The organism is Flavobacterium beibuense, from assembly GCF_004151245.1.
GTDB classification, from domain to species: Bacteria; Bacteroidota; Bacteroidia; order Flavobacteriales; family Flavobacteriaceae; genus Flavobacterium; species Flavobacterium beibuense_A.
Map to the genome: position 1 here is coordinate 1 of NZ_JUIW01000012.1, position 57,671 is coordinate 57,671.

Consider the following 57,671-nt stretch of genomic DNA (forward strand, 5'->3'; position numbering starts at 1 on the left):
CTTTTTTGTTAGGCAAAGGAAGGACCAGGAGCCCTTTTAAAAAAGGGTTCCTGAGTCTTGATTCCTTAAATTAGTTTATTAGTCTACCTCACGGTTGATGTAAACCCAACCTGTTCTATTGTCGCCATTAGCGCGCTCCATAGAATAGAAGTATGTTCCTGTAGGAAGTTCTTTTCCATGTTTGTCAAGTCCATACCACTCGTTAGTATAATCCGTTCTACTGTAAACCTCCTGACCATAACGGTTAAAGATGCTCAGTTTAGAAACGTTAAATCCGGTAAGATCAAACGCATCATTCATATCGTCACCATTTGGAGAGATACCACGAGGGATTAGACAGTTAGGGTTTTCAACTTCAAACTCGCCTAAGAAAGGACAACTTTCCTCATATCCGGAAGGAATTACAGTAACCTGATAAACACCAGCCATTGTTGCCACAACAGATGGATCAGATGAAACAGTAGCACCATTAGCATCTGTCCATTCAAATGTTACGTTATCTTCATTATACATTCCGTCAAGGAAGTTAACCTGTAGTAAAAATTCATTATTTATACAGTCTCCGGTAACCTCAAATTCAGGAGCCGGAACAACAGTTACGGTAAAGCTGCTCTCATCAGAACAGTCACCAAAATCAGCTGCTGCATCTGCATAAATATAAATAGTCTGACCTATAGCTATTTCAGTGCCTGCTGCAAGCATTTCGCCTGTAGCTCCAGGACCTGTATAGTAAGCATTGTTATCGCTAAGTGCCGGCAGTGTATATGCTCCACATGATGTAAAGTCTTCGATTACATCTGCAACAGGCATAGGCACTACTATTACCTCAATAGCTTCTGTATTAACACATCCGTTATTGTTTACGGTAACTTCATAGATACCACCTTCTGTAGCTGTAATACTGATTCCTGAATCAGGAAGACCTGCACCATCTAATGTCCAGCTAAATTCAACATCAGCAGGATCAAAATCAATCGGAGTTACTGTTATAGTACCTGCAGCACCCTCACAAATTGAGAAACTTTCGGTTACTGTAAACGTTGGCGGATTATCTTCCACAACAACATTAAACGGTTTTACCGCAACACATCCGGTAACAAGACCTTCAACTCTTGCAAATAATGGCTGACCAAACTGAACAGTGTTTGTAAACATCATATCTACAGCATTGGTCTCAGCCATAGCATCCTCTTCAGTAGGGTAATATGTAACTTCATAATCTGCAGCATTGAAACCTGCAAGAATTACTGCGTCGTTTTGAGACAAATCAAAAGTATCGAATCCTGAACTGTCACAAGCAAATAAATCTACAGCATCGTTAACTGAAGGGAAGTACTCTATAACTACAGAGTCATTTCCAATACAAGTTGACGCTAAGTATGTAGCACTAATAGTATAAGTACCCGGCTGTGTAACAACTATTGTAGAACCTGTATCCTCAAGCTCTGTCGCAACACCATCCTCATCTGTATAAGTCCATATAATATCATAATCTTCAGCATTTATGTTAGAATCTAACACATACTCCCCTCCTTCACATAATGCAGTACCGTTCTCAACAATTAAGTCGTCTCCAAGATTAATCTGACCAATATCAAACGGTCCGATGAATACAGCTGAGTCATAAGAACTATCATTTCTATCAGCAATTACAAGCTTAATATGATAAGTATGTCCCATTATAACATCAGCTTGAGCAGCCATTTGTACTGTATTACCATTATAGTTAATTGCAGCGGCCATATCTCCCTGTTCATAATAAGCATCAAAATAAGCTTCGTTAGCCGAACCACAACTACTGTTATATAGCTCATTTCTAATCGTTACAACCGATACCGGTATATCAGTTCCAGGTATAACAGCGAGATTTTCTGTCACCGGCGTTTCCGCATCCATATCAGTAAGGAAGAAAGCAAATGCATCAGAGAAATTACACTGGAAAGTTCCATACTCTTCAGATGCAAAAACAAATGGGAAACTGATATGGTTTGTTAACGGAACGAAATCAAATTCCAGCACAGTAGCATCATTATAACTCCATAAATCTGGATCAATTCCTGACTCAGTTATATAATTGAACAAATCAGTATCACCCGGCCAAAAACCATCTCCTAAGAAACCAGTATTAGGTCCAGGCGATTTCATAGCATCACCTGTTGAAAGTATAATCCCTTTATTTAGTGGGAAAGCAGATAAGCCTTTTTCAAACATAGCAATACCATTTTGACCTCCCCAATCGTTTGAAATACCGGTAGACCATGTAATATTATTTACTGTAGCACACTCTGAAGTTATTAGTATTTCGGTTACAAGTTCTTCTACAGAATAAGTTGTATTATCAGCTGTAATTGAAGCAGGAGTTACTACACATAAATCAAAAGAAGTTGGCGCTGACGGATTATCCAACCAATCAGTAAATACCTGAATATAGTATGTTTCTCCCGGAGTAAGGCCAGACACAGTTGCTGCGGTATTCCAATCACAATATACATCTGTTAGTGAAGTACAATCTTCACCTTCATAAACGGTCAGGTTATAAGAACCACCATTCATGTTAGTAAGTGAAATTGAGTGTGTAGCTTCAGTTGCAACAAATGAGTACCAAACATCATATGTTGGAGCCTGCCAGTTACAACTGGCCATTTGCCCTGAAGAAGTAGCACCTGTTAATGTTCCTGAAATTATCTCATCACAATCAATACCAGGGTTTACAGGTACAGGAACTGCTCCATCACAAAAATCATTTGAAATAGCTGTTGTAAATACAAACGGACCTGACCATGTACTGTAACCATCTTCTTCTCCACAATTAGCTCTTACATAGAATACATATGGAGTACCAGAAGTAAGCTCATCAGCTAAATAAGGGTTATCGTTTGTAACTTCTCCCGGCTCTGTTGGTGCCGGAGATCCGTAAGGTAAAACCCAAATTTCCCAAGTATCTGCAGATCCCATTTCATCCCAACCTAATAAAGCTGAGTTAAGCTGTAAGTCTGTAGCTGTTAAGTTTTGCGGTTTAGGGCATGGTGGAGGATCACAAGTTACAGGACCAGCAATAACAACAGTTCCCTGTGTTTGTGTACCCGGCAACATTGTATATACATCCTCTGCAAACGGACTGTATATTACAAGACCTTTATCATCAGGAGTCCATCCACCTACATTCCAGAACACCTCAATATCAACATCCGGACATAAAGGTATTTGTACTGTGCCTGAATAACCCCAGAAATCAGGATCTAATGTAGCCACAGGAACTCCTCCCTGAGATATTATCATTGTATTATCTTCCCAACCCCATCCATTTTCGCTGGTCATTTCAAATGTGAATAAACATTTTTCAGATTCATCACATACTTCAGTATTAAATGCATAAGGACCTGCCCAAGCACTGTTTTCAGTATCAGAACAAACGTATCTTACATAATATTCATAGTTTGTTGCAGGTTCTAAACCATCAGCAGTTACAGGATTAGTATCTGTAGGCTCGCCATCTGTAGCATCTGTAGGAGCAGGCTCTCCAGCCTCAACAATATAGTATTCCCACTGACCAGGATCTGTACCTAACCAACTTAGGTCTGCCGTAGTCATAGTTTCATTAGAAGTAGTAAGGCTTGTAGGAGGTATACAAAGTGGATTATCACAATCTACCATACCTGAATAAAGTAGCGTTCCTGATGAACCAGTACCAATTGGTTTTTCATACATAACCTGATTAAAAGAGTTTGTTATTGAAACACCAACCTGGTTACCCCATCCTCCTGCATTCCAAAATAGGTCTACAGGGATACCATTACATACCTGAACTTCAATTTCTATAGGTCCGGTACCATCTTCCCAAGTAAAATCAGGGCCTAGTACAGCAAGTACAACCCCGTTTTGAGAAACGTTCATTGTGTTATCATCAAAACCTCCCCACTGAGAAGTTAGTGTAAATGTTAGTGTACACTGATCTGCTACTTCACACACCATTGTATTAAAGTAGTATGGTCCTGCCCAGGCACTAAAAGTACCATCACCACAGTCTGCCCTTACATAATATTCATAAGGAGTAGACTGAGTTAAATCATCTACTGTAAAGTTTGTATTACTGTCTGCTGTTTCACCAGCGCCAGTTGGTACACCTGAACCCGGAGCCTGAACAACATATTCCCATGAGGTGGCACCACTTGGATTTGTCCATGATAAATCTGCGGTAGTAAGACCAATACTTGTTGTTGGTAAACCTACAGGCTTTTCACAGTGAACCTCCTGAATTACTAATGTGTAAGGAGTCACCTGCGGAAACGGACCCCAACTTGAAACTACAAAGTAATAAGTAGTCCCTGCAGTAACAGGGAAAAGAGGGATTTCTACAGGTGTCTCATCCCAAGGGAAGACACCGCCATCAAGACAGTTAACACCTATATCATCGCATGAATCATAAATAAATATGGCAGCATCGGATACTGCATCATAAAATTCTACACTTATAGTACCATCCGCAGTTGCTGTATAAGAATAAACTACATCATCTCCGTTAAGATACTCCTGCCAATCCCATTCTACACAGGTTAAACCCGGATTACCACTATAATCATTTCCATAGTTTGATGTGTTATCAGTGGTTGAGAAAGGAAGTGATGCTATTTCTAAAGGTGCATTACATGTATCACCTAAGCCCGGAGTGTTAAAATAGAATGGACCAGCCCATTCACTTTCATTCACACCTTCCTCACAAACAGCCTTTACAAAAAACTTGTACTGAGTATCTTCAAGAAGTACAGGATCGTATTCTGCCGTACCTGTAACAGTAACACCAGAACCTGTAGATGGCTCAGAAATCGGAAGAACTTCAACTTCCCACTGTGTAGCAGAACCCGCATCCCATGTTAAATGAGCCGAATTTAAAGTAGGGTTTTCAGCCAAAAGGTTTTCTGGTATCATACACTGTTCTGATACCGAAACATTATCAATTAACCAACGGTCACCATCATCACCAACCAAAACGAAAGCCAGACGCACAGTTGTACCCGGCGTCAAACCATCTAAAGGAAGTAATATCTCCGTATACTCCGTCTGTACAGGATTAATCTCATCCTCTTCCCATTCCATTACCTGAGTATAAGCCGCTAAGTTAGATGCATCAGGATCAGTAGTTACCATTATACGGTAAAGACTTCCGTCATCTCCTGGTATACCTAAACGGGAGAAAAATCGTAACTGTGGGTTTGCCGGAACAGTAAACGAAGGTGTCACCAACCAGTCCTGAGGAACCGGGTTTGTATCAGGAACGTTCTCTTTATCAACCATTGCTGAATAAGTTCCTTCATGAGCAGGAAACGGAAGTGCTGTTCCCCCTGGAGTTTGTGTCCAAAATTTAAGGTTTCCAGACCCGTTGTTGTAAATGCCCCATCCAGTAGGGGGCCATGTACCTTCAAACCCTTCCTGTGCAAGCTGCGAATATCCGCAAAGAGCACTAAAGAGCATGAAAAGCAATAGGGTAATTCTTTTCATATTAAATATTTTAGCAGTTTGTTTAACGTTTCGAAAATACTAAAAATATGAATCAGAAAAACTTAACGTTATTTATATTTTAATTTTTTTGTTAAAAAAAACAAAATTACATGCGTATGTTATATTTTTAATGCAGGCTTAAAATTCAAAACAATCTGTATACATTATTCGAAAAAGCTAAGTTTTTTTTACACTTTAACTAAAAATAAAACAACACCTCCTTACCATTAAAGTTTTTTAAGCGTTAAGTAATATTTAAAATATTATAAACAAAGCCCTAATTAATTACATTATTAATGATTTTCAACAATTAAAAAAAGAATTAATCAAAGAAAGAAAAATCCTTCAATAAAAGCTTATCCAGAAGATACAATAATAAAGCGCCATGAGTAAAGTTACTTATGACGCTTTATTGTGACCGCGGAGGGGTTCGAACCCCCAACCCTCAGAGCCGAAATCTGATATTCTATCCAGTTGAACTACGCGGCCTCTAAAGTTTGTCAGTTTTCAGAAAACCTATCAAACTCTAATTATTTTTTTATGCTAAAAGCCTTTTTACCACTGCAGATATTGTTTTACCATCCGCGCTACCGGCAAGCTCTTTTGAAGCAATACCCATGGTTTTACCCATATCAGCCATACCAGAGAAACCGTTAGCTTCAATTATCTGTTTAACTTTGGCTTCCACCTCTTCTTCGCTTAACTGAGCCGGAAGGAATTTCTCTATAACCGCTGCCTGTTCAATTTCAGGAGCAGCAAGGTCTTCCCTACCTTGTTGTGTATAGATGGCAGCACTGTCTTTTCTTTGCTTAACAAGTTTTTGAAGCAGCTTTATCTCTTCTTCCTCTGCTAATTCTTCTTTAGCACCACTTTCAGTCTGAGCCAGTAATAATGCCGATTTAATAGCACGTAGCGCCTCAAGGGTTACTGTATCTTTTGCCTTCATGGCTGTTTTCATGGCGTCCATGATTTGCGTTTGTAAACTCATAAGTACAGATTTTTAAAATATGAATGCGAATATAAAAAAATTAACCCGAAAGTATAAAGTGCTTTCGGGTTAAAGGATCACATTTGGGTTAGTTTAATCTACATTGTCGTGAAGGAAAGAATTGTTAGATCGTAACTGTAAGTCGTCGTTACTGTCTGTTCCTAATGAAAAGCGTGATTTACTGTTGTCAGGCTTTGATGCATTAAGATCTATTCCCATCCTTTTATAAGCAGGCTCTTTTTCAATTTCATCTATCCTTGCAGAACTGTTATGGAATTTATAATTAAACTCCTTCATTTTTCTTCTGCGCTCTTCTGCCCTTAACCTTAAGGTCTCATCTATAGTCATTTCAACCGGAGAAATATCAGCCTGGTTTGTTTCTGCCTTAACCGGCTCCTCCGATTTCTTAAATGTAATATTCAGCTCTTCGTCTACAGGCTCTTCTACCTTAGCAACCGGCTTAGAAGATAAAAGCTCATTCTCTTTTTCAAGATACTCTTCCAACGAATATCTTACAACACCAGTTTCGTTAAGCTCTGTCATAGGCACAACCTGTACAGCATCCTTAACCTTAATATCTTTAGTTTCATCATTAAGAGAGAACAAAGTTCTTTCTTCCCTTTTTACATTATCAGTTGTAAGGTCAAAAGAAAAGCTTATCTGCTCTTCTTTAGGAGCGATAACAAACTCCGGATCTACAACCTCTATTTCTCTGACATCTTTAATTACCGGTTCAAAAATCTCAGGTTCGAATTTTTTAGGCTCTTCTTTAACCGGAGAAACTATCTCAAAAAACACATCAAGATTGTTTATATAATCAGTAGTGGGGATAAGTCCGGCTTCTGCCTCAATCTTTGTTTCCGCAACCGGCTGTTGTATTTCCTCTTCCACTTCTTCTTCAAGCGTAAACACCACTTTCTCTTCCTCTACAGGAACCTCTGCCTTAACCTCAGGTTTTGGCTCTTCCTTAGCGGGTGAAGCAAAATCAAATGAAGATATTACTGATTTCTGACTCAGGTCGCTTACCAGTTTTTGCTCTTCTTCAAGTGCATGGATAATCTTTTTAGGCTCTGTATTAACAATTTCGTTTTGCTGCTCAACATTAAAGCCGGTAGCAATAATTGTAACCGCAATAGCCTCGCCTAAAGTCTCATCTTCACCAACACCCATAATGATGTTAGCATTAAATCCTGCTTCCGACTGGATATGGTCGTTAATTTCACCTATCTCATCAATAGTAATCTCATTAGTACCCGAAACGATTAGCAACAATACGTTTTTAGCACCTGTAATTTTATTATCGTTAAGAAGTGGCGAATCCAATGCATCTACAATAGCATCTTTTGCACGGCTTTCGCCTGTTGCTACTGCAGATCCCATTATAGCGGTACCACTGTTTGCCAATACTGTTTTGGCATCCTTAAGGTCAATATTCTGAGTATAGTGATGTGTAATAACCTCTGCAATACCTCTTGAAGCTGTCGCTAATACTTCGTCAGCTTTAGAGAAACCGGCTTTAAAGCCAAGGTTACCATACACTTCCCTTAATTTATTATTATTGATAACGATTAAAGAGTCAACCTGCTTTCGTAACCTTTCCACACCCTGAAGGGCCTGTTCAGAGCGTACTTTACCCTCAAACTGAAAAGGTATGGTTACAATACCCACAGTAAGTACATCTCTCTCTTTTGCCAGTTTAGCAATTACAGGAGCAGCACCTGTACCGGTACCACCGCCCATACCTGCCGTGATAAATACCATTTTGGTATTTGTATCCAGCATTTTTTCGATTTCCTCAATGCTCTCTAAAGCAGACTGCTGTCCAACTTCGGGATTTGCTCCCGCCCCAAGACCTTCGGTAAGACTAACTCCTAACTGTATCTTGTTTGGCACCGGACTGTTTTGAAGCGCCTGTGAGTCAGTATTACATACTACAAAATCTACTCCCTTGATTCCCTGCTTAAACATGTGGTTAATAGCGTTGCTACCGCCACCGCCTACACCAATTACCTTGATTACGTTTGATTGGTTTTTAGGTAAATCAAACGAAATACTTCCAAATTCTTCATTGCTCATCATAATCAATCGGGTTTTACTCTGCGTTATCTAAAAATTCTTTAATCCTATCTATATATTTATCAAAAAATGACCTCTTAACCTTTTTCTCGGTAGAGTCATCAATACTCTTTTCTTTTTCTACAGCTACTTCTTCCAGCTCTTCAACCGCTTCTGCAGTTCTGGCCTCTGTTTGCATTGGCTGATGCCTTACCGGCTCCGGCTGCCTCACCTCATTTACAGGTGTTGCACTCCTTGTGTTGTTTCTGATGCTGTTCATAACAAGCCCCACTGCCGTTGCATAAAGCGGACTTGATATTTCCTCATCAGAATTTCCGGCAAGGTGCTCGTTAGGGTAACCTATTCTGGTATCCATACCGGTAATGTACTCCACAAGCTGTTTTATATGCTTAAGCTGAGACCCACCTCCTGTTAGCACTATACCTGCTATCAGTTTTTTGCGCGGATCTTCATGACCGTAAGCCTTAATCTCTGCAAATACCTGCTCTATAATTTCCACTACTCTGGCATGGATAATTTTAGAAAGGTTTTTAAGCGAAATCTCTTTAGGCTCCCTGCCTCTCAGGCCCGGTATGGAAACAATTTCGTTATCCTTGTTTTCACCCGGCCAGGCCGAACCAAACTTCACTTTAAGCAGCTCTGCCTGTTTTTCTATAATAGAGCAGCCTTCTTTTATATCTTCTGTTATTACGTTTCCTCCAAATGGCACTACTGCTGTGTGGCGTATAATACCATCTTTAAATATGGCAAGGTCTGTTGTACCACCCCCTATATCAATAAGCGCTACACCTGCCTCTTTCTCTTCCTGGCTAAGCACCGCATCGGCCGAAGCAAGCGGCTCTAACGTTAACCCTGAAAGGTCAAGCCCTGAACTCTTAATACATCTGCCCACATTCCTGATTGACGAAGCCTGCCCTACCACTACATGAAAGCTGGCCTCAAGCCTGCCGCCATACATACCTATAGGCTCTTTTATCTCAGTTTGCCCGTCAATTTTAAATTCCTGAGGCAATACGTGGATAATTTCTTCACCCGGCAACATAGCCAGTTTGTGAACCTGATTAATTAAAAGATCAATATCTGCATCCCCAATCACTTCTTCAGGATTGCTCCTGCTAATGTAATCGCTGTGCTGAATGCTGCGAATGTGCTGGCCGGCAATACCCACCACCACATCATGTATTTTATATCCTGAATCAGCTTCGGCTTCCTGTACCGCCTGCTGTATCGACTGGATAGTTTGTGTAATATTATTAACAACTCCTCTGGCTACACCCAGGCTTTTGGATTTACCAACACCTAAAATCTCAAGTTTCCCATACTCATTTTTCTTGCCTATCATGGCAACAATCTTTGTTGTCCCGATATCTAAACCTACTGCAATGCTTTCTTTTTCCATATCCTATTTTTTGGCGCACACAACCTGTTGTGTAAATTTCAGATTTATCGTTTTGTAATTCTCAATCAATGTATCCCTTACTGCATTTTGAAAAAATGCCTTATAATTATTAAACTTCTTCTCTACATTTACCATCTTCCCGAAAAGTATCACATAACTATAATTTCGGCTCATCATTTTTAGCGATCCTGTAGGGGTAATCTCTATCCCAATGATATTCTTTCTTAAAAAATCATCGTCATATATATATTTTACTAACGAGTAAAGCTTAGTTTTATCAACGCCGTTAAGGGCTCCGTTTACTAACAAAACCCTAGCTGTTGAATTTTCGGATAGCGGCATTTCACTCCCCTTATAATCAATGTAATACGACTCTCCTCCTTCAAAAATCCTTGCAACTGGTACTCTTTGCTTAACAATTGCCTTTAGCTTGCCGTCTACTGTAGCGAACACCTCTGCATCATCAATCATAGGATTTGATTCGAGTCTTTTCTCCACGCTATTCAAATCTAATTTATCTTTCGTTATGCTCGTTACACTGTTAAAATTTTGTATCAACAACTTATTAACTTTATCAAGGGTAATAAACTCCTCATTATCCGCAAATTCAACATCGGCAGACACAAAATGCCTGCTTACGTTCCTTTTTGCAGAAAAGGAATAAAGGAAAATAACCACTACAGCGATTACAAAAAGCCTTATATTATCCCAGTTAATTCTTTTCATCAAGCACCTTTTTTATATCAGGAACCATCTCTCCTATATCTCCAGCTCCTATTGTAACAATCACAGAAGCATCTGTCATTTTCAAAAACGGAATCAGGTCCTTTTTTGAAATCAGTTTCTTGTTCGGATTATCAATTTTATCCAAAAGCCATTTTGAAGTTACTCCTTCAATAGGCAGTTCCCTTGCAGGATAAATATCCAGCAACACTATATTATCAAAAGCCGAAAGGCTTCGTGCAAATCCGTCTATAAAATCCCTCGTCCTGCTAAAAAGATGGGGCTGAAACACAGCCAGTACTTTCTTATCAGGATACAGTTCTGATACCGCCTGATGTACGGCATCAATTTCTGTTGGGTGATGTGCATAGTCGTCAATATAAATCAGGTTGTCCTTTTTAATTTGGTAAGAAAACCTTCTTTTTACTCCTTTAAAAGTTTCCAGTGCCGATTTGATATCATCATCGGACACGCCATAGGTCTTAGCCATAGCCAGTGCCATTAAAGCATTGGTTAGATTATGCCTGCCCGGAAGCGCAAACTTTATATCTCCTATTTTACCTTGCGGAGTCTCGGCATCAAAAATATACCATCCGTTTTCTATCCTTATGTTTACCGCATTGTAATCACTTCCGTTTTCGGCACCTACAGTCACCCCTTCAAGAGGCAGTCCTTTTGTTATAAAGAGTTTCTTTTTATCCTTAACCTTATCGGCAAATTCGGCAAACGATGCCTCAATAGCCGAACTGTCTCCATAAATATCCAAATGGTCGGCATCCATAGAGGTTACACAGGCCACATCAGGGTGCAGGTGTAAAAACGAACGGTCAAACTCATCAGCCTCAGCTACGGTTAACGTTTTACCCTCACCTACTATATTAGAATTATAATTCTCAACAATACCACCTAAAAATGCGGTTACATCTACTTTGCTCTGATACAGTATATGCCCCAGTATGCTTGATGTAGTTGTTTTACCATGTGTACCTGCAACAGCAAAGCAATAAGTCCCTTTAGTGATTATACCCAGTACTTCTGCTCTTTTTTTAACTACAAATCCATTTTTAAGGAAGTAGTTCCACTGAAAATGCTCCTTAGGCACTGCCGGTGTCACCACCACAAGCGTATTGCTTTTATTAAGGAACGGCAGGTCTATAAGCGCAATACTGTCTTCAAAATGTACACGTATTCCGTTTTTCTTAAGCTCATCGGTAAGATGCGTTGAAGTACGGTCGTACCCTGCCACATTTTTACCTATAGATTTAAAATAGCGGGCCAGGGCACTCATACCGATGCCTCCTATACCTATAAAATAAACGTTATGTATCTGGTTTAAATCCATATATACTTAAGCCCTACTTAATCAGTTTTATAATTTCTTCTACTATATCATTTGTGGCATTTGCCTTTGCCAGCTTTTTAATATTCTCACTCAGTTTTTGCTGTTTCCCTTCATTGGTTATCAAATCAGAGAACACATTTTGGAACTGGGTATCCAACTGTACTTCTTTTAAAAGCAGCGCACCATCCTTATCCACAATTGCCTGCGCATTCTTCGTCTGGTGATCTTCTGCCACATTAGGCGACGGTATAAATAACACCGGCTTGCCCACTATACAAAGTTCTGAAACCGATGATGCCCCTGAACGTGATATAACTACATCGGCAGCAGCATACACAAGACCCATCCTGTCTATAAATGACAGCACCTGAACCTGCTTATCATCTCCATAATGCCTGTATTCTTCATAATACAGTTTACCGCACTGCCATATTATCTGTACATCCTGAGCTAAAAGCCACGCCAGTTCTTTTGCAATAAGCTGGTTAATTCTTCTTGACCCAAGGCTTCCTCCCAAAACAAGCAATATTTTTTTGTTAGGATCTAACCCGAAATGAGCTACAGCTTCATCTCTTTTTCCGCTTACGTTTATCAAATCCTGTCTTACAGGATTTCCTGTAAATACAATTTTTGAAGCAGGAAAAAACCTGTCCAGATTATCGTAAGCCACACAAATGGCATCTGCTTTTTTAGACAGCCACTTATTCGTTATACCCGGAAAGGAGTTTTGCTCCTGTATTACCGTTGGCACTCCTAAAAACGACGCTGCCCTTAGTAAAGGTCCGCTGGCAAAACCACCTGTTCCTATTACCACATCAGGCTTAAACTGTCTTACTATATTTCTTGCCTTAAACAGGCTGTCAATCATTTTTACAGGCAACAGTGCATTATCCAGCGTTAGCTTTCTTTGTATACCTGCTATCCACAATCCTTTTATCTTGTAACCCGCCTGAGGAACCTTTTGCATTTCCATTTTATCTTTTGCTCCCACAAAAAGTATCTCACAATCAGGAAAACGGGATTTAAGCTCATTGGCAATAGCAATGGCAGGATAGATATGCCCTCCTGTGCCACCTCCACTCAATATGAATCTCTTTACTGCCATCACTATTTATCTTTTTAATCTTTGATCTCTTACTTATGGTTTACCCATTACTGCATGCATTGGGTTTTTCGTTCCATCCTCTATGGAAAAAGCAGCCGATGTTCGTTCTGCCTCTTCTTCTCTTTCCTTGCCTTCCTCTTCCAGATGCTTGTCTATCATTCGTTGCAGGGCTTCTTCACGCTCTTCTTTCTCCAGCCTTTCCTGCTCTATTTCTTCATCTTTCTTGGTTACGCTTAAAATAATGCCTACTGCTATACAGGTCATCCAGATAGAGCTACCTCCGCTACTGATAAGCGGTAAGGTTTGTCCTGTTACCGGAAGCAGTTCTACAGCAACTCCCATATTGATAAGTGCCTGAAAGATGATAGGAAAACCTAACCCCACAATGAGCAGCTTACCAAAGAGTGTCTTGGCCTTATGTGCCGATACCAGGAACCTGAAAAACAGCATTAGATACAGAAACAATACTCCTATCCCACCTATCAACCCGTACTCTTCAACGATAATCGCGAAGATAAAGTCGGACGATGACTGCGGTAGAAAGTTCTTCTGTACACTCTTACCTGGGCCTAATCCGTTAATCTTTCCTGTAGCGATTGCAATTTTTGCTTTCTCTATCTGGTAATCGTCTTCATTAGGCTTATCTGAAAAGAAGCTGTCAACCCTCGAAATCCAGGTATCAACCCTGTTAGGCATTGCATCTGGAAAAGCCTTTGCAAATACAACAAAGAACACCAACATAGCTACTCCCATACCTATTATAGTACCCAGATACCTTAACGGATATCTCCCCACAAATACCAGCATACAAACCATGCTGAATATAAGAGCCGTGGTAGAGAAGTTAGCCGGAAGTATTAGTGCAAGCACTATAAATACCGGAATCCACAATTCAATGAACGATGACTTAAAGGTTATTTCCTTATCCTCAATCTTAGCAAGGTACCTCGCCACATACACCATTAGCACTATAGATGCCAGTGCCGATGTTTGAAAGGTGACCCCAATAAAAGGTACTTTTATCCAGCGGCTGGCGTTAGCACCGTCTATAACAGTACCCTGAAAAAAGGTGTACACCAACAAGAGACCTACTATAGGCAATCCTATCTGGGATAGCCCCCTGTAGTAATGATAAGGCACTTTGTGAACAAAATAAATAAGCGCAAAGCCTATAAAAATGTGCACCAAATGCTTAACCAGATAACCTATAGTAGATCCTTTACCGATTACATACACAAGGTTTGCACTTGCGCTGAAAACCGGCATGAACGATATAAGGGCCAGTAGTACTACAAATGACCAGATACCTTTATCTCCCTTCAGGCTATTGATTAATTCTCTCATTACTCTTTGTTTTTGCCTTTACAAAAGGCAGGTTTTATAAATTCTGCACGGCTGCCTTAAACAGTTTTCCGCGTTCTTCATAATTCTCAAAAAGATCAAAACTTGCACATGCCGGAGAAAGCAATACTGTATCTCCTTTTTCTGCCAGGCTTTGTGCAATCTTTACCGCCTCGGTCATACTTGTGGTCTCAACCATCACGTCTACCACATTACTGAAGGCGTTCATTATTTTCTGATTATCCACACCAAGACATACAATAGCTTTTACCTTTTCTCTTACTAACTGCATAAGCTCATCGTAATCGTTACCTTTATCAACACCACCCACAATCCAAACTGTTGGTGTAGTCATACTGTCCAGCGCAAAAAACGTTGCATTGGTATTGGTCGCTTTAGAGTCGTTTATATACTGTACATTTTGTATTTTAAGTACTTTCTCCAAACGGTGCTCAACACCCTGAAAGTTGGAAAGACTCTCCCTAATCGTATCTTTCCTGATACGCATCAGCTGTGCTACTGCAGTTGCTGCCATAGCATTTTTTACATTGTGCTTTCCTTCTAATGATAATTCGTTTATCGGCATGGTAAATTCTTCTTTATTGATGGTTGAAATAATCTTATTCTCTTTTACATATACTCCCCCTTTAACTTCTTTTGTAAGTGAAAAAGGTATTTTTTTGGCTTTTATCTTATTCTTATCAAGCCACTTTTTAATCTCCTCGTCATCGGCGTCATAAATAAGGAAATCATCCTTAGTCTGGTTCATGGTAATCCTGAACTTTGCCTCTATATACAGGTCAAAATTATAATCGTACCTGTCTAAATGATCCGGGCTTATGTTTGTTATTACCGCTATATTAGGACTGTATGTTTCTATCCCGTCCAACTGGAAACTGCTTAGTTCAAGCACATAGCCTTCGTGTTTATTCTCTGCAACCTGCCAGGCAAAACTTTTACCTACATTTCCGGCAAGCCCCATATTTAATCCTCCCTGTTTAAGAAGGTAATGCGTTAACATTGTTGTGGTGGTCTTCCCGTTACTTCCCGTTATTCCCACGGTTTGCAAATCGATATATTTTGCTGCAAACTCAATTTCTGATATTACAGGAACACCTTTCTTTTTAAGCAGCTTTACTATGGGCGACTTATCAGGTATACCCGGGCTTTTCATTACAACATCGGCATTAAGGATAAGTTCCTCAGTATGCTTTTCCTCTTCCCATTCCAGTTTATTAAGTGCAAGAACTTCTTTATAGTTGTTTTTTATCTTTCCGAAATCAGACACAAATACCTCATATCCTTTTTTCTTTCCTAAGATTGCGGTACCTACACCGCTTTCTCCGCCACCTAATACTACTAACCTCATACTTACCTAAGTTTTAATGAAACCAGTGAGAATATTGCTAATAGTATCCCTACAATCCAGAAGCGCGCTACAATCTTACTTTCATGATACCCTTTCTTCTGGTAGTGATGGTGTAGTGGCGACATCAGGAAAATACGCCTGCCTTCCCCATACTTTTTCTTCGTGTATTTAAAGTAGCCCACCTGCAGTACTACCGACAGGTTTTCTGCTAAAAATATTCCGCATAAAACCGGTATAAGCAACTCTTTTCTAACCGCAATAGCCAGTACTGCTATTATACCGCCTATGGTAAGGCTTCCTGTGTCTCCCATAAATACAGATGCCGGATAGGTATTGTACCAAAGGAAACCGATAAGCGCCCCCACAAAGGCCGAAATAAACACCGTCATCTCTCCCGAGTTGGGGATGTACATTATATTGAGGTAATTGGAAAAAATGATATTACCCGAAACGAATGCAAATATCCCGAGGGTGAGTACCGCAATAGCCGATGTACCTGCCGCAAGCCCGTCTATACCATCGGTAAGGTTAGCTCCGTTAGATACCGCCGTAATGATGAATATCACCACAGGAATAAAAATCAGCCATGCATAGTTTTTATAGTTATCGCCTGTCCACGCAAGGATCTCGGCATAATCAAATTCATTATTTTTAAAGAATGGAATGGTAGTAGCCGTAGATTTCTCTTCACGAGGTCCTGCATTAGAAGCCATTTGTTCTGTACTGTAAATATTTACTTTAGAAGTATCTGTCCTTACAGTTACTGCCGGATGGAAATAAAGTATATAACCTACTATAAGTCCAAGACCTACCTGGCCAACTACTTTAAACCTTCCTTTAAGACCTTCTTTATCTTTCTTGAATATTTTAATATAATCGTCTATAAAGCCGATAGTACCCATCCAAAGTGTGGTAACTATAAGCAGCATTACATAGATATTATCAAGCTTTGCCAAAAGGATTACAGGAATAAGGGTAGCCATGATAATGATAAGCCCTCCCATCGTTGGCGTGCCTGCTTTTTGTGCCTGGCCTTCAAGACCAAGCTCACGAACAGTTTCACCTATTTGCTGTCTTCTCAGGAAGTTGATAATCTTTTTACCAAAAACAGTAGAGATAAGCAGCGACAGTATAACTGCCATACCCGAACGGAAAGTGATATACTGAAATACCCCCGCTCCCGGTACATTAAGATGTTTATCTAAATAGTCAAATAAATAGTATAGCATACTTATCGCTTATTTGTTTAGTTCTTTTAAAATTTCCTTTACTGTTTTCATATCATCAAAATCATGACGAACGCCATTTATCTCCTGATAGGTTTCATGGCCTTTTCCCGCTATAAGAATGATGTCGTTAGGGTTGGCAAGCTGGCAGGCAATTTTTATAGCCTGTTTCCTGTCTACAACCGCAAGGGTCTTTTTATAATTATGAGGCTCTACACCTTTTTCCATATCCTCAATAATCGCTTCCGGCACTTCACTCCTTGGGTTATCCGAAGTAAAAATGGCTTTGTCACTCATTGCCGAAGCTATGTTTGCCATTACCGGGCGCTTCATCTTATCTCTGTCACCTCCGCAACCCACAACAGTTATAAGCTGTTCGTTACGGGTTCTTATATCTTCAATCGTTTTTAGAACATTTTCAAGCGCATCAGGCGTGTGGGCATAATCTACAATAGCTGTTATTTTAGAATCAGACACCACAAACTGGAACCTACCTGAGACACTTTCCAACTCACTCATAAGGCGAAGCACTTCTATTTCCTCTAGCCCTAAGTTGATAGCCGCAGCATAAATTGCCAAAAGGTTATAAGCATTAAATGTTCCTATAAGCTTAACCCATACTTCCTGCTCATTTATTTTAAGTAACAATCCTGTAAACTGGCTTTCCAGTATCTGTGCCCTGTAATCGGCATAGGTTTTTAAGGCATAAGTAAGCTTTTTTGCTACCGTATTCTGCAGCATTACCAAACCGTTCTTATCGTCTATATTGGTAAGTGCAAAAGCCGATTTAGGAAGCTTATCAAAAAAGGACTTCTTAACATCCCTGTATTCGCTAAACGAACTATGATAATCAAGATGATCGTGAGAAAGGTTTGTAAAAATCCCACCAACAAACTCAAGCCCCTCAGTTCTCTTTTGGTGAATCCCGTGTGAGCTCACTTCCATAAAGCAGTATTCAACACCTGCTTCCTCCATTTCCTTTAAATACCTGTTTATGGTAAGAGAATCAGGAGTGGTATGTGTCGCCTTATATTCTTTATCGTTAACCAGTATTTTAACTGTAGAAAGTAATCCGGCCTTATATCCAGCTTTTTTAAACAGCTGATACAGTAATGTGGCAATAGTGGTTTTACCGTTAGTACCGGTAATACCTACCAGCTTAACATTATGCGACGGATTACCATAATAATTAGCCGCCATAAAAGCCAGTGCCTTGTTGGCTTTTTTAACCAGCACATAAGTAACATTTCCTATAAGCTCATCAGGAATCTCTTCGCAAACTATTGCTACAGCTCCCTGACTTATTGCCTTATCTATATACTCATGCCCATCTGAAACCGTTCCTTTTATGGCTACAAAAACATCTCCCTTGCCTACCAGACGGGAGTCGAACTCTATTTTGTTTACAGAAATATCCGTAGAACCCTTTACGGCTTCAATAGAGGTTTTGTATAATATGTCTTTTAATACCATCACGACGATAATTCCAGTATTATGGTTTGATCTTTAACATATGGCTGTCCCGGAGCCACCGATTGTTTTTTTACTTTTCCTGTGCCAATTACCTTAACCTTAAGCCCCATATTACCTAAAAGGGCTACGGCATCCATACCACTCATACCAAGTGTATTAGGTATTGACTTATATTCTGTTTGCGCCTTAGTATAATAAGATGCATACAAATCTTCCTGTTTTTTAACCTGTCTGTCAAGGTTATCAATCTGGTTTGTGGAAGGCACATCGGTAAATATCTTTTGTGCTATCCTTTTAAATACAGGCCCGGACACATCGGCTCCGTAATAACCCTTATTGATACTTGGCCTGTGTATTATCACTATGCAGGAATATTTAGGGTTATCTGCAGGGAAATAACCTGCAAATGATGATGAATAATACATTCCGTCATCTCTACCCTTACCCTTACCATAGTTAACCTGTGCGGTACCTGTTTTTCCTGCCATGGAGAAATCTTTTGAATACAGTTTTGAACCTGTACCCTTTTTTACCACATTTTCAAGAACCGCTTTTACCTTATCTATTGTCTCCTGAGAGCATATCTTAGGGTTTATTACTTCTTTATCAAACTTCTTTATGGTCTTGTTCCACTCTTTTATTTCCTGAACAAAAAGCGGCCTTACCATTTCGCCGTCATTAGCTACTGCATTATAAAGAGCTAGTGTTTGTAATGGCGTCATAGAGACTTCATAACCAAATGCCATCCAGGGAAGTGATAATCCCGACCAGGACTTATCTCCCGGTTGCGGTATTTTTGGCCTCCCCTCACCCTTAATACATACCCCAAGCCTTTTGTTTAACCCAAAACTGTTAAGATGATCTACAAACTGTTGCGGGTTATCTTTATAATTATCATAAATAGCCTGTGCCATTACTGTATTGGACGATAACTCAAATCCTCTTGCCAGCGTTATTTTTCCATAACCACCTTTATGGGAGTCACGTACTTTTCTTTTATAATAGGTTACCACACCATCGTGGGTATCATATACCTGACTCGTATCTACTTTTTTATCTTCAAGCAGCGAAATCAAACCTGCAAGCTTAAATGTAGAGCCCGGCTCCTGCGATTCGCCCACCGCATAGTTTACTGTTTCGTAGTAAGAACCATCACTGGCCCTGCCTAAGTTAGATATCGCCCTAACATAACCGGTCTTGGTTTCCATTACCACCACACAACCGTGATCTGCCTCATAGTATTCCAACTGCTTAAGCAGTGCGTGGTGCGCTATATCCTGTATGTACACATCTATTGTAGACACAATATCACAACCATCTATAGGCTCTATCTCATTTTCATCACTTATCGGCTTCCACTGGCTTTTTGCAATCTTCTGCATCATCTGCCTTCCATCCTTACCATCAAGATATTCTGCAAAAGCACCTTCTATACCTACTTCACGTTCATTACCATGATGATCCAGCCTGTCATATCCAATAGTCCTTTTTGCAATCTTTCCTATAGGATGCTCCCTAATGGTACGCTGCTCAGTAATAATACCTCCCTTGTAAGCCCCTTTATTAAAAAGCGGAAAGCTTTTAAGACGCATATACTCTGTATAACTAAGGCCTTTTGCAATAAACAGATACCTGTTTTTATTATTACGTGCCCTTTTTAGCTTCTCATAATAGAAGGATGACGAATTCCCGAACATTACCGAAAGTGAATCTGCCAACGGACGAATATTTTCATTAAAATCAGTAAGCTTAGGCGCCAACGCATCAAACCTTATATCATAATTAGGTATAGATGTAGCTAAAAGACTTCCGTCAGACGAATACACATTACCCCTGTTTGCCGGTATGGTAATTTCCCTAACTGTACGCTCTTTAGCCAGTTCGCGGTAATATTCCCCTTCTACCCACTGTATATTGGTAAGCTTTACAACTACAAGAATAGCCATCACAAAAATTGCGAAGGCTACCAGGTATATTCTGTAAGAGATATGTTTGTCTTTATTACCCATCTCCTTTTGTTGTATTACTCTTCCGTTTTGTAAACTTTTATTTTCTTTGGCGGAACTGATGACGGGTAAATCCCTCTCAACTCCATTTTTTTAGAAACTGTGGATTCCATTTTCAACTCCATCAGTTCCGAGCGCATATCTACAAATTCCGAACGCAGCTCTTTAACCTCATCTTTCAGATCAGCAATCCTGTACAGTTTTTGTATGTAATTGTGTCCGTTTGCAATCATCAGCATAGCCACCAGAATGAGGTACACTATAAAGAGCCAGTTTTTCATAGACCCTTCATCTACCAGATATTTCGCTTTTAATAAACTATATACCCCGCCTTTCATACCTTATACTTTTTCTGCTATCCTCAGCTTTGCACTTCTTGCCCTGTTATTTATTTCAATCTCTTCTTCCGTAGGCACTATAAGCTTTCCTATTGCCTTGAAAGGAACTTCAAAATTCCCGAACATATCACGCTCAGGCTCTCCCTCAAACATTCCGTTTCTTATAAAGCGTTTAACCAACCTGTCTTCCAGCGAGTGGTATGAAATCACACTCAGTCTCCCACCCGGTTTAAGCACCTCTAAGGTTTGCTCTAAAAACTCCTTCAGCACATCTATCTCCTCATTCACCTCAATACGTATAGCCTGATAAATTTGCGCCAGTATCTTATTGCTTTTATGAGCCGGCAAAAATCGACCTAATACCTTTTTAAGTTCATCGGTACTTTTTATCGGATTTTCCTTTCTGGCATTTACTATAGTATTTGCCAATGCACCTCCGTTTTTAAGCTCACCGTACTCGAAGAACATTTTTCTAAGTTGCTGCTCATCATATTCATTCACCACATTATAGGCGCTTATCGCTCCTTTCTGATTCATCCTCATATCCAACCCGGCATCAAAACGGGTAGAAAAACCACGCTCTGCCACATCAAACTGATGAGAAGAAACGCCAAAATCTCCAAGAACACCATCTACCTCCTTAATACCATAAAACCTCAGGTATCTTTTTAAGAATCTGAAGTTTTCAGGAATCAGTGTAAACCTGTCATCCTTTATTATATTAGCCTGAGCATCCTCATCTTGATCAAAAGCGAACAGCTTTCCCTTTGGCCCGAGCCTCCTCATTATCTCCCTGGAGTGCCCACCACCACCAAAGGTGACATCCACATACACTCCGTCCGGTTTTATATCGAGTCCGTCCACAGTTTCTTTAAGCAAAACCGGATTATGATATTCCATCGTCATCATCATTTAAATTCCCCATTACTTCTTCTGCAAGATCAGCAAAATCAAGAGCCGTGTCGTCTATTGATTTTTCATACTTATCTTTGTCCCAAATCTCCACAATGTTAACCGCCGAAGAAAGAACAATCTCCTTATCAATACCCGCAAAACCAACAAGGTCTTTTGATATCAATAATCTTCCGGCAGCATCTATCTCCACGACTTTAACTCCGGCAGTAAACCTTCTGATAAAATCATTATTCTTCTTCACAAAACGATTCAGCTTATTTATTTTCTGCATCATTTTATTCCATTCTTCCATTGGATACAATTCAAGACATGGCTGAAAAACCGAACGTTTTAAAACAAAACCATCTTCAAGACCGGCATGCAATTGCTTCTTCAAAGAAGCAGGAATCATCAGCCTCCCCTTCGAATCTACCTTACATTCATATGTCCCTACAATGGTATTCAAGCAGTTACGTTTTGGATTGTTTTATAGCAAATATATGGAAATATTTACCACTTATTACCACTTTATACCACTTTGTTAATAAGTTTTACCCACTTTACAACCACCACGGGAAAATTAAGTCAGTAAGCTGATTTATAATGTTTAAATAAATTTTAGCTTTTAGAAAAATATGCTGAGAATATTTTAATTTTTTAAGATAACTTAACATTCAGAATGAAAAAATTTAAAAATCTGAAAAAAGAATAAGTTTTTAACATTTTCAATTCAAAATCAAGCAGTTATGTAGTAAAAATAGCACAAACAAAAGCTTCCCTGTAAAATATGCCTGCATAGCAAAAAATTAGTCTCATATATTACCTATAATATTATATATTTGTGCATATTTGAAATTGTTACAAATCTAACATGCATACCACCAACAAAGAAGGTAAATACAGTTATTTTGAAGCCGGTGAAGGCACCCCTATCATTATACTACACGGACTTATGGGAGGCCTTAGTAATTTTGACGGTGTTGCAAAATACTTCCCTAAGGAAGGCTATAAAGTTGTTATTCCTGAATTACCCATATACACACAAAGCATTTTAAAGACCAATGTAAAAGCCTTTGCAAAATGGGTAAAGGACTTTATTACGTTTATGGGATTTGAGAGGGTAATATTGCTGGGCAACTCTTTAGGAGGCCACATTGCACTTTACCATACCAAAATGTATCCTGAAAAAATGCTTGGTCTTATTATAACAGGAAGCTCTGGTCTTTATGAAAGTGCTATGGGCGACAGTTACCCGAGAAGAGGCGACTACGATTATATTAAAAAGAAAGCCGAAGACGTATTTTATGACCCTGCGGTTGCCACTAAAGAAATTGTAGACGAGGTTTTCCAAACGGCAAACGACAGGCTTAAGCTGATAAAAACATTAACCATAGCCAAAAGCGCCATTAGGCATAATATGGCTGCCGACTTACCTAAGATGCACGTACCTACCTGTATTATCTGGGGAAAGAACGACAAGGTTACACCTCCTGAGGTTGCAGAAGAGTTCCATTCATTATTACCAAACTCTGAGCTATACTGGATAGACAAATGCGGACATGCCGCTATGATGGAGCACCCGGACGAGTTTAACAGGTTAATGCACGAATGGCTTAAAAAAGCCTCCATTTAAGTAAACAAGATAATAACCGGACAGTCCCGGACTTAATATAAGCCACGAATTACACCCGTTCACTTATTTATATTTAAATTTGTGAAGTTTTGTGTAATTCGTGGCTAAAAAATTTTAAAAATGAAGATAGATACTGCCGAATTTGTTATCAGTAACTCCGATGTAAGCAAATGCCCTAAGGAACCCCTTCCTGAATATGCTTTTATAGGAAGGTCTAATGTTGGGAAATCATCACTGATAAACATGCTTACCAACAACAAGAATTTGGCAAAGACTTCAGGCAAGCCCGGAAAAACACAACTAATAAACCATTTTAAAATAAACAGCAACTGGTTTTTAGTGGATTTACCCGGATATGGTTACGCTAAGGTATCTAAGAAGACCAAACAGACTTTCCAAAAGTTCATTACCGAATATTTTGAAAAGCGCGAACAACTTGTTTGTGCATTTGTACTTGTGGATATAAGACTTGAAGCCCAAAAGATAGATCTTGAATTCATTAATTACCTGGGAGAAACACAAGTGCCTTTTTGCATCATATTCACAAAAGCCGACAAAATAAGCCGTGGTAAGATAGAACAGCATATTGCCGCTTACAGAAAACAGCTGTTGGCAAACAACTGGGAAGAAATGCCTGATTATTTTGTAACCTCATCTACCGAAGGTACAGGCCGTGACACATTATTACAATATATAGACGATGTAAACCAGTCTATTTTCAGTAATAACGACTTTATATAACTACAGGAACTTTTCCATAAAATAATTGATAAGCGTCTGTCCGTTGCGCTCTACCCTTTGTTCTTTTAGAACAGTATAGCCATGCTTTTCAAAAAAAGGTCTTGCCGTTATTGATGCTGCTACGGTTACCCTTTGCATATTCGCATCCAGGGCATGCTTTTCTATTTTCTCTTTAATAAGAGTTGCAATCCCCTGTCCCTGATGATCTTTATGCACAAAAAGATGATCAAAATACCCTGTAGCATCTATATCACCAAAACCTTTAATAACACCTTCCTTTTCTACAATAATGGTATAGTTTTGAGAAAGTATCCTGTTCCATCGTTCAAAATCTAAATCGGCAGGTGCCCATGCGTCGAGCTGTTCAGTAGTATAATCTTTTTTATTTACCGAATGTACAGTGTTATAAAAAAGGCTCACTACCTCGTTACAATCTTCCTGCTTATATAAACGTATTCTATACATAAATAAAAAAAGCGGCCTAGGCCGCTCTATAATTAGTCTTTTTTAAGTTCCAGCTTTTCGGCAAAATAATCGCAGAAATCCCTCATGGTTTCACTCATTTTCTTATCTCCCGTTGCACGCTCAAAAGTATGCGACATAGACACTAAAGTCTGGTGAAAGAAAACCTTCATTTCATCAACAGGCATATCTTTGGTCCAAAGATCGATACGCATGCTCTCCTGGTTATTATTATCCCATACAGAAAGCATCATCGCTTTAGACTCCTGATTGGCAACACCACCGTCACGCGCAGTCCAGTATAGTGTTTCAGGCACCCTGTTTTCATCAAGCTCAACGTTTATTTTTATTTCAGATTTAAGTGTATTCTTAGACATTATTTTTTGGGTTTGTATTTAGAATTATCAAATATTGTTTTGGCGTCTGTTTCCAAAAGCTGCTGCAAAGTTACATCTTTATTATTTTCCATGTACGACCTTACAATCTGCCAGCCTATCCACACACCAAGCCTACCAGGAGACTCATTATCAAGTTCTAGATAAAACTTAGAAAAAGGCGCCGGATTCACAAAACGGTCTGCAAGTTTGGCATTAGTATCAAACAAAACTTTATTCTCTACAAAATAACGCCATATCTCCGACTCGTTTTCTTCAGCCCATGCTTCCTGCTCTTCAGTATATCCCATCTTTGCAGCATCTGTAGTATTTGGTATCAGCAAATCTTTTAAGTAAAGTTCCTTACCGAAATAAGTTATAATAGAAAGAAATGTCCTATCCTTTGGTACTGCGATATAGTTTGTAGCAAAAGACGAAACCACATCCGGCACTATCTGGTTAGGCTCAAAAGTCTGCACCTGATAGCTCGGCAAGCCGTCGTACAATTTATTATCCTTACCTAAATACAGGTTAATAGGTATAGCAACTACTTCCGGCGAGTAAACAGCCCTTTGGTTTTCATCATCGGATATTATTGTGAATACTTCCGGCACATTGGTATCAGGAAAATAATATTTCATGTGTTGGAAAAGCGAATGCATATCATCCTGTAAAGCATTCATATTAGGAAACACTTTATCTGTTTCCTCCTTTAGCTGACGCATAAAAGGATCATTCATATTACTAACCCAAATAGAATCGGGGAAATTTTGAGGAAAAAAGAAAGGATAAGCCTGTTTCAGCTTTGGCAAATCTTCAGGCTTACTATTGTAAAACACATCATCAAATCGTACTATCTTAACCTCTCCCACATCAACACCGGCAATAGCAGCCTCTGCTTCATTTTTATCTTTACATGAAACTAAAAGCAACGGAAAAAGTAAAAACAGGAAATATTTCTTCATAATTTGTCTTTGTATTAAAGTCCCGGTTTGGGATTATTTACTTTTATAAATTATTTTTGTGCAAATATACATTACTAAACCAAATACTGAGTAATCATGGCAACCCATAAATTTAAAACCGAAACTGTTAACGAATATATTGTAAACTGGCTGCGTGACTATGCAGCTAACGCAAAAGTTAAGGGTTTTGTTGTGGGAATATCCGGCGGTATCGACTCAGCAGTTACCTCAACACTATGTGCACAAACCGGACTGCCTACCCTTTGTGTTGAAATGCCAATTCACCAGGCAAAAAGCCAGGTAAGCAGAGGCAGGGAGCACATACAGCAGCTAAAGGAACGTTTTGATAATGTATCTTCGGCAGAGGCCGACCTGACACCGGTTTTTGAAACTTTTAGAAAAGAGGTTCCTGAGACTGAGAATCAGTACCTGCAGGATTTGACCCTTGCTAACACAAGGGCGCGATTAAGAATGACTACTCTTTATTACTTTGCGGGTATAAACAGTGCGCTGGTTGCAGGCACAGGAAACAAGGTTGAGGACTTTGGCGTGGGCTTCTTTACAAAATACGGCGATGGTGGTGTAGACCTAAGCCCTATTGCCGATTTAATGAAATCGGAAGTACGTGAACTGGCCAGATACCTTAAGGTTCCGCAAAGCATTATTACCGCAAAACCTACCGATGGCCTCTTTGGTGATGACCGAAGTGACGAGGATCAGTTAGGGGCAAGTTATGACGAACTGGAATGGGCAATGCGCCAAGTCGAAAAAGGAAGAAAGCATGACGAGTTTGAAGGAAGGGAAAAAGAAGTTTTTAACATTTATTTAAGACTCAATTCCATAAACCAGCATAAAATGAACCCAATACCGGTTTGTGAAATTCCGCCAAATTTGAAATAAAATTCTTTCATTCACAATACTTTAAGATTTTAATAAGATTTTAATTGCTAACTTTACTGTAGGTTTTAACTCAAAAAATAGCAATTATGATTAAACTATGCTTAGCGGATAATCATCCTGTAGTACACTATGGAATGAAAGCGTACTTTAGCGAAAATCCGGAAATCAGCTTTGCAGGGGTGGTAAACAATCTTGACGGCCTCATGGACGTATTAAAAAAGAAGACTGTTGATGCCGCCATTATTGACCTGGAGTTAGACGGACTAACGAGTATAAGCTCGGTAAAATCTCTCGTAAAAGATTATCCCGAAACCAAGATTATAATTTTTACTAATCTTGCTGAGCAAATATATGCCCCTAATGCCTTAAAAGCCGGTGTTTCTGCCTACGTGCATAAAAACGCCAGGATGGAAGACCTTGAAAATGCCATTAAAAGAGTTGTTAAGGGAGAAGTTGTTTTCAGCGAACTGGTAAAGAAAAATCTTGCGCTTCTTAATAAAGGAAAAAAATCGGAAAGGCTCTACAGAAAACTCTCTTCCCGTGAAATTGAAGTACTTCGTTATCTTAGCGAAGGAAAAAAGAATAAAGAGATTGCAAAGCTGCTTGACCTGAACGAAAAAACGATAAGCACCTACAAACTGAGACTGCTTACAAAACTGCACGTTACTAATCTGGTAGACTTAGTAAACAAAGCTAAAACCCTGGAAATAGTTTAACCCCCACTAAAACATATTTACAAAGGACCCACATTACTACACCCACCCACAAACCACCTTATAACATATAGAAATAAAAAAGGCAACTATAAAAAGCTGCCCTGATATTGTATTACCTATGTGGTACGTATTCGTTCAATACGTTTAAGTACGTTTCTGTTAAGTTCGGTGTAATCCATTATATCCTGCATAACATCTCTGTTGTCTGCCTCAGGTTCCGGCTTTACCTGCGCCATAAGCTCATGAATAAGTTTTTTGATAAGTCGGGACCTTAAATCAAAAATAATCTGTGTCACGTGTTCCTCTACAGTCATATCTTTCATCTTAACGGGTATTTGCTGCTTATCTTCCCATCCGCTAAGGAGATATTTATCATCTTCCATATAAATATCTGACACCAGCCCCTGCAAATCAACCGAGAAATTGTTTATAAAGTTTTCCTGTTTGATTTCCTTATTAAGATATATCTCAATCATCTGCTTTAAAAGCGCACTAAAGGTAGGCTGAGTAAATTCAATTTCATCTTCCTGCAGATTCAAGTAAATCCATTCATACACTTTACAGGCCTGTACTTCGGTAAAAGTGGCCTCCTCTCCATACTCATCGAACTTAGTATATATGTTCTTAAATTCGCACTCCATATCGCCATAAAGCTGAAGCGCTTTTACAATTTCATATTCTATACCCGAAAGATCATCTGCACTTTGTTTTATTTCCGGCATTTCCTCAACCACAGGCTGCATTGCTTTTGCCTTTTGCTCCTCTTTCTGCTTTTTACCGGCATCAGTAATATCCTTTTGCACTAACTGAGCCAGTGTACTTACCAGCACCTGCTCTGATATATCCATAATTCGGGAACATTCCTGTATGTATACCTCACGCTGAATCCTATCGGGTATCTTCGAAATACTGGTTACTATATCCCTTATCAGTCCTGCCTTTTTTACCGGATCGTTTTGCGCTTCATCCATAAGTAACGAAGCCTTAAACTGTATAAAGTCTTTAGCGTTACTGCTTAGGTATTCGGTCAGTTCCTCATAAGATGATTTTTTGGCAAAACTATCAGGATCTTCCCCGTCAGGAAAAGTACATACCTTAACATTCATCCCTTCTTCAAGAATAAGATCTATACCCCTGATGGAAGCCCTAAGACCTGCGGCATCGCCGTCAAAAAGCACGGTAATGTTTTTGGTAAGCCTGTTTATAAGACGTATCTGATCGGGTGTTAAGGCAGTTCCTGATGAAGCCACAACGTTTTCTATACCTGCCTGGTTTAGCTGTATAACATCGGTATACCCTTCTACAAGGTAACAATTATCAAGCTTTGCTATAGATTGTTTGGCATGGTAAATACCATACAGTACTTTACTTTTATGGTAAATATCACTTTCCGGAGAGTTAAGGTATTTGGCTACTTTTTTATCGTTAGTCAAAATACGCCCACCGAAACCCAAAACACGGCCCGACATACTTTGTATAGGAAACATAACACGACCACGGAACCTGTCTACATTCCTGCCGTCTTCCCTAACTATCGTTAGTCCGGTTTTATCAAGATATTCCAGTTTATATCCTTTACCCAGGGCTTCTTTACTAAAAGCATCCCATTCTTCAGGAGAATATCCTAATCCGAATTTTTTAATCGTCTCAGAAGTAAATCCTCTTTCCTTAAAGTAAGAATAACCTATAGCCTGCCCTTCATCGGTATTTAATAATGTACTTTGAAAATATTTTTGCGCGAATTCAGAAACCAGGTACATACTCTCCCTTTCATTAGCTTCCTGCTTCTGTTCCTGCGACTGCTCGGTCTCCTCGATTTCTATGTTGTATTTTTTTGCTAGATAACGGATTGCTTCCGGATACGAAAAGTGTTCGTGTTCCATCAAAAAGGCAACTACGTTCCCCCCTTTACCGGAACTAAAATCCTTCCATATCTGCTTCACCGGAGATACCATAAATGAAGGAGACTTCTCGTTACTGAAAGGACTAAGCCCCTTAAAGTTACTACCGGCACGCTTTAGGTTTATAAAATCACCTATAACCTCCTCAAGGCGGGCAGTCTCAAATACAGTATCTATGGTACTTTGTGAAATCAAGGTTTGGTCAAATATTAAAGGGGTGTAAAGTTACAAAGAATTGTAACCAAACTTAAAGATATAAAATATCTTTATTATTCCTTCGCCACCAAGCTGTCTATCATTCCGTTAAAAATGAAATAGTGAAAAGGCAGTACAGAATACCAGTACAATCTGCCCCATAACCCTTTAGGCCTAAAAACAGCGCGCTGCCACAGCTTACCTTTCTCTATCCTGAATTCCAGCCAGGCTTCACCCGGTAATTTCATCTCCGCATAGAGTAAAAGACGTTTCTCTTCTCTGTTGGCAAAAAGTACGCGCCAAAAATCGAGCGCATCGCCCGGTTGTATTTTAGAAGGATGGGTCCTTCCTCTTCGCAATCCTACACCACCAAACATCTTATCCAAAAAGCCACGAGCCTTCCATAAAAAGTCACCGTAATACCATCCCGTATATCCGCCTAAAGCCCATATCCTGTTTAGCACCTCTTCTTCATTCTCAACTTTACGTGATTTTATATCTTTAAAACAACCATATTTGGGAATGGTAATATACTTAGAGATCTTTTCACTAAAACGGCCGCTTATAATAGAGTCTTTCCAACTTGAAAGTATAGCGTCTTCCTCTATTTTTTGGAAAGCTTTCTCCACTGCTTCCCTATACGTTATGGGATGAACATTCAACATCTTACCAAGATTATTAGAACGGCCCACAATGGTTATTTTCATACTATCCACAAGAGATGCTGCAAGCTTAAAAGTAGTGGAAGTGACAAAATACAACCAATAGGATGACAATTTAGGTGTCATTACCGGAAGAGTGATAATATAGCGCTTAAGTCCGCGTACCTCGGCAAAAATGAGAAGCATTTTTTTATAGGTCAGTACTTCGGGACCATATATATCATAATTGTTATTGTAAAGCCTTTCATCTCCCGCTGCTTTAGAAAGGTAACTTAATACGTCTCTTATTGCTATAGGCTGTGTTTTTGTATTAAGCCATTTAGGCGTAACCATAACCGGAAGTTTTTCAACCAAATCCCTTATAATCTCGAACGATGCACTACCACTTCCTACAATAATACCTGCCCTGAAAGCGGTTAAGGCATATTTACCCCCGCCCAGCGCCTGTTCTACCTGTTTTCTGGATCGCAGGTGTTTGGAAAGTACATCTTCATTTACAATACCGCTTAAATATATAACCTGTTTTAATGAAGTATCCTTTACATAACTGATAAAGTTATAGGCACAGGCGAGTTCCTGCTTTTCAAAATCATCTGAAGCCGACATGGAATGCATAAGGTAATAGGCCACATCTATATCTTTAGGAATTTTTACACCTGTAGAATAAACGAGAAAGTCTATCTCTACAAATGTTATGGTGTCCTGATCTTTAAACTGTTCGGGAATTCTGTTAAGATCTCTTACACAACACACCAGATCATGACCTGCTTCCAGCAAAAACGGAATCAATCTTTTCCCAATATAACCTGTGGTACCTGTTACAAGAATTTTCATAGTGTAAGAATAGTTCTTATAAAGTTAGTTACAACTTTATAAAAACACCCCATAAACAGTTGTTATTTAATTACTAAAAAGCAATTTAGGTATGCCCTATTCCGAATCCATAGTATATCCAGAATACCGTTCTTTGAACCAATCTTTCTCTTTTTTAATTTCTGAGGAAGAAAGCTCGGAAATCACATAAAAAGAATTATCCAAAAGCATAAAAAAATCAATATCTTCTTCATGACAGATAGTAATCATTTTAATAAGATTACTGTATTTTGATCCTTTAGCAAAATCAAACCTTACACCATTAATTGTATCACTAGTATTAGCCAGTGTATGAATTAACTCTCTGGCTTCTTTAAACTTGTCTTTATTCCTTTCTTTATCAGCATCAATAATATAAGTGGCATACTTTCTCTCAAAAGGAAGAGGATAACGCCAGTTTTCAACGTCTTTATCCGCCATAGCAAAAACAAGACTTCCGTTAGCCTTAAACATATCCATATTATACATATAAGTACAAACCAAGGCAGGAAGAAGTAAAACTATCGCTCCTAAACCTGTAAAATAACCAAACTTTCTATCTTTTGAATAAAACATAAAGCTGATAATTAGTTACTTAAAGATACAAAAAAGAAATTGCTAAATACTAGCTTAAATCCTCAACATCAAGCAGGTTGTGTTTTAAGGCAAATACTATAACGCCAATAAAATTCTTGGCTCCCACTTTATTGATCATCCTCTGCCTGTGGGTTTCTACAGTGCGCTGATGGATAAAAAGTTCTTCGGCTATTTCAGCAGAGCTTTTTCCCCGGCAGATAAGACGAATAACCTCCTTTTCCCTGTCACTTAAAAAGTCACTGTCGGGCTGCAGTTCGTTTCCTCCCTGCTGAAACAACATAAGATCTTTTAGTACCGATCCCAGTTCAGGACCCAGATAAAAACCGGTAGTATTTAAATTACGGATTGCCAGTTCAAGTTGTTCGGGTTCAGAATTTTTAGTTACAAAACCATGTGCACCACTTTGCATTACGTGCCTTATGGTCTCTTTGCTTGACAGTTGCGATATCATTAATATCTTAATGGTATCGTGCGTATTAAGCACCTTTCCGCAAAGCGTATAGCCATCCATCTCAGGCATCTGAATATCAAGAAGAGCAATATCCACATCCTTGTTCTCTTTAAGAAATGAAAGGAAGTCTTTACCACTATCACTTTCATAAATCACCTCAACCCCCTCCAGAGTGCCTAAAAGGGCTGCAAGGCTTTTCCTGAAAAGCTTATGATCGTCTACAAGAGCTAACTTAAGCATTGTTTACATTTTTTAGTGTTATGGTAAAATGGTTACCCACTTGTTTTTCTTCTTCCTGAACTATTACCCCACCTACAGCATGCAGGCGCGAATTGATATTTTTAAGTCCGCTGGCATTCGGTTTAGCCAGATTCTCCCTAAAATTAAACGGAGTTCCGTCGTCTGTTATATCTATAGTCAGGGCTTCTTTATTTAAAGCTATATTTATATCACATTTAGAAACATTACCATACTTAACCATATTTGTAGTTAACTCCTGCAACACCCTAAAAAGCTGATAAGCTACCGATGCCGGTAACGCCACTGCTCCGTTAGCTGTAACCTCAAAATAAATCTGAGCTTTTGCCCCTATACTTTCAAGATAACCTTTAAGTGCAGGCACAAGCCCTTCTGTTTCTAATAGTGGTGGCATAAGGTTATGCGACACGGCACGTGTATTTTGCAGGGCAGCATCTACCCCTTCGCGAATCTCATCAAAAATCTCCTTGTTTTCCGACTCTTTTTTTGCCAGTACACTCAGGTAATTTTTAATGGCACTTAAATCACCCGAAACTCCGTCATGAAGATCGGCAGCTATACGTGCCCTTTCATTTTTTTCACTTTCAAGACTTACTTTAAGCATGTTTTCGGCTTCCTTACGTTTCATCCTGAAAAAATGCCTCTGATAAGTTACAACAATAAATAACAGCCCAAATGCCAAAAACAGCATTATAGCTGTACCGATATAAAATAAAGATACTACTTCTTCCCCCGTTCCCTTCATAGTGTGTGTATTCTAAGATTACAAAACAGGTAATTGCTTTGTACCCCAAAAATACAATAATAATCGTGTATTTAACACAATTTTAATTACGGCTTTTTCTCAGTTCCTTTCCAAACACCTATTGTTATCATAATATACATAATAATAAGTCCACTAACAAAAACTAACCAATTAGTTTCAGAAAGACCTGTTATTATTTTTAACTGATCATACAATAATGATATAAAAAACCCTCCGGAAAAATAGATTATCAAACCGCTTATAAAATAAAAAGACGGAATTATCCATAATGAAATTATCTCCTTATTAAACAAATCTTTAAACCAAATAAACGATGAAATAAAAACAAAGAGTAATATAGGCACTAAAAGATAAGCCTCTAAAGTCGTATGAATATTATATTCCCAATAGTACAGTATAATTAAAAAGCCAACTATTACAATAAACATAGTTCCTTTAAAAAAGTACATATACCTTAAACCTAATAACTCCCTAAAAAAGTACCAGAGGGCTAAAAACTCCAAAAAGGTATATGCTGTAAACCAATAGGCAGATGGAATTCTCAAAAAACTTGTAAAAATAAGCTCATAAAAAGCACCTATAAATATTAACCACAAATAAGGCTTTATCGCTAGCATTTCGTAATTAAAACAAGGATTAGTTTTTCTAAAGAAAGTTATTGTCAATGGACTAAAAGCTAAAATTGTAGCGATTAAAGGAAGTATCTCTTTTATATTCATTTTTTTTCAGTCCTTTTCCAAACGCCTACTACCATCATAATATGCATTATTATAGCCATTACGACAAAAACCATCCAGTAAGTTCTTGCAAGGTGAGTAACGACTCCTATTTCATAAATTAAAAGGGAAACAAAAACTGCACCTGCAAAATAAAGAATCAAACCACTAATAAAATAAAATGAAGGTATTTTGAACAACGATTGAATGTCTGGTTTTTCAAAAAGTTCTTTAAACCATAAAAACGATGAACTAAAAACAAATAATGAAACAGGAACTGAAAAATAACCATCAAGTTTTTGGCTAATATTCATTTCCCAGTATTTCAGAATAGTTAGAAAACAAAAAAAAGTAATCAGAAAAAAAACTATAAAGAATAACCTGTATCTGTCAATAAACAGTTTTTTAAAAAAGTAGAAAAGGGCTAAAAATTCAAGAAACCCATAGGCTGTAAACCAATATGCAGATGGAATTTTTAAAAGTTTTGTAAACACAAGCTCATAAAAAGCCCCAATAAACATAAGCCATAAATAGGGTTTTACAGCCTGAAACTCTTTTGTAAAGCCTGAATCCGGTTTACGAAAAAATAGTATTATAAGAGGAATCATACTTGTTATTATAGCAGATATGATTAGAAAATCTTTCATCTCTACTTTTTTTCAGTCCCTTTTAAAACTCCAATCAAAAGTAGCATCCTCATTATAAAACCTAACACCAATGTAATAAACCAATACTTACTAATTTCTCCTGATGACTTATAAATAACATCTATTAGTAGAAAATGAAAAACACAGCCGGCAAAATATAATACATTGCCAATTATAAAATAAAAAGAGGGTGATTTTGTTAATGAAACAACTTCTGCTTTTTTAAACAAATCTTTAAACCACAAAAAACTGTAAGTAAAAATAATTATTGTTTCTAAAGCCAAATGATAACCTGCTAAAACCAAGTAATCGTTTAAATTCCAGTATTGCAGACTAAAGAAAAAAAACAAAACAAAGATGCTTATACAGAAACCCATTATTTTTTTATTTATATTCAAAATATTATAAAAAAAATAGGTTAATGCCAAAAACTCAAATAAAGTATAAGCCGTAATAAAATAGGCTGCAGGAAACCTTATTAAACCAGTAACCACCTCTTCATAAACACTAGATAAAAAAAGTAGCCATAAATATGGTTTTATCGCTAATATCTCCTTTTTATGATTTGGCCTAGTTTTTCTTTTATATATCAAATACAATATTATCACCCCAATAATGGGATAACAACTCTCAAAAAAAAGATAAAAAAAAGACAGCATAGGCTTATATCAATAAAAAACAGCCAGAAAATTCCTGACTGCTTTTTTAATTTTTTAAAGTATCAAACCGCTTGCACTATCACATGAATTAGGACATGGTTTTGCCCTATCAAGTATTTTACCATCGGTCATGTCTTTACATTCTGCATTTACTCCTACTAAAACAAGGGTTTCTTCTCCTCTTGTTTTATCTAATGCACGATAAATACGAATACCCATACAGCCTTCCTGAGCCAAAAGCTCCTGAAGTTTCTCTGCTCCTAAATAATAACATTTGTGTGAAGACGGAAAATCGTTTTGAAAATCATGGGCTAATGTTTTTGCCTCGCTAAGGTTGATAAATTCTCCGGTGTGTCTGTCAATTGGCATAACTATTTAAATTTTAGATTTACTATGCAAAACTAACAATAATGGTTTTTATTATTACAATTACGTAAAAATACATTTTAAATTACGGAAAACACGTAACCCTGAACACATTACGAAATTGTTAAGCATAAAAAAAGGTGTCCCTAAAATTGGAAACACCCTTTTTGAAGTACAAAACTAACCCTAATTTTTTAATTAATATCAAATCTTATGCCAAGTGATAAATTGTTTTGATCAACATCATTATTAGCAAAAATTGGCTGCAAATCATACTTTGCATAAAGACTTACCTGTCCGTAACCTACATAAGCACTTAGTCCATAAGTAGTATCGCTAACATTGTATTCTCCTCTTAACCTGTCTTTTACCTGATGTCCGTTAGCATCTTCATATTTAAGAATCTGCTTTTCTTTAACATTTACCCCTACATAGCCACCTATACCTATCTTGAAGCTATCATATATAGGATAATAGGTATGAACGTCGCCAACTTTCTTCTTTGTAAAATCAAACTCCAGGTGTACGGGTATAACAAGATTTACATATCTAAGGCGTGCTACGTCAATGTTTAGCCCGCTATCTGCAAGTACAGTTTTATCTCCGTTTGTTACAAAAATCTTATCGTCATCCGGTCTTAGGTTATTGTACTGTAACGAAAGTCCGTACTTGGCATGTAAAAGATTATTATTTTTTAATAAACGGCTGTTAAAAACAATACCCCATTCATAGAAATCTGATCTCCATTTAAAGTTATCATTGTCCATTTTGCCGTCTACAATCATACGGTTTACACCTAAAGCAAACAGAAACTGAGAAGTGGTTCTCCTGAAGTCAATGCTATGAATGGTATCGTTCTTACAATCAGAATTTTTACCCTTATTATAATAAACATATAAGGCACCATCTCCTCCATCTATATTACCGTCTACCTTGTCCTGAACAAGCTTATCAAGCTTTTCTTTTTCCACCGCCACACGGGTTTCTATATTATTTGCTCGCTTTTCAGCAAGCTCAATTTTTCTCTTATCTGCCTCCTCTTTTGTTATCTCATTCTTTTCTAAGAGTATATTTACAGCTTCTACTTCAATTTTAAGAGAGTCTTTCTCCTCTTTAGAAATATCTTCAATACTGGTAGATATCTCTCTCACCCTGCGCTCAAATATCTGCGCATTTAATTTGGTGGCCATAAGGCATAGTAATGCCATTACATAAAAAGTAATTGTTTTCATGTTTAAATTATTTTAGTATTGGTGTTATGATTTTATTCTCTGTTCCTGTTTACAACAGTAGTTTTTACAACATTGTAGTTTTTAGTTACTGTTTGCCATACTTTACTCCTAAAGTTGTTATCAAGCTCGCCTTCAACTTCCGAAAGTAGAGAGTTTGCACTAACTTTTACTTTAGTTTGCTGAGAGGAACTTATGTTGTTCATAGTTTCGGCTAAAAGTACTTCTGCTTCCTGATCCGGACTCAGGTTTTCAGTAAGTATTTCTGTCTTAACTACACCAACAACGGCAATTGTAGTATTTTGAGGAGCTACTGTGTTTATTACAGGCTCTTGTTTTTTTGCATTTGTTTTCTTTTTTACAGTCGTTTTTTCTATACTCGCTACCGCAGTATTGCTAATTTCGTTAGCATCTTCAAACTCCCTTACCTGTGCATTTGTTACATTTGATTCTTTAAGGTTCTCTTTTTGTTCCGGGGCAGTAACAACTGTATTAGTACTATTATTAATTATCTCTTCTGTTTTTTGCTGATTTAAAAAGAACGTCCCTGCAAGGATAAAACCCAAAAAGCCTGCTGCCACATACATCCATCTGTATTTTGGTGTTTTCTTTTTCTCAGCAACCGAAAGCATGGCATCCAGCCTGTCCCACGCCATTTCCCCTGGCTGAATTGTTCTTTTATTCAGCTTTTCCTTTATCTCTTTTTCCCACTTATTCGGTTCCATTTGAATAATTTTTTTGTTTGTTAATCTTCTCCTGAAGCATCTTTCTTGCATGCGATAGCTGCGATTTGGAAGTACCTTCATTAATCCCCAGCATTTTTGCTATTTCCTGATGCTTGTAGCCTTCTATCACATAAAGGTTAAAAACCATTTTATATCCTTCAGGTAAAGCATCAATCATGCATTGTATATCATCTGCCGAGAGCTGGCTCTCTATAGTATCTGCCGTACTTTCAACATAATACTCATCTTCAAGGAAACTTATTTTTTTCTGTACTCTTAAATAAGAAATACATTCGTTTACCATTATCCTTCTTATCCATCCTTCAAAACTTCCTTTATGCTCAAAGCTTTTAAGATTGGTAAAAACCTTCATAAAAGCCGTTATCATAACATCTTCGGCCTGCTGCAGGTCTTTTATATATTGCCTGCACACCCCCAGCATTTTAGGCGAATACTTAGAATATATCTTATGCTGGGCATGCCTGTTGTTTTGCACTGCCTGCATGATAATTTCCTTTTCTTCCTGATGTAAGGCAATTACTTTCAAAGCTCTGGTTATTTGGTTGTTTATTTAGGTGTGGTTGTTATTTAACCGACTTCTATCAACATAGACGAGAAGCGTTGCAAAATAGTTGCATGAAGGTAGAAAAATTTTTAATTTATTTTTCAATAACCTGAAAAACAATGCATTAAAAATTATATTTTTCTTTCAATAACGTAGTTAACCATTAAGGTAAGTGCATCTTTGTAAGGAGATGAAGGATAATCTGAAAGCAGCATTAGGGCTTCTTGTTGAAATTCTGCCATTCTTTGCTCTGCATAATCAAGGCCTTTATGCTCTTTTACAAAAGCGATAACCTGCTTTACACGCTTTTTATCCTTATTATGGTTTTTAATGGAGTTTATAAGCCACTTTTTCTCTTCCTTAGAACAGGTATTAAGAACATATATAAGCGGTAAAGTCATTTTCTGTTCCTTAATATCTATACCTGTAGGCTTACCAATGGCATCTTCGGTATAATCAAAAAGGTCATCCTTAATCTGGAAAGCCATACCTATCAGCTCTCCAAATTTTCTCATTTTTTCTACGTGCTCACTCTCAGGATCTACAGAACATGCCCCAAGCGAACAGCAGGCTGCAATAAGAGTAGCCGTTTTTTGACGGATGATTTCATAATATATCTCTTCGGTAATATCAAGCCTTCGTGCCTTTTCAATTTGAAGCAGCTCACCTTCACTCATTTCGCGAACAGCTACCGAAATTATCCTTAGCAAATCAAAATCGCCATTATCTATTGACAATAGTAAACCTTTAGACAGCAGGTAATCGCCTACAAGAACCGCTATCTTATTTTTCCATAAAGCATTAATAGAGAAAAAGCCACGGCGTTTGTTACTATCGTCCACAACATCATCATGAACCAGCGTCGCCGTATGGATAAGTTCAATTACCGAAGCCCCCCTGTATGTCCTTTCGTTTACAGTACCGTCGCTAATCATTTTAGCCGTAAGAAAAACAAACATAGGTCGCATTTGTTTACCCTTACGGTTAACTATATAATATGTTATCCTGTTAAGCAGGGCAACTTTAGAAGACATGGATTCATGAAACTTTTTCTCAAAAAGTTCCATTTCCTTTAATATGGGTTGCTTTATCTGTTCGGTGATTTTCATCGCACATCAAAAGTAAACAAAACACCATTAACACCCAACAACATAATTGCAACTTTAATAATTTATAAGACAATTAAAAACAAAAAGCCACAGTTTACACTGCGGCTTCATTCTTATTTGCCAGCTGCCCACAGGCAGCATCTATATCTTTACCACGGCTTCGCCTTACTTTTACTACAATGTTGCTTTTTTCCAATGCGGCAATATAATCATCTATTGCCTGTTGTGGTGCCTGCTGAAATTCACCATCATCAATAGGATTATATTCAATAAGGTTTACTTTGCACGGCACATACTTACAAAACTTAACCAGTGCGTCTATGTCACGTTTGGAATCGTTTATACCTTTCCAAACCACATATTCATAAGTTACACGGCTTTTTGTTTTGCTGTACCAGTATTCCAGCGACTCTCTTAACTCCTTTAAAGGGAAATTTTCACTGAAAGGCATGATTTTGCTCCTCACCTCATCTACCGCAGAGTGCAGCGATACGGCAAGTTTAAACCTTACCTCATCATCGGCAAGCTTTTTTATCATTTTAGGAATACCCGAAGTAGAAACTGTAATTCGTTTTGGCGACATCCCCAAACCTTCAGGGGAGGTAATTTTATCAATAGCCTTAATAACGTTATTATAGTTCATTAAAGGCTCGCCCATACCCATAAATACAATATTAGACAAAGGCCTGTCATGATACAGCCGGCTCTCGTTATCAATAGCCGCAACCTGATCATAAATCTCATCGGGGTTAAGGTTACGCATGCGCTTAAGCCTCGCAGTAGCACAAAAGTTACAGTCCAGGCTACAACCCACCTGACTGGATACACAGGCAGTAGTCCTGGTTTCGGTAGGTATAAGTACTGACTCTACCACTAAGCCATCGTGAAGGCGAACGGCATTTTTAACGGTACCGTCACTACTCTTCTGCATTTGATCTACACGAATATGATTAATTACAAAGTTATCCTCCAGCATTTGCCTTGTAGCCTTAGCCACATTGGTCATATCATCAAAACTGTGTGCGCGTTTACTCCACAGCCATTCATATACCTGATTGCCGCGAAATGCCTTATCTCCATTGGCTACAAAAAAATCACGTAACTGTTCTTTTGTAAGCGCCCTTATATCTTTCTTTTGCGTTTGCATGGCGCAAAGTTAGCAAGTATTAATTAAAAAAATTAGCCCTTAACGAATTAAGGGCTAAAAACTTATTTTTTATAATACAATCTGTATTATTCTTTCACGATTTTACGTGTAAGGGTTTTGTTTGCAGCAGCATCTGTTAGCCTTAAAATATAAACACCGTTAGCTTTTGCCGTCATGTCTATTGTATTGTTAGCACTATCAATTTTTCCTGACTGAACCGCCTGACCTAATACATTGTAAACCTCATATTGAAGAGCAGAAGCATCGTCAGTTAATGAAACCGTAAACAAACCGTTTGAAGGGTTAGGGTAAACTTTAATTTCATTTACAGGACTCACAACGTCAGACACCCCAAGCAACGGAGAATAATAATCCAGTGTAGTCGATGATGTATTGTTAGGGTCTAACCAGTCTCTTAGCCTGTTTGAAGAAGATGAACCTGTACTCCATGATTTATTAAACCTACCGTAATAATCACCAAAACCATTACCATTAGTACTGTTACCATTGTTAGCACATTCAGAATTACCTCCAAGAAGCTGACCTCTTATTCTTCCGTTGTTGTCAAATAAAGGAGAACCTGATGAACCTCCCTCAGTAACACCTTTTTCCCAACTTACTACTTCCCATGTATCTATATTACCCATATCACCTGCATTAATTGTAGTCGAAACAGGTGACCCGGTATCAAGAGATACTTTCATTATATCTCCGGAAGGATGGTGTATACCAAAAGATTTTGTTGGAGTTGTAGTACTTCTGTCCCATCCGGCAAAAACCAAATCCCAGGAAGAATCAATAGGCCCTGTTATTTGTACCAAACAAAAATCACTCCCTGCACGGTGTGCTTTTAACTGAGCACCACTTACTGTATGATAGTCAATATTATTTAAACTGTTTGAAGTCGTTGCACAAGAAGTTGTAGTGCTTATCCAGTTAAAACGGAAAGACCACTGACTAGGATTAACTGTTCCAAACTCATTCTCATAACAGTGGTTAGCTGTTAAAAAATAAGGTGTACCATCGTTATTAACATTATTTACAAGCGCTCCTGTACATAAACCACCTCCAATAATAATTTTAGCAACAGACTTTTTATTAATGTCCTTAAGGTCATCTATGCCACTACCCATAGTGCAGTTAACATCATAATGACAGTTACCAGAATCATTCAGCTCATTTGTTCCTTTTAAGATATCATCAGCTGTTCTGTATCCGTGTATAAGTTTGTAAAACTCAAGTTTACCTTCATTTTTATGAGCTGCAGGCTCATAATACTCTACCCAAACATCTTCTCCGTTAACTAACCATGTCCCTAAAACCCTTTCAGGGTTATTTTGCTTAGCATCATAAGCACCCAGCACATCTTTTCTGTCGTTACTATACAGATAAAGAGAAGCTCCTTCCGGCATATAAAAATCACTAAACAGGAAATTCATGGTTTTAGCACCTTCAGAATAAAAACGTATTCTCCATATACGATCACCGTTTTCAAGTGTTTGCCAGTGCCCACTGTTTGCAAGGTTATAGTCTACTACAAACTCATAGCCAAACCTGTAAGGGATATCCATTCTTCCCTGATTCCTTAAATCTTCCTGCTCAATTTTAGCAAGATCAAAAGAAGGCATAACTATAGGCGCAACGCCGTCAAGATTGTCAAACTCCCAGCCTTTTGGAGTAGCATCATTGCTTAACTGAGCATTCCCTATAGCAAATACACTGATAAGCAATAAAGTAAAAAAATTTTTCATAATTAATTTTTGCAGTTTTAAGGCGCTAAAAATACTCTTTAAATATTATTTATTTAACGAAAAAAATAATTTTAACGCGTTAAAACAACACATTTACCGCTTAACCCAATATATACTTCACAAAAAAACCTACTGTTTTTTCCTTATTTTTGCATTATCCAAAAAACAATACTATGCATTTTATATCAGAAGAACTGGAGGATTATGCTGCTTTTCATAGTGAAAATGAGCCCGAACTTTTAAAAGCCCTTAACAGGGAAACCCACCAAAAGATATTACAGCCAAGAATGCTTAGTGGGCATTTTCAGGGCAGGGTTTTAAGTCTTCTGTCAAAACTGGTAAATCCTAAAAACATATTAGAGATAGGCACATATACCGGCTATGCAACATTATGCCTTGCTGAAGGACTAAAGAAAGACGGAGAGCTTGATACTATTGATGTAAATGAGGAACTTGTGGATTTTCAAAGAAAATACTTCGATCTTTCTGATTATAAAAACCAGATCCATCAACACTTAGGGAGTGCGCTTGACATAATACCTCAACTTAATAAAAAGTTTGACCTTGTATTTATAGATGCCGATAAGGAAAACTACATTAATTACTTTAATATGATAGTACCCATGATGAATAAGGGGGGTATCATTCTTTCTGACAACGTGCTATGGAGTGGTAAGGTATTAGAACCAGTTAAACCTAACGATAAAAGCACTAAAGTACTATTGGAATATAATAAGATTCTTAAAGATGACCCAAGGATAGAGACCGTGTTATTACCTATCAGAGATGGGCTCACTGTTAGTAGGGTTATCTAAATTTTCCTTTTGCTCAGGAAACAATTTATCCCTTAAATAACGGTAAAGCAATAGCATTAACGAGGCCGTGAATATACCCCATACAAAACCGGAAAGTATATCCCCCGGATAATGAAGGGCTAAATATATCCTGCTGTAAGCAAATATAAGTGGCCATAAAAATATAAAGCCCATATATTTAAGATAAGGCCTTAATACATGATACAAAAAGAAGGCACATGCCATTGAGTTTGATGCATGACCCGAGAAAAAGCTATAGGAAGCACTGTACTTAAAACCTCTTACATACCCTGCTATTTCAGGATTATTTAGCGGACGAAGCCTTTGAACCGTATTTTTAAACAGATTAGTCGTCTGATCGGTAAGTGTTATTAAAAGAGATATAAGTATAATGACTAAAAGAGCATGTCTCCATCCTAACCTTTTGAAGGCAAGATACAGGATAAGTGCAAAAACAGGTATCCAGTTGAATTGTTTTGTAATAAAGAGCCAGAAACCATCGAAAGTTTCTGTACCAAGCGAATTCAAATAAACTAAGAGGTTCTTATCCTGTTCAAGGAGCCAGTCAAGCATTTATCGTATACGTTTTATAGGCCCGGAGGCATCTTCTATATCTTCTTTAACTTTATTTATTTCCTGATTGATATCAGTTGTAATATTACCACCGGTCCTGTTTACGTCAGAACCTAAATCGGTAAATGTTCTTTTTATATCATTCATGTCGGCACTTTTATTAATCTCCGACTTAATTTCGTTGGTGGCGTTTTTAAGCTGTTTCATTCCCTTACCTAAAGTACGTGCTATTTCGGGTATTCTGTCAGACCCAAACAGCATAAGTACTACCATTATGATAAAGAAAAGCTCTCCTCCTCCTATTCCAAACATAACTTCAGATTTTATATTACAAATGTAGTTATATTTACGTTGTTTGCTCTGCTAAAGATGTTTAATTATCTTTTTTTAGCCGATTTTAACTATTACCTGCCTTCTAGTTCATCAAATTTAGATTTCACCTCTTCTTTAGGCCAAACATTATTGCTTACATCAATATCTGCTGTTAATAATTTAGGGTCAAGCGTAATCTTTTTCACCTTTTTCTCCACAGCAAAAACACGCGAAGCAGTTTGGTTATTCATACGCCATATCTGTACCGGGAAATTAAAGTTTTCTGAAGAGCCATCTTCATAGGTAAGCTCAACAAGTATTGGCATTAACATATTACCCGGCTTATTAAAGGTCACTTCATAAAAGTAATTCGGCTGCTTTAATTCTGCCTGTTCCGCTCCTGTAAAATTTTCATTCACATAATCAGAAAGAAGTTTAATATCCTGTGCTTTTTTAGCTTTCCCGTCATTTTCTGAAACCATGTATACAAAGGGCCCTTTATCTCTTCCAAACCTACCTCTTTTTACGGAAAAATCATCCATATCCGCAGGTCTTTCATCAGTTACATAAAACTGTTTTACTTCCTGAATGCCTAAATCAACATAGTCTGTAGAATAGAACCATCCTCTCCAAAACCAGTCAAGATCTACTGCAGAGGCATCTTCCATAGTCCTGAAAAAATCCTCTGGTGTAGGGTGTTTAAATTTCCAACGGTTTGCGTAGGTTTTAAAAGCATAGTCAAACAGCTCATGCCCCATAACAACCTCGCGAAGTATATTTAATCCTGTTGCCGGCTTGGCATATGCATTGTTACCAAACTGAAACAGTGATTCTGAGTTCGTCATAATGGGTGCGATAGATTTTTGATTACCGCTCATGTAAGGCACAATTTTAGCCGCAGGTCCTCTGGAAGAAGGATAATCTTCTTCAAACTCCTGCTCTGTAAGGTATTCCAAAAAGGTATTAAGACCTTCATCCATCCATGTCCACTGACGCTCATCAGAGTTAACTATCATAGGGAAGAAATTATGCCCCACCTCGTGTATAATAACGCTGGTCATACCATATTTAATTCTTTCGCTAACAAAACCGTTTTCATCAGGACGCCCGTAATTCCAACATATCATAGGGTACTCCATCCCCTGGTCTTCTGCCGAAACAGAAACCGCTTTCGGATAAGGATAATCAAACGTATATTTTGAATAAGTTCTTAGTGTATGTGCCACTACCCTTGTAGACCTGTCTCCCCATAAAGGATTACTTTCTTTAGGATAAAGCGAAACAGCCATAGCTGTTTTACCCGAAAGCTGTACCGCCATAGCATCGTAGATAAACTTTCTTGAGGTTGAAAAAGCAAAATCCCTTACATTTTCAGCCTTAAACTTCCAGGTTTTCTTTTTATCGCTAAAACCTTTTTCTGCTTGCTCTGCCTCTTCCTGTGTTACAATAATCACGGGATTATCAAACGACTTTGTTGCCTGTTCGTAGCGTTTTACCTGTTCGGCAGTAAATACATCCTTACGGTTTGTAAGTTCGCCGGTAGCCTCCATAACGTGATCGGCAGGAACAGTAATGTTCACCTCAAAATTACCAAATGGAAGAGCAAACTCTCCTCCGCCCCAAAACTGCATGTTCTGCCAGCCTTCTACATCGTTATAAACAGCCATTCGCGGGTAGAACTGTGCAACTACATAAAGATTGTTACCATCTTTATCAAAATGTTCATAACCTGAACGTCCTCCTACTTTCCTATAATTATTTACATTATACCACCATTTAATGGAGAATGAAATCTTGTCTCCCGATTTTAATGGCTGCGGAAGATCAATCCTCATCATGGTTTGGTTAACTATATAATTAAGCGGGTTGCCTTTAGCATCTTTTACATATTCTATTTTAAAACCACCATCAAAGCCCTGCTCCATAAAATTTCTAGAAAAATTATCGGGCGGGTATGCCTTATTTACCCTTTGGTTTTCTACAAGAGGTGACTGTGAAGTTCTTGACCTTCTGTTTTGATCCAGCTGTACCCACAGGTAATCGAGATTTTCAGGTGAATTATTGTGATAGGTAATGGTTTCGTTACCATAAATTTTAGTATTCCTGTCATCCAGCTCTATATCCATTTTATAGTCGGCCTGCTGTTGGTAATAAGCAGGTCCCGGTGCACCCGATGCCGTACGGAACATATTTGGTGTAGCCATAAGATCATACATTTGGCTAAACCTGTTATTGTCATAGTGTCCCTGTTCCCTTTCGGTCTTTTCCTGTGCTGTTAATGGTAAAGAAGCCAGTGCGGCTAAAAAATATGCTAGTTTTTTCATGTCCTTAATTAATAGTCTAAAATGTCCTGCGGATTATCATTAGTAAGCAAAAGACTTTTTTTGTTACCGCCTATTTTTGAGTTTATGATATTTTGCTGCTCCGGATAAGCCTCAAATAGTATAGTGTTTCTAACCTCAAGTGTTTTTATTTTTTCTTTTGCTTCAGTAGTAATGTACAGTATAAGTATATCATCTTCGGTTTCACGCCCCAGTATTTTAAGAGTTTTAACCGTTCCGTTTACTTTTACCTGAAGTTTTTCGGCTACATACTGATTGATGTATTTATCGGCATCGGCAACTTCTTTTTTTGTACACAGGAAAAACTGCTTTTTATTCTTATCAGAAAGCGCCTTATCCAAATCATCAATAAAAATACGGGCAGTAATTTGCAGCTCTTTTTTTTCCGGAACCTGCTCCATCATAAAAACAGCCACATAGTATTTATGCACAGCGGCTGATGTTAGTACAGCTGCCAGCATAAAAAGGAACGTATATCGTATTATAACCTTCACGTTCCAAATGTAATAAAACTTATTTATTTCTCCATATTGCGGTACTCCTCACCTTTCTTAATAAGATAATCGGTAAGCTCAAACTCCTTATCGGGAGCCAGCAGTTTAGCCGACTCTTCACCATTATCACAATAAGCAAGGAAAAGGCCTATTTCTTCATGTTTGAGTTTAAGAGTTTCAGTAAAGAAATAGTAGGTAAATTTTTCCTGAGCGACCTCGCTAAAGGTCTTACCGTCAAGATACTCTTTTGTATAGTCTTTTTTACGCCCTTTGGGCTTAAATATCATGTCATATATTTTTACAAAATCCATACCGGGTAGTCGCGGCTCTGCACTTGGAAAGGCAGGATTCACAGGAATTTTGTCTACCACATCCACACCCTCCATGAGTTTTTTAGCTTCGAGATCGGATGTATAAATACGGGTTTTTATACCTTTACTGTCTTCTTCAAGATTACCTGTTAGTGTTGTTATAATAACTTCATCGAGCATTGTAACATCCAAATCCAGCTTTATGGTAAGCCTTTCATCGGTAAAATGATCTTCAACAAGTACAAGCATAGCAGGCCTAAAGGTCAGGCTCGAAAAATAAAGTGTATCGGCAGGCTGTGCATAAATGGTAAACAACCCATTATCATTGGTTATAGCCTTAATATTTGTATTTTTGTTAAGTACAGTAATATACTCCACCTTAAGGGAATCGGCCACTACCTTACCTCGCAGTAGTTTCCTCCCTTCCTGACTAAACATTAAAACCGGAAACAAAACAGCCAAAAACAACAATAACTTCTTCATAATGCATATTTTTTTGTAATGAGAGAGGGCATTACATAAAGATACGAAATTTAACCGTTAAAGAGTATTAAGAAACTGCTTACTTCTCGACTTCTTCCAAAAGTATTTCCCTGTATTTTATAGCCAGATTACTTAAAATAAATTTTGCTTTTTGCTCATTCTTTTCCCTTAAAGCTTCAACAAGCGTTTTATCCTCAATGGCATAAAATACAAAACCACCGGCATAATCTTTAGGGATACCCAGTTTGGTTTCCATCTCTTCTTCGGTATACAAGCCGTACACCATCTCAAAAGCGGTTTCCTTCCCCTCGGTAACAACCTCTTTTTTAAGTCGTTTTGTTTTTCCTGTTATCGTGTTTATAACTGCATCAAAAGATTTACCTCCTCCCAATATACTCAAAACATCAAAAACCGATTTTATTTCTCCCGCAGTGTATAGCTTCTTCTCTGCAGGGGTATATTGTTTTTGTCCTTCCGGCACAATACCCATAGCTTCGGGATTCAGGTTTTCATACTTATTAATGACTACTTCTTCCAGTTCATAAGTACCTAAATCTACAATAAGCAATTGGTTAAAATCCTGTTCCCTTATAATTATCTTTCCGGTATATGGATTGGTTGTTTCTACCATTATAGTATCTGACACCGCTACATCCATAGTAAAATTCCCAAGCGTGTCGGTTTTTGTCTCCACCCGGGAATTTAAATTAACTACTCCCCTTTTTGGTATGGGAATACTGGCCGCAACAACTCTTCCTTTAATTGGTTTTCGCTGTTGTGCATTAACCGAGAGGGTTAAAAGAAAAACGATAATAAAAAATCTAATCTTCATTTGGTGTGGTTCTATCTGGTTTGGATACGGCAGTACTGTCCGATTTTTGTTCCGTTTCTATAAGGTTTCCATCCTTATCAATAACGCCGTCTTCTCTGAGCAGACCAAGGTATTGAACCGAAAGTCCGTTCATTAAGAATTTAGCCATTGTATTATTTTTTGCTTTTATGGCATCGGCAAATTGCTTATCTTCCACTATATAATATATAAATCCTCCCACATATTCCTCAGGAACCTTAAACTCTTTTACAATATCATCGGTATCATAAATATAGTTTATTTTAGCCATAAGCATTTCTTTCTTTTCATACTCAATGCCTTTTTTAAGTGCTTTTTTCTTTCCGTTTAAACTGTTTATTATACCATCTATACCATTACTTGCCGTAAAAAGCCTCCTTTCGGCAGGTGTATATCTTTTCTGGCCTTTAGGCACTATCCCTAAAGATTCTGCGGTTATATGGTTATAGTTTTCTATTACTACCTCATTCAGCATATTTACCATAGGCTCCAGCTCTACAAAAAACAGATTTTCACCTATATCCTCTTTTTCAACAACCACACGCCTGTCCTTAACCTGTATGGCCGAAAATATAAGTGTATCCTTAGGCTTTGCCATAATAGTAAAGTAACCTCCGGGTTGTGTTGTCACGGAAGCTTCGCTGTTTTTGTTAATTACATAAATGCCTTCAAGCTCATCGGCCTGCGATTTTATCTTGCCTTTAAGGGGTTTTCTTTCTTCTTCCTGAGCAAATGAAGGAGAAGCTATAAACAAGACTGTAAACAGAAAAAATAAATTTTTCAATGGTATAGGTAAATAGGTGACAATTATAAAAGAAAAGGATAAGATTACCTGAGAATTTGCAGGCTTGAAAATCTTTGTAACTTTACCTTTTCTTACTTACTGATAAACGAATGAAAAAAATAATTATTGCAAGTACCTCCACATTACACGGAGGCGGATACCTTGATTACCTAACCAATACACTTAAAGAACATTTTAAAAACTGTAGTTCCCTGCTTTTTGTACCCTATGCCAGGCCGGGAGGCATTAGCCATGATGATTATACCAAAAAAGCTACTGAGTTTTTCAGTTCTCTGGATATATCCGTAAAAGGGATTCATAAATTTGAAAACCCTGTAGAAGCGGTACAAAATGCTGAAGCTATTTTTACAGGCGGTGGAAATACCTTTCTTTTGGTAACGCAGCTATACCAAAACAAGGTAATGGATGCTATTAAGACAGCGGTCGAAAAAGGCACTCCTTATTTGGGCACCAGTGCAGGAAGCAATGTTTGTGGGCTTACCATGGAGACTACCAACGACATGCCTATTATCTATCCGCCAAGCTTTGATACATTAGGGCTGATTCCTTTTAATATCAATCCGCATTATTTAGATCCTATTGCAGGCTCAACCCATATGGGCGAAACACGCGAGACCCGTATTAAGGAATTCCATCAGTTTAACCCGCAGCCTGTATTAGGCCTTCGCGAAGGCAGCTGGCTTGAAGTTAACACAGATATCATAACCCTTAGAGGAAGCCTGCAGGCACGACTTTTCAGACAGAATACAGAACCTGAGGAAATAGAAACCGGGACAGATTTATCCTGGTTAAAATAAGACAATAAAAAAAGCAGCCGTTAAGCTGCTTTTTTTATTACCAGAAATAAGTTTCATAAATGGTATAAAAACAAAAACCCAAACTTTTCAGTTCGGGTTTTGATTTTGAGCGGAAGACGAGGCTCGAACTCGCGACAACCAGCTTGGAAGGCTGGAGCTCTACCAACTGAGCTACTTCCGCATTATTGTGGTGCAAATATACGTAATAAGATTTTACAGTTGCAAACTTTTTTTTAAAAAAATTTTCTCCTCAGCCCGCATTATTACTTAAAATATTTATTATTAATTTGTTATCAGAAAAAAAAATTCATGTATTCTGTAAAACAAATTACTTCTCAGCAAACTTATGCCGTAAGACAGCCCGTTTTAAGACCGGGAAAGCCTGTTGAATCCTGTATTTTTGATGGTGACGACTTTCCCCAAACCGTACATTTTGGTGTTTACGACTCAAATAACCTTGCAGGTATTGTCTCTGTATTCAGGGTTTCACATCCAGGCTTCTCCAATGCTAATCAATATCAGCTGCGCGGTATGGCCGTTTTACCTACCCACCAAAAGAAAGGACTAGGCGATTTACTACTTGTAGCTGCAGAAGATTACATAAAACAACAGGACGCAGACCTTATATGGTTTAATGCCCGTGAAGTGGCTGTTGGCTTTTACAGCAAGGCAGGATATACTATTTCGGGAGATTTATTTGAGATTCCAGCTGTGGGACCACATTACGTTATGTTTAAATTGGTATAATTGATTTTTAATTAAATCATCAATTATTTAACTAAAACGTTATCGTAATCTCGATTTTGTTTTGTAATTTTATTACAAACAATCACCCCATGATAGCCCGTGTCTACATTGCAGGCTTATTTTTTTTGCTGTCAGGATGCGCCAAGGATCCTCACACTGTAAAAAATTTGCCCGTAGCCAAGGCTCAGGAAATGGTTAAAATTCACCCAAACAACTCTCCTTTTACAATAGACAGCACTTACTTAGAAAGTTCGGCAAAAAACATAAGGGAATTTTACAAAGACAAAAAATATAAAGCCCTATGGACAGACGAAAAAGACAGAAAGACGCTGTTACTGTCTATAGCCTCAGTTGAACAGGATGGCCTGCAGCCCAACGACTATAACTACGATACACTTACCGCTTTTGAAAAAAATAAAGATTTAAACAAAAAACAAAGCGCAGCGTATGACGTTTTACTAACACAGTCGTTCTACAAGCTGGCACTACACTTATTTAAGGGAAAAATATCGGCTGCGTCGTTATATCCCGACTGGGCATTACAGCAAAAAAAACTGGATATAGGCCCACTGCTGGATGAAGCCCTTAAAAACCACACAGTGGATAAAATAATGGACCGCTGCAGGCCTCCTCATAAAACCTACGAAGGTTTACGTAAATGCCTGGCTTACCTAAACAGCATGCCGGACGACAGTTTATTACAGCCTGTAAACATAAAAGAATCGATAAAAGAAAATGATTCCCTTGACCAGGTTGTTTTAGTACGAAAAAGGCTTGCCTACTGGCGGGATCTAGAACAAAGCGACACCTTAAGCCCTGTTTATGAGACCAAAGCTATAGAAGCAGTTAAAAAATTCCAGGAGCGACACGGTATACTTCCCGACGGGGTTGTAGGCAAAAAAACCGCTGAAGCATTAAATATTACCCGGCAGCAACGCATAGAACAGGTAGTGGTTAACCTGGAACGCTGGCGTTGGTTTGCTTACGATTTTGGAGAAAAAGCCATATTAATAAACATTCCAGATTACAGGCTCGCCCTTATTGAAAATAATGACACCATAGCTACTCACAAAGTAGTGGTAGGAAGACCGGATAGACCTACCCCCATACTGGACTCAAAAATAAATTACCTTGTGGTAAACCCAACCTGGACAGTACCTCCTACCATACTGGAAAAAGACCTTACTCCAAAGGCTACTGATGATGTTAGCTATTTCACAAACAATAACCTTCGCATTTTTGACAAGGACAGCAATGAGGTTTTACCTGAAGACTGGAAACCGGAAATGGCTAAAAACTACAGGTATGTACAGGGATCGGGCAACAGTAATGCTCTGGGCAACATTAAGTTTAACTACAACAATCGCTTTTCGGTTTACCTGCATGATACCAATCACCGTGAAATGTTTGGCAGATCGTACAGGGCACTTAGTTCAGGCTGCGTAAGAGTACACAAACCGCTTGACCTTGCAGAAAAAATCCTGACGAAGGAAAACAGCGACTGGAATATGGACAAAATAAACGAAATGATTGCAGCCGGTGAGACCGAAAAAATCTACCTAAAAAAGACCAACAATGTACACCAGCTATACTGGACAGCCTGGATGGACAAAAATGGTCTTCAGTTTAGGAACGATATTTATAATCTCGATAAATTACTCTACGATAAATTAAGAAATTAATTTAGACGAGGCTGTGTACTTTTTAGACGGATAATAAATAAAAAGACACGATTTCCCCTGAATAAGACTAATAATCTCTTTAGTCACACCATTAGGTAATGCAGGACAACCAAGACTTCTACCCAGTCTTCTGTGTTGCTTAATAAAGCTTTCGCTTACATAGTCTGCACCGTGCATTACAACAGCTCTGTTTCTTGCATTGCTGTTAATGCCGTTTTCAAGACCATCAAGACGCATAGAAGATCCGTGCTTTCCGGTATAAAGTTCTCCGGTAGCATAAAAACCTAAGCTACTTTTGTTAGAGTTAGCCGCATTGGAAAAAGCCGTAGCAAACTCATCACCACTGTTTCTTCCGTGAGCCACAAGAGTATTGTACAAAATAGTTTTTGTACTCATATCTATAACCCAAAGTCTTTTAATATTGGAAGACTTGCTAAAGTCTATAAGCGTTAGCAGGTCTTTTTTAATCTTACCTTGTTGCTTAAGTAGTTTAAACCCTTCAAATGCTGTTTGAAAAGATTCAAAGTCAGGCATTGAAAAAGAATTAGACTCTATTTCATTATAAACCGACTCAGCAGTTACAATTGCAGCAGTTTCTGCAACCATTGGCAAAGCTTCCGGTTTAGATATGTTTTTGGTAGTAGTGGTAGTAGGTGAAGTTACAGCTGATAGTAAAAATAAAATTGACGTAAAAAAGTTGTAAATCATCTTCATTAATAGTTTTGCGTTTCTAACAGGTCGGCTAAAATAAATTAAAGTTTTCTAAACAAAAAACCCAACACTGTTAAAATCAGTTATTTAACATTTTCATTCGTAGTGACCATAAAAATCACTATCTCCCTCACACACAATAACGTTTTAACAACAAATCTATTATATTTTTAATAATAAAAAGTTAATTATTGCGATTCGCCTAATATTATACAAGTACCTTGCCAAAAACGATTATAAAATGAATTTTATGAAAAAATACACAAATTTAACATACAACTGCTTTGTGGTAAATGGCAATTTGGATGGAAAATAGTACTTTTAACCAAATTTTATTTAATCCGCAGAAATTAAAATAAGTCATGAACAAAAAAGTAATCCTGATGATACTTGACGGATGGGGGAAGTCTCCCGACCCTAAAGTATCTGCAATAGACAATGCAAACACTCCTTTTATAGATAGTTTATACACAAAATACCCCAATGCAACCCTTAGGACAGACGGGCTAAACGTTGGCCTTCCCGAAGGACAGATGGGTAACAGCGAAGTAGGACACATGAATCTTGGCGCAGGCCGCATCGTGTATCAGGATCTTGCAAAAATAAACTTAGCTGTACAAAACAAAACCCTTAATACAGAAAAACCTCTTGTTGACGCATTTAACTATGCCAAGCAAAACAATAAGAAAGTTCACTTTTTAGGCCTTGTTTCAAATGGTGGTGTACACTCGCACATAGAACACATTAAAGGTTTAGTTGATGCCGCAAAAAATGCAGGTGTAAGCAATACTTATATACATGCCTTTACAGACGGACGTGATGTAGACCCTAAATCAGGACTTGGTTTTATTACCGATCTTGAAAACTATATTAAAGACACACCAACAAAGCTGGCTTCTATAATAGGCCGCTATTATGCTATGGACCGCGACAGACGTTGGGAAAGAGTAAAACTGGCGTACGATTTACTGGTACACGGTTTAGGAATACCTTCTACCAATGCCGAACAAAGCATACAGCAAAGCTATGACGAAGGGGTTACCGATGAGTTCATCAAGCCTATTGTTATGACTACTGACGGAACTAACCCGATAGCTATAATTGAGGAAGGCGACGTAGTTATCTTCTTTAACTTTAGAACCGACAGGGGAAGACAGCTTACAGAGGCGCTTACACAAAGCGACTTCCATGAGCAGAACATGCACAAAATGAACTTGTACTATGTTACCATGACTAATTATGATGACAATTACAAAAACGTTCATGTAATATACGATAAGGACAACCTTACCCAAACATTAGGTGAAGTGGTTGCCAAAAACGGTAAAAAACAAATAAGGATAGCTGAGACCGAAAAGTATCCTCACGTTACTTTCTTCTTCTCAGGAGGACGTGAAGAGCCTTTTGAAGGTGAGTCAAGAATTTTATGTCCTTCACCAAAAGTTGCCACTTACGACCTGCAACCGGAAATGAGCGCTTACAGCCTTACCGAAAACTTAGTTCCAGAATTAAACAAACAGGAGGTAGATTTTGTTTGCCTTAACTTCGCTAACGGGGACATGGTAGGCCATACCGGAGTTATGGAAGCCGCCATAAGAGCATGTGAGGCTGTGGATGCCTGTGTGAAACAGGTGGTTGAAGCTGCTCTTGAAAACAACTACACTACTATTATAATTGCCGATCACGGTAACTGTGACACCATGATTAATCCTGACGGAAGCCCTAATACGGCACACACTACTAACCCGGTACCTATTATTTTAGTAGACAAAGACCTGAAATACATTAAAGACGGTATTTTAGGGGATATTGCCCCAACCATTTGTGAACTGATGGGCATACCACAACCGGAAGCCATGACACAACATTCGTTAGTATCTTAATAAATAACCCTGCCATTTGGCAGGGTTTCTTTTTATATATTCCTAAAGGATTCGTAATAACTTCGCTCTACAGTCTCCCTGTGGTCTGGGTGTGCAATATCGGTAAGTGCCTTAACCCTTTGAGTAAGTGTTTTACCATATAAATCGGCTATACCATATTCAGTTACTATATACTGAACATGAGAACGTGTGGTTACAACACCGGCTCCCTGCCTTAGGCAAGGTACAATTTTGCTTTCCCCTCTTTTAGTAACAGAAGGCAATGCTATAATAGCCCTCCCTCCTTCACTTAAAGAGGCTCCTCTTATAAAATCCATCTGCCCGCCTACTCCCGAATACATTCTGTAACCTATTGAGTCGGCACTAACCTGCCCGGTAACATCTACCTCAATGGCAGAATTAATGGCAACCATTTTAGGATTTCTCCTTATTACCGATGTATCATTTACAAAAGACGATTCGCGCATTTCAATAAAAGGGTTATCATTTACAAAATCGTACAGCCTTTGCGAACCTATAATAAAAGTAGCTAATGCCCTTCCTTTCGCAACCCCTTTGTAATTACTGTTTATTACATTACTCTCTATAAGGTCTATAACACCATCCGAAAACATTTCGGTATGCAGACCTAGGTCTTTATGGTTAACCAGTTTTTTTAATGCCGCATTTGGAATAGAGCCAATACCCATCTGTAGTGTACTTCTGTCGTCAATAAGCGAGGCCACATACTCCCCTATCTTATCTTCCTGCTCACTAATAGGAGCCGGATCGTGACCGTGAATAGGCACATCGGCTTCCACCATATAGTTAATTTCAGAAACATGGATAATACCATCTCCAAAAGTGCGCGGCATTCTTGGGTTAACCTGCGCGATTACAATTTTAGCATTCTCTATTGCTGCCATACTGGCCTCTACCGACACTCCTAACGAGCAATAGCCATGACTGTCGGGCGGGGTTACATGTATAAAAACCACATCAAGCGGCAACACCTGCTTTCTGAAAAGCCTTGGCAGCTCACTCAAAAAAACAGGAGTGTAAGATCCGTTTCCGGCTGCAATGGTGTGCCTTACATTTTTACCGATAAAAAATGAGTTTACAAAAAAACTGTCCTTTAGCTCGGGATTGGCATAAGGTGCCTCACCTTCGGTATGCAGGTGGCATACCTCAACATTACGCAGTTCTGCTGCCCTTTCAGCCAGTGCCTTTGTTAATACACCCGGCGTAGCGGCGGCGGCCTGTACATAAATCCTGTCTCCCGATTTTACTGTTTTTACTGCTTCATGAGCAGATACATATTTTGCCATACCTAAAATTTTAATGCAAAATTAGCCTCATATAAAGTTACAAAACATGATAAAACTCATGCCACAGGAGCTATTAAAAATAATCCGCAAGAATGTTGTACTTTTGTTCCCGGAAAAATTTTTAGAACATGATTATCCAAAAAACCAGAGAAGAAATTGAATTGATGCGCGAAAGTGCCCTTATTGTTTCTAAAACATTAGGTATGATCGCTTCAGAAATAAAACCGGGTGTAACTACCCTTCACCTTGATACGCTTGCCGAAGAATTTATTCGTGACCACGGTGCAGTACCGGGCTTTAAAGGCCTTTACGACTGCCCTTCAACACTTTTAACCAGTGTTAACGAACAGGTGGTACACGGTCTTCCTACAAACAGGCCTATTGAAGAAGGAGATATCGTATCGGTAGACTGTGGTGCTCTTAAAAATGAGTTTTACGGAGATCATGCTTATACTTTTGAAATAGGCGATGTGGCCGAAGAAACACGCAAACTGCTACAAATAACCAAAGAATCCCTTTACGTAGGTATAAGGGAATTTAAAATGGGTAACCGCGTGGAAGACGTAGGTAGCGCCATACAAAGATATACCGAAGCACACGGTTATGGTGTAGTGAGGGATCTTGTAGGCCACGGGCTTGGAAAAAAGATGCATGAAGAGCCTAATATGCCTAACTACGGTAAAAGAGGCCGTGGTAAGAAATTTATAGAGGGTATGGTAGTTGCCATAGAACCTATGATTAACATGAAGTCTAAAAATGTAAAGCAGCTTAAAGACGGCTGGACGATTGTTACTGCCGATGGAAAACCGAGTGCACACTTTGAGCATGACGTAGCCCTTGTAGACGGTAAGCCTGAACTGCTTTCCACTTTTGCATATATATACAAAGCGTTAGGCATTGAGTCTAACGAAGAGGATGAATTCAGAAAAGTGCCTCTTGTACTATAATGAAAAAGCTGTTTAAATTAGTTCTCAATACCATACCAAGACCTATACTTATAAGGCTTAGTTATGTTGCAAGGCCTGCATTGGCATTAGCACTGAAAGGTAATACCTATACCGATCCTATTGACGGCAAAAGCTTTAAAAGCTTTTTGCCGTACGGATACGGACATCAGCGCAATAATGTACTGGCGCCGGGTACACTTTCGCTGGAAAGGCACCGTCTTTTATGGCTGTACCTTAAAAATGAGACTGATTTTTTTACAGCCTTTAAAAAGGTATTGCACTTTGCTCCTGAACAGGCATTTTATAAGCGTTTCAGGAAACAAAAAAACCTCGACTATACCACTACCGATTTAAATTCACCCTTGGCTGATATTAAAGCAGATATCTGTAATCTTCCATTTGAGGATAACAGTTACGACCTTATACTTTGCAACCATGTTTTAGAGCAT

53 protein-coding genes and 2 tRNA genes (1 of these 55 running past the window's edge) are annotated in these 57,671 nt (G+C 38.3%); 11 read left to right on the plus strand and 44 right to left on the minus strand.

Annotated elements, in window-relative coordinates:
• Positions 1–78: 78 nt before the first annotated feature.
• From NU09_RS15650 to mraZ, 16 genes are all read right to left on the minus strand, one after another.
• Positions 79–5,496 carry a choice-of-anchor L domain-containing protein gene (locus tag NU09_RS15650; RefSeq protein WP_129752251.1) on the minus strand — a complete coding sequence of 1,806 codons (5,418 nt, stop codon included), beginning with the start codon at positions 5,494–5,496 and terminating at the stop codon, positions 79–81.
• A 415-nt stretch (positions 5,497–5,911) separates the two neighbouring features.
• Positions 5,912–5,985, minus strand: a tRNA-Arg gene (locus NU09_RS15655).
• A 49-nt stretch (positions 5,986–6,034) separates the two neighbouring features.
• On the minus strand, positions 6,035–6,484 hold the full coding sequence (locus NU09_RS15660; RefSeq protein WP_129752252.1) for a GatB/YqeY domain-containing protein: 450 nt from the start codon (positions 6,482–6,484) through the stop codon (positions 6,035–6,037).
• 93 nt (positions 6,485–6,577) lie between these two features.
• Positions 6,578–8,563: a cell division protein FtsZ gene (gene ftsZ / locus NU09_RS15665; protein WP_129752253.1), complete on the minus strand. Its 1,986-nt coding sequence runs from the start codon at positions 8,561–8,563 to the stop codon at positions 6,578–6,580.
• Positions 8,564–8,576: 13 nt separating this feature from the next.
• Complete coding sequence (gene ftsA, locus NU09_RS15670) at positions 8,577–9,959, minus strand: cell division protein FtsA (RefSeq protein ID WP_129752254.1); 1,383 nt, start codon at positions 9,957–9,959, stop codon at positions 8,577–8,579.
• Positions 9,960–9,962: 3 nt separating this feature from the next.
• Positions 9,963–10,685, minus strand: a complete 723-nt coding sequence (locus NU09_RS15675) for a cell division protein FtsQ/DivIB (protein WP_129752255.1) — start codon at positions 10,683–10,685, stop codon at positions 9,963–9,965.
• Positions 10,672–12,024, minus strand: a complete 1,353-nt coding sequence (murC, locus tag NU09_RS15680) for a UDP-N-acetylmuramate--L-alanine ligase (protein ID WP_129752256.1) — start codon at positions 12,022–12,024, stop codon at positions 10,672–10,674. The genes NU09_RS15675 and murC overlap by 14 nt, the downstream gene beginning before the upstream one ends.
• 13 nt (positions 12,025–12,037) lie before the next feature.
• Positions 12,038–13,129 carry an undecaprenyldiphospho-muramoylpentapeptide beta-N-acetylglucosaminyltransferase gene (gene murG, locus NU09_RS15685; RefSeq protein ID WP_129752257.1) on the minus strand — a complete coding sequence of 364 codons (1,092 nt, stop codon included), beginning with the start codon at positions 13,127–13,129 and terminating at the stop codon, positions 12,038–12,040.
• Between the two features lie 33 nt (positions 13,130–13,162).
• On the minus strand, positions 13,163–14,473 hold the full coding sequence (locus NU09_RS15690; RefSeq protein ID WP_129752258.1) for an FtsW/RodA/SpoVE family cell cycle protein: 1,311 nt from the start codon (positions 14,471–14,473) through the stop codon (positions 13,163–13,165).
• Positions 14,474–14,507: 34 nt separating this feature from the next.
• Positions 14,508–15,839, minus strand: a complete 1,332-nt coding sequence (gene murD, locus NU09_RS15695) for a UDP-N-acetylmuramoyl-L-alanine--D-glutamate ligase (RefSeq protein WP_129752259.1) — start codon at positions 15,837–15,839, stop codon at positions 14,508–14,510.
• Positions 15,840–15,841: 2 nt separating this feature from the next.
• The gene (gene mraY / locus NU09_RS15700) at positions 15,842–17,068 is read right to left on the minus strand and encodes a phospho-N-acetylmuramoyl-pentapeptide-transferase (RefSeq protein WP_129752260.1); all 1,227 of its coding nucleotides are present in this window, start codon (positions 17,066–17,068) and stop codon (positions 15,842–15,844) included.
• Positions 17,069–17,077: 9 nt separating this feature from the next.
• On the minus strand, positions 17,078–18,541 hold the full coding sequence (locus tag NU09_RS15705; RefSeq protein ID WP_165357706.1) for a UDP-N-acetylmuramoyl-L-alanyl-D-glutamate--2,6-diaminopimelate ligase: 1,464 nt from the start codon (positions 18,539–18,541) through the stop codon (positions 17,078–17,080).
• Positions 18,538–20,547 (minus strand): penicillin-binding protein, encoded by a 2,010-nt coding sequence (locus NU09_RS15710; protein WP_129752262.1) that lies wholly within the window; start codon positions 20,545–20,547, stop codon positions 18,538–18,540. Before NU09_RS15710 ends, NU09_RS15705 begins: the two co-directional genes overlap by 4 nt.
• 14 nt (positions 20,548–20,561) lie before the next feature.
• On the minus strand, positions 20,562–20,882 hold the full coding sequence (locus NU09_RS15715; RefSeq protein WP_129752263.1) for an FtsL-like putative cell division protein: 321 nt from the start codon (positions 20,880–20,882) through the stop codon (positions 20,562–20,564).
• Between the two features lie 3 nt (positions 20,883–20,885).
• Complete coding sequence (gene rsmH / locus NU09_RS15720) at positions 20,886–21,794, minus strand: 16S rRNA (cytosine(1402)-N(4))-methyltransferase RsmH (protein WP_207209783.1); 909 nt, start codon at positions 21,792–21,794, stop codon at positions 20,886–20,888.
• Positions 21,769–22,242 carry a division/cell wall cluster transcriptional repressor MraZ gene (mraZ, locus tag NU09_RS15725; RefSeq protein ID WP_129752264.1) on the minus strand — a complete coding sequence of 158 codons (474 nt, stop codon included), beginning with the start codon at positions 22,240–22,242 and terminating at the stop codon, positions 21,769–21,771. Before mraZ ends, rsmH begins: the two co-directional genes overlap by 26 nt.
• 405 nt (positions 22,243–22,647) lie before the next feature.
• On the opposite strand from mraZ, the gene NU09_RS15730 reads away from it, so the two are divergent.
• Positions 22,648–23,409, plus strand: coding sequence for an alpha/beta fold hydrolase (locus tag NU09_RS15730; protein ID WP_129752265.1), 762 nt, complete (start codon positions 22,648–22,650; stop codon positions 23,407–23,409).
• A gap of 120 nt (positions 23,410–23,529) precedes the next feature.
• Positions 23,530–24,150, plus strand: a complete 621-nt coding sequence (gene yihA / locus NU09_RS15735) for a ribosome biogenesis GTP-binding protein YihA/YsxC (RefSeq protein WP_129752266.1) — start codon at positions 23,530–23,532, stop codon at positions 24,148–24,150.
• Here the strand turns inward: yihA and NU09_RS15740 are convergent, their stop codons facing one another.
• The 3 genes from NU09_RS15740 to gldB are packed head-to-tail and all read right to left on the minus strand — an operon-like array spanning position 24,151 to position 25,951.
• A complete protein-coding gene (locus NU09_RS15740; protein ID WP_129752267.1) occupies positions 24,151–24,615 on the minus strand; it encodes a GNAT family N-acetyltransferase in 465 nt (154 codons plus the stop codon).
• Between the two features lie 32 nt (positions 24,616–24,647).
• Positions 24,648–24,989: a gliding motility protein GldC gene (gldC, locus tag NU09_RS15745; RefSeq protein WP_129752268.1), complete on the minus strand. Its 342-nt coding sequence runs from the start codon at positions 24,987–24,989 to the stop codon at positions 24,648–24,650.
• Positions 24,989–25,951, minus strand: a complete 963-nt coding sequence (gene gldB / locus NU09_RS15750) for a gliding motility lipoprotein GldB (protein ID WP_129752269.1) — start codon at positions 25,949–25,951, stop codon at positions 24,989–24,991. Before gldB ends, gldC begins: the two co-directional genes overlap by 1 nt.
• 96 nt (positions 25,952–26,047) lie before the next feature.
• Here gldB and nadE point away from each other — a divergent pair, with 96 nt between their 5' ends.
• Together nadE and NU09_RS15760 are read left to right on the plus strand one after the other, a co-directional pair.
• A complete protein-coding gene (gene nadE / locus NU09_RS15755; RefSeq protein ID WP_129752270.1) occupies positions 26,048–26,851 on the plus strand; it encodes an NAD(+) synthase in 804 nt (267 codons plus the stop codon).
• An 86-nt stretch (positions 26,852–26,937) separates the two neighbouring features.
• Complete coding sequence (locus NU09_RS15760; RefSeq protein ID WP_129752271.1) at positions 26,938–27,567, plus strand: response regulator transcription factor; 630 nt, start codon at positions 26,938–26,940, stop codon at positions 27,565–27,567.
• A gap of 116 nt (positions 27,568–27,683) precedes the next feature.
• Here NU09_RS15760 and dnaG read toward each other — a convergent pair whose 3' ends face one another.
• The 15 genes from dnaG to NU09_RS15835 all read right to left on the minus strand — a co-directional run bounded on the left by dnaG (position 27,684) and on the right by NU09_RS15835 (position 42,163).
• Complete coding sequence (gene dnaG / locus NU09_RS15765; protein WP_129752272.1) at positions 27,684–29,663, minus strand: DNA primase; 1,980 nt, start codon at positions 29,661–29,663, stop codon at positions 27,684–27,686.
• 74 nt (positions 29,664–29,737) lie between these two features.
• Complete coding sequence (locus tag NU09_RS15770; protein ID WP_129752273.1) at positions 29,738–31,159, minus strand: SDR family oxidoreductase; 1,422 nt, start codon at positions 31,157–31,159, stop codon at positions 29,738–29,740.
• A 96-nt stretch (positions 31,160–31,255) separates the two neighbouring features.
• Complete coding sequence (locus NU09_RS15775; protein ID WP_129752274.1) at positions 31,256–31,753, minus strand: hypothetical protein; 498 nt, start codon at positions 31,751–31,753, stop codon at positions 31,256–31,258.
• Between the two features lie 49 nt (positions 31,754–31,802).
• Positions 31,803–32,465 (minus strand): response regulator transcription factor, encoded by a 663-nt coding sequence (locus NU09_RS15780; protein ID WP_129752275.1) that lies wholly within the window; start codon positions 32,463–32,465, stop codon positions 31,803–31,805.
• A complete protein-coding gene (locus NU09_RS15785) occupies positions 32,458–33,228 on the minus strand; it encodes a sensor histidine kinase (protein ID WP_129752276.1) in 771 nt (256 codons plus the stop codon). The genes NU09_RS15780 and NU09_RS15785 overlap by 8 nt, the downstream gene beginning before the upstream one ends.
• 86 nt (positions 33,229–33,314) lie before the next feature.
• A complete protein-coding gene (locus NU09_RS15790) occupies positions 33,315–33,968 on the minus strand; it encodes a hypothetical protein (protein WP_129752277.1) in 654 nt (217 codons plus the stop codon).
• Positions 33,965–34,612 (minus strand): hypothetical protein, encoded by a 648-nt coding sequence (locus NU09_RS15795; protein ID WP_129752278.1) that lies wholly within the window; start codon positions 34,610–34,612, stop codon positions 33,965–33,967. The genes NU09_RS15790 and NU09_RS15795 overlap by 4 nt, the downstream gene beginning before the upstream one ends.
• Positions 34,613–34,614: 2 nt before the next feature.
• Positions 34,615–35,205, minus strand: a complete 591-nt coding sequence (locus NU09_RS15800; protein WP_129752279.1) for a hypothetical protein — start codon at positions 35,203–35,205, stop codon at positions 34,615–34,617.
• A 120-nt stretch (positions 35,206–35,325) separates the two neighbouring features.
• Entirely contained in the window at positions 35,326–35,640 is a 315-nt protein-coding gene (locus NU09_RS15805) for a hypothetical protein (RefSeq protein WP_129752280.1), read from the minus strand.
• A gap of 191 nt (positions 35,641–35,831) precedes the next feature.
• A complete protein-coding gene (locus NU09_RS15810) occupies positions 35,832–36,869 on the minus strand; it encodes a hypothetical protein (RefSeq protein ID WP_129752281.1) in 1,038 nt (345 codons plus the stop codon).
• A 32-nt stretch (positions 36,870–36,901) separates the two neighbouring features.
• Positions 36,902–37,591, minus strand: coding sequence for a hypothetical protein (locus tag NU09_RS15815; RefSeq protein WP_129752282.1), 690 nt, complete (start codon positions 37,589–37,591; stop codon positions 36,902–36,904).
• Complete coding sequence (locus NU09_RS15820; protein ID WP_129752283.1) at positions 37,578–38,138, minus strand: RNA polymerase sigma factor; 561 nt, start codon at positions 38,136–38,138, stop codon at positions 37,578–37,580. Before NU09_RS15820 ends, NU09_RS15815 begins: the two co-directional genes overlap by 14 nt.
• Before the next feature lie 149 nt (positions 38,139–38,287).
• On the minus strand, positions 38,288–39,265 hold the full coding sequence (locus tag NU09_RS15825) for a polyprenyl synthetase family protein (protein WP_129752284.1): 978 nt from the start codon (positions 39,263–39,265) through the stop codon (positions 38,288–38,290).
• Positions 39,266–39,359: 94 nt separating this feature from the next.
• The gene (gene rlmN, locus NU09_RS15830) at positions 39,360–40,412 is read right to left on the minus strand and encodes a 23S rRNA (adenine(2503)-C(2))-methyltransferase RlmN (RefSeq protein ID WP_129752285.1); all 1,053 of its coding nucleotides are present in this window, start codon (positions 40,410–40,412) and stop codon (positions 39,360–39,362) included.
• An 86-nt stretch (positions 40,413–40,498) separates the two neighbouring features.
• Positions 40,499–42,163, minus strand: a complete 1,665-nt coding sequence (locus NU09_RS15835) for a T9SS type A sorting domain-containing protein (protein WP_129752286.1) — start codon at positions 42,161–42,163, stop codon at positions 40,499–40,501.
• A 173-nt stretch (positions 42,164–42,336) separates the two neighbouring features.
• Here NU09_RS15835 and NU09_RS15840 point away from each other — a divergent pair, with 173 nt between their 5' ends.
• Complete coding sequence (locus NU09_RS15840; RefSeq protein WP_129752287.1) at positions 42,337–42,978, plus strand: O-methyltransferase; 642 nt, start codon at positions 42,337–42,339, stop codon at positions 42,976–42,978.
• Here the strand turns inward: NU09_RS15840 and NU09_RS15845 are convergent.
• The 7 genes from NU09_RS15845 to NU09_RS15875 all read right to left on the minus strand — a co-directional run bounded on the left by NU09_RS15845 (position 42,937) and on the right by NU09_RS15875 (position 49,127).
• Positions 42,937–43,551: a phosphatase PAP2 family protein gene (locus tag NU09_RS15845; protein ID WP_129752288.1), complete on the minus strand. Its 615-nt coding sequence runs from the start codon at positions 43,549–43,551 to the stop codon at positions 42,937–42,939. The two genes, NU09_RS15840 and NU09_RS15845, sit on opposite strands and share 42 nt — an antisense overlap.
• On the minus strand, positions 43,552–43,863 hold the full coding sequence (locus NU09_RS15850; RefSeq protein WP_129752289.1) for a twin-arginine translocase TatA/TatE family subunit: 312 nt from the start codon (positions 43,861–43,863) through the stop codon (positions 43,552–43,554).
• A 92-nt stretch (positions 43,864–43,955) separates the two neighbouring features.
• Positions 43,956–46,187, minus strand: a complete 2,232-nt coding sequence (locus tag NU09_RS15855; protein WP_129752290.1) for a M1 family metallopeptidase — start codon at positions 46,185–46,187, stop codon at positions 43,956–43,958.
• Positions 46,188–46,195: 8 nt separating this feature from the next.
• Positions 46,196–46,666, minus strand: a complete 471-nt coding sequence (locus NU09_RS15860; protein ID WP_129752291.1) for a DUF6702 family protein — start codon at positions 46,664–46,666, stop codon at positions 46,196–46,198.
• A 56-nt stretch (positions 46,667–46,722) separates the two neighbouring features.
• Entirely contained in the window at positions 46,723–47,493 is a 771-nt protein-coding gene (locus NU09_RS15865) for a hypothetical protein (protein ID WP_129752292.1), read from the minus strand.
• A 79-nt stretch (positions 47,494–47,572) separates the two neighbouring features.
• Positions 47,573–48,325, minus strand: a complete 753-nt coding sequence (locus NU09_RS15870; protein ID WP_129752293.1) for a hypothetical protein — start codon at positions 48,323–48,325, stop codon at positions 47,573–47,575.
• A complete protein-coding gene (locus NU09_RS15875) occupies positions 48,315–49,127 on the minus strand; it encodes a hypothetical protein (RefSeq protein ID WP_129752294.1) in 813 nt (270 codons plus the stop codon). Before NU09_RS15875 ends, NU09_RS15870 begins: the two co-directional genes overlap by 11 nt.
• Positions 49,128–49,237: 110 nt before the next feature.
• Between NU09_RS15875 and pepE the strand changes: the two genes are divergently transcribed.
• Positions 49,238–49,945 (plus strand): dipeptidase PepE, encoded by a 708-nt coding sequence (gene pepE / locus NU09_RS15880; RefSeq protein ID WP_129752295.1) that lies wholly within the window; start codon positions 49,238–49,240, stop codon positions 49,943–49,945.
• A gap of 108 nt (positions 49,946–50,053) precedes the next feature.
• On the opposite strand, the gene NU09_RS15885 is transcribed toward pepE, so the two are convergent.
• Positions 50,054–50,126 (minus strand) — tRNA-Gly (locus NU09_RS15885).
• A gap of 128 nt (positions 50,127–50,254) precedes the next feature.
• Between NU09_RS15885 and NU09_RS15890 the strand changes: the two genes are divergently transcribed.
• Positions 50,255–50,692: a GNAT family N-acetyltransferase gene (locus NU09_RS15890; RefSeq protein WP_129752296.1), complete on the plus strand. Its 438-nt coding sequence runs from the start codon at positions 50,255–50,257 to the stop codon at positions 50,690–50,692.
• A 167-nt stretch (positions 50,693–50,859) separates the two neighbouring features.
• The gene (locus NU09_RS15895; RefSeq protein WP_165357707.1) at positions 50,860–52,374 is read left to right on the plus strand and encodes a murein L,D-transpeptidase; all 1,515 of its coding nucleotides are present in this window, start codon (positions 50,860–50,862) and stop codon (positions 52,372–52,374) included.
• On the opposite strand, the gene NU09_RS15900 is transcribed toward NU09_RS15895, so the two are convergent.
• The gene (locus tag NU09_RS15900; RefSeq protein WP_129752298.1) at positions 52,363–53,082 is read right to left on the minus strand and encodes a murein L,D-transpeptidase catalytic domain family protein; all 720 of its coding nucleotides are present in this window, start codon (positions 53,080–53,082) and stop codon (positions 52,363–52,365) included. The genes NU09_RS15895 and NU09_RS15900 overlap by 12 nt on opposite strands.
• Before the next feature lie 365 nt (positions 53,083–53,447).
• On the opposite strand from NU09_RS15900, the gene gpmI reads away from it, so the two are divergent.
• Positions 53,448–54,968 (plus strand): 2,3-bisphosphoglycerate-independent phosphoglycerate mutase, encoded by a 1,521-nt coding sequence (gene gpmI / locus NU09_RS15905; RefSeq protein WP_129752299.1) that lies wholly within the window; start codon positions 53,448–53,450, stop codon positions 54,966–54,968.
• 32 nt (positions 54,969–55,000) lie between these two features.
• On the opposite strand, the gene NU09_RS15910 is transcribed toward gpmI, so the two are convergent.
• On the minus strand, positions 55,001–56,275 hold the full coding sequence (locus NU09_RS15910) for an acetyl-CoA hydrolase/transferase family protein (RefSeq protein WP_129752300.1): 1,275 nt from the start codon (positions 56,273–56,275) through the stop codon (positions 55,001–55,003).
• Positions 56,276–56,403: 128 nt separating this feature from the next.
• Between NU09_RS15910 and map the strand changes: the two genes are divergently transcribed.
• Both map and NU09_RS15920 read left to right on the plus strand, forming a co-directional pair.
• Positions 56,404–57,222, plus strand: coding sequence for a type I methionyl aminopeptidase (gene map, locus NU09_RS15915; protein ID WP_129752301.1), 819 nt, complete (start codon positions 56,404–56,406; stop codon positions 57,220–57,222).
• On the plus strand, positions 57,222–57,671 hold the 5' portion of the coding sequence (locus tag NU09_RS15920; protein WP_129752302.1) for a class I SAM-dependent methyltransferase. Its footprint extends 318 nt past the window's final position; the window shows 450 of its 768 coding nt (coding positions 1–450); the start codon lies at positions 57,222–57,224; its stop codon lies off the right edge, out of view. Before map ends, NU09_RS15920 begins: the two co-directional genes overlap by 1 nt.

Coding starts and splice junctions, on each gene's coding strand:
- NU09_RS15650 (WP_129752251.1), bottom strand. CDS start 5,496: ATGAAAAGAATTACCCTATTGCTTTTCATGCTCTTTAGTGCTCTTTGC.
- NU09_RS15660 (WP_129752252.1), bottom strand. CDS start 6,484: ATGAGTTTACAAACGCAAATCATGGACGCCATGAAAACAGCCATGAAG.
- ftsZ (WP_129752253.1), bottom strand. CDS start 8,563: ATGATGAGCAATGAAGAATTTGGAAGTATTTCGTTTGATTTACCTAAA.
- ftsA (WP_129752254.1), bottom strand. CDS start 9,959: ATGGAAAAAGAAAGCATTGCAGTAGGTTTAGATATCGGGACAACAAAG.
- NU09_RS15675 (WP_129752255.1), bottom strand. CDS start 10,685: ATGAAAAGAATTAACTGGGATAATATAAGGCTTTTTGTAATCGCTGTA.
- murC (WP_129752256.1), bottom strand. CDS start 12,024: ATGGATTTAAACCAGATACATAACGTTTATTTTATAGGTATAGGAGGC.
- murG (WP_129752257.1), bottom strand. CDS start 13,129: ATGGCAGTAAAGAGATTCATATTGAGTGGAGGTGGCACAGGAGGGCAT.
- NU09_RS15690 (WP_129752258.1), bottom strand. CDS start 14,473: ATGAGAGAATTAATCAATAGCCTGAAGGGAGATAAAGGTATCTGGTCA.
- murD (WP_129752259.1), bottom strand. CDS start 15,839: ATGAGGTTAGTAGTATTAGGTGGCGGAGAAAGCGGTGTAGGTACCGCA.
- mraY (WP_129752260.1), bottom strand. CDS start 17,068: ATGCTATACTATTTATTTGACTATTTAGATAAACATCTTAATGTACCG.
- NU09_RS15710 (WP_129752262.1), bottom strand. CDS start 20,547: ATGGGTAATAAAGACAAACATATCTCTTACAGAATATACCTGGTAGCC.
- NU09_RS15715 (WP_129752263.1), bottom strand. CDS start 20,882: ATGAAAGGCGGGGTATATAGTTTATTAAAAGCGAAATATCTGGTAGAT.
- rsmH (WP_207209783.1), bottom strand. CDS start 21,794: ATGATGATGACGATGGAATATCATAATCCGGTTTTGCTTAAAGAAACT.
- NU09_RS15730 (WP_129752265.1), top strand. CDS start 22,648: ATGCATACCACCAACAAAGAAGGTAAATACAGTTATTTTGAAGCCGGT.
- yihA (WP_129752266.1), top strand. CDS start 23,530: ATGAAGATAGATACTGCCGAATTTGTTATCAGTAACTCCGATGTAAGC.
- NU09_RS15740 (WP_129752267.1), bottom strand. CDS start 24,615: ATGTATAGAATACGTTTATATAAGCAGGAAGATTGTAACGAGGTAGTG.
- gldC (WP_129752268.1), bottom strand. CDS start 24,989: ATGTCTAAGAATACACTTAAATCTGAAATAAAAATAAACGTTGAGCTT.
- gldB (WP_129752269.1), bottom strand. CDS start 25,951: ATGAAGAAATATTTCCTGTTTTTACTTTTTCCGTTGCTTTTAGTTTCA.
- nadE (WP_129752270.1), top strand. CDS start 26,048: ATGGCAACCCATAAATTTAAAACCGAAACTGTTAACGAATATATTGTA.
- NU09_RS15760 (WP_129752271.1), top strand. CDS start 26,938: ATGATTAAACTATGCTTAGCGGATAATCATCCTGTAGTACACTATGGA.
- NU09_RS15770 (WP_129752273.1), bottom strand. CDS start 31,159: ATGAAAATTCTTGTAACAGGTACCACAGGTTATATTGGGAAAAGATTG.
- NU09_RS15775 (WP_129752274.1), bottom strand. CDS start 31,753: ATGTTTTATTCAAAAGATAGAAAGTTTGGTTATTTTACAGGTTTAGGA.
- NU09_RS15780 (WP_129752275.1), bottom strand. CDS start 32,465: ATGCTTAAGTTAGCTCTTGTAGACGATCATAAGCTTTTCAGGAAAAGC.
- NU09_RS15785 (WP_129752276.1), bottom strand. CDS start 33,228: ATGAAGGGAACGGGGGAAGAAGTAGTATCTTTATTTTATATCGGTACA.
- NU09_RS15790 (WP_129752277.1), bottom strand. CDS start 33,968: ATGAATATAAAAGAGATACTTCCTTTAATCGCTACAATTTTAGCTTTT.
- NU09_RS15795 (WP_129752278.1), bottom strand. CDS start 34,612: ATGAAAGATTTTCTAATCATATCTGCTATAATAACAAGTATGATTCCT.
- NU09_RS15805 (WP_129752280.1), bottom strand. CDS start 35,640: ATGCCAATTGACAGACACACCGGAGAATTTATCAACCTTAGCGAGGCA.
- NU09_RS15810 (WP_129752281.1), bottom strand. CDS start 36,869: ATGAAAACAATTACTTTTTATGTAATGGCATTACTATGCCTTATGGCC.
- NU09_RS15815 (WP_129752282.1), bottom strand. CDS start 37,591: ATGGAACCGAATAAGTGGGAAAAAGAGATAAAGGAAAAGCTGAATAAA.
- NU09_RS15825 (WP_129752284.1), bottom strand. CDS start 39,265: ATGAAAATCACCGAACAGATAAAGCAACCCATATTAAAGGAAATGGAA.
- rlmN (WP_129752285.1), bottom strand. CDS start 40,412: ATGCAAACGCAAAAGAAAGATATAAGGGCGCTTACAAAAGAACAGTTA.
- NU09_RS15835 (WP_129752286.1), bottom strand. CDS start 42,163: ATGAAAAATTTTTTTACTTTATTGCTTATCAGTGTATTTGCTATAGGG.
- NU09_RS15840 (WP_129752287.1), top strand. CDS start 42,337: ATGCATTTTATATCAGAAGAACTGGAGGATTATGCTGCTTTTCATAGT.
- NU09_RS15845 (WP_129752288.1), bottom strand. CDS start 43,551: ATGCTTGACTGGCTCCTTGAACAGGATAAGAACCTCTTAGTTTATTTG.
- NU09_RS15850 (WP_129752289.1), bottom strand. CDS start 43,863: ATGTTTGGAATAGGAGGAGGAGAGCTTTTCTTTATCATAATGGTAGTA.
- NU09_RS15855 (WP_129752290.1), bottom strand. CDS start 46,187: ATGAAAAAACTAGCATATTTTTTAGCCGCACTGGCTTCTTTACCATTA.
- NU09_RS15860 (WP_129752291.1), bottom strand. CDS start 46,666: ATGCTGGCAGCTGTACTAACATCAGCCGCTGTGCATAAATACTATGTG.
- NU09_RS15865 (WP_129752292.1), bottom strand. CDS start 47,493: ATGAAGAAGTTATTGTTGTTTTTGGCTGTTTTGTTTCCGGTTTTAATG.
- NU09_RS15870 (WP_129752293.1), bottom strand. CDS start 48,325: ATGAAGATTAGATTTTTTATTATCGTTTTTCTTTTAACCCTCTCGGTT.
- pepE (WP_129752295.1), top strand. CDS start 49,238: ATGAAAAAAATAATTATTGCAAGTACCTCCACATTACACGGAGGCGGA.
- NU09_RS15890 (WP_129752296.1), top strand. CDS start 50,255: ATGTATTCTGTAAAACAAATTACTTCTCAGCAAACTTATGCCGTAAGA.
- NU09_RS15900 (WP_129752298.1), bottom strand. CDS start 53,082: ATGATTTACAACTTTTTTACGTCAATTTTATTTTTACTATCAGCTGTA.
- gpmI (WP_129752299.1), top strand. CDS start 53,448: ATGAACAAAAAAGTAATCCTGATGATACTTGACGGATGGGGGAAGTCT.
- NU09_RS15910 (WP_129752300.1), bottom strand. CDS start 56,275: ATGGCAAAATATGTATCTGCTCATGAAGCAGTAAAAACAGTAAAATCG.
- map (WP_129752301.1), top strand. CDS start 56,404: ATGATTATCCAAAAAACCAGAGAAGAAATTGAATTGATGCGCGAAAGT.